Here is a 56570-nt window from a genome sequence, read left to right as displayed (position 1 = left end):
TGCAGATTCCGCGCGCGACGGTAACGAACCTGCTGAAGCGAATGGAACGACGTCTTGGCACGCGGCTACTCGAACGCACGACACGCACCGTGCGGCTCACGCCCGACGGCGACGCGTACTACCGATGCTGCGTCCGCCTGATTGCCGATCTCGAGGAAGCCGATGGCGCATTTCGTCACGCCGCGCCGAAGGGTCTGCTGCGCGTGAATCTGCAGGGCACGCTTGCACGGCATTTCGTGGTGCCGGTGCTACCTGAATTTCTCGATCGCTATCCGGACATCGATCTGCACATCGGCTCCGACGACCGGCTGGTCGATCTCGTGCGCGAAGGAATCGACTGTGCATTGCGTGCAGGGTATTTGCCGGATTCGTCGATCGTCGCGGTGCGGGTCGCGTTGATGGAACAGGTGACGGTCGCGAGCCCTGGGTATCTGCAACGTTTCGGTGTACCGGACAGTCCCGACGCGCTGGCAGGACATCGTGCGGTGAACTACGTATCGAGCACGACGGGCAAGAACATGCCGTTCGAATTCCTCGCCGACCGAAGCGTGACCGAGATCGCGATGCGCGGCGTGGTCGCGGTCACCGGTGCCGATCTCTATACCGCCGGCGCGGTCGCGGGCCTCGGCCTCGTGCAGGTGCCGCGCTACCGGATCGCCAGTGAACTGGATGAAGGCCGGCTCGTCGTCGTGCTTCCCGAGTTTCCACCACCGCCGATGCCGGTGTCCGTGCTGTATCCGCACAGCCGGCAATTGTCGTTACGGGTTCGTGCGTTCGTGCAATGGATGCGCGACGCGTTCGCGGCACCGTCTAATGGCGGGTGGATGGTGCCGGACACATCGCGGGCGGTGCGAAGGTAGTGGGCGAAAAGCGCGTCGCTCAAGACCCATGCAGCAGTACGTGCACTCGACTCATCGAAGCCTAACGCCCCGACTCACCATCAGCAGGCGCCCGATGCAGATAGAGCACATCCTGATCGACGGGAATAAGATTCTGGCCGCCGTCCACGACGAAGTCGACGCCCACCATGCTCGGTAAGGTCAACATCTGGATCGCCTCGGCCACATCGCGTGGCCCCACTGCTCGGCCGATCAGGTTCGAGCGCGTGGACGCGTATTCGAAGTCCCGTTGGGTCTGGTTGTCGCTCGGCAACATGAGTCCAGGAAAGACGGCGTTGACGCGCAAAACCGGCTGAGCGCTGATCGCGAGCATTTTCGTCAGGTTTCCAATCGCCACCTTGCCGACCGTGTAGCTGAAATGGTCCTTGTGAAAATTGTCGCGGATCTTCTGATCGACAACGTTGACCACGGTTCCCGTCGCACCCGCAGCAGCCGCTTTGCGATAGAAGGCCTGAATAAGCAGAATCGGCGCGCGACAGTTCACTGTCCACGCATCGTCCAGAAGCTTCAGCGAGAAATCCGGAAAATGCTCCTGCGCAAACACGGACGCGTTGTTCACCAACAGGTCCAGTCGCTGGAATTCCCGGTACGTGACATCGATCAGATTGTCGATATCGACGGCCTCGCGCAAATCGGCGCGCACCGCAATCGCACGGGCACCTTGCCGCACCGCTTCGTCCACCACCTCGCGCGCTTCATTTTCGGACCCGTGGTAATGCACCACGACGTCATAACCTTTTTCCGCGAAATAGCAGGCGAAGTCCCGCCCCGCTCGTTTCGCTGCGCCGGTCACCAATGCGACAGGACGATTCACTCAATTCTCCTAAAAGCAGTTACGCGCGATAGCGCCGACGCCAGGTCTTCGGCTACGCGTTCAGCACATCGGCAGGCAGTTGCTGCGCGAACTCGTGATACCCGAGCGATTCATCGCTGCGCGCCTCGAACAGATCATTGATCCTGCGCCACCGGCGAAAGAGTACGAGCGTGTCGTCGTGTCCCTGCTTCGACATCGCCGGGACACCGCTCTCCAGACGCTCGATGATGCCGCTGTATTGCTCGCTGATATCGCGGCGAACCGTGACGGTGCTGCCCGATCGCAGGTTGCATTGATACGACGCGCCGCGAATGACGGGGATCGAACCGCCTGCGCGATCGATTGCCTCGCACGTGTGCAGAATGTCCTGCGCGAACGTGGTCTGCCATTGCGGATGCTGATCACGTCGGCCGATCGCGTGCATCGAGCCGAACTGGCGTGCGAACACAGGAATGGTCAGCGTATCGAACGCTTCGCCAATCGCTCTCACGACATGACCCGTGTGATCGACGTAACGGGTCGACGCGGTGACGACAGGATGCGTCTGCAACTCAGCGCGCGCGGCGCCGATAAACGACGGGTCCAGCAGGTCATCGTCGTCGAGCGTCGCGACCCACGTGCCCCGCGCGATCGCGAGACCGCGGTTCCGCGCGCGGCCCGCGCCGGTATGCGACTCGCTCGTGCGAACCACGCGGATGCGTGTATCGCGCGCTTCGAGATGCGTGTAGTCGGCGCCGTCGTCCGGCGAGACGATCATCTCCCAGTCGGGACAGTCCTGCGTCAGCAGCGAGTGGATTGCGCGGTCGAGCAAAGGCCCGGTGTTGAATGTCGCGGTGATGACCGAGATGATGCCAGCGGTGTCCATGTCGTCGCTCGTGAGCCATGAATGCGGATGCGAAGCGGGTGCTCCACGTAGCCCGGTAATATAGCCTGGGTCGTGCGAGGTCAGTCGGCGCGCGGACATGGAGTCTTCTCGAAGCCAGAAAACAAAAAGCCCTCACATCGGAGGGCTTTCGTTCCCGCTACGTTCAAACCTGCTTGCAGATCTGAACGTTAGAGCCAGGCAATCTCAAGCAAAGTTCTTTGCTGCGAAATCCCAGTTCACGATGTTCCAGAATGCTTCGACGAACTTCGGACGGGCATTGCGGTAATCGATGTAGTACGCGTGTTCCCAGACGTCGATCGTCAGCAGTGCTTTCGCGTCGGTGGTCAGCGGCGTGGCAGCGTTGCTCGTCGACACCAGGTCGAGCGAACCGTCGGCCTTCTTCACGAGCCATGCCCAGCCCGAGCCGAACGTGCCGACTGCGGTCTTCGTGAACGCTTCCTTGAACGCATCGTAGGAACCCCACTTCGCGTTGATCGCGTCGCCGAGTGCGCCCGACGGTGCACCGCCACCTTGCGGGGACAGGCTATTCCAGAAGAACGTGTGATTCCAGATTTGTGCCGAGTTGTTGAAGATACCGCCCGACGACTTCTTCACGATCTCTTCAAGCGACAGATTTTCGAACTCCGTGCCCTTGATCAGATTGTTTAGGTTGGTCACATAGGTCTGGTGATGCTTGCCGTAGTGGAACTCGAGCGTCTCTTCCGACATGTTCGGCGCGAGAGCGTTCTTTGCGTACGGCAGCGGCGGGAGCGTATGTTCCATGATGCTTTCCTTCTGTCTGTTTATGGGGAGTTCTGCGGATAACGCCTTGGAGCACTCGATTGTAGGCGACTTGGAATAACCCCGCAAACACGCGGCCATTATGTCGGGCATCGCGTGCAAACGCAGGTGCGACGGGCGTGGAAGCGGCGTAATAAATGCGTCTGCAGCGTGCGCCGAAGGTCAAATGTACTGCGGCCGAAAGCGTTGTCAGAAACCGTCGGTAAGACGTTGCTGCACGTCCGCGAGCGCGACGTCCGCGGTTCCTTCCGCGAGATGCACGGTGAGCCGCCGGCCCGGTTTCAATGCAGCCGGCGCCCGCACCGCGTGGCCGCTCTGCGCATCGAGCAACGCGGCATAACCGCGTTCGAGCGTGCGCTGCGGACTCAGCACTTCGAGCCGCGCGGCAAGCGACGTCACGCGAGCCTCCTGACGTTCATGCTGTCGTAACACTGCCTGCTCGACACGCTGCTTCAGTTGCTGCAACGTCGCGCGATGCGCGGCGAGATTGGGATGCGTGCGCTGCCAGCGCATCCGCAGCAGCGCAAACTGCGCACGCGCATCGCGCACGGGTCGCGCACCCGCCGACACGAGACGCACGCCCAGTTGCTGAAGATGCGTACGTTGTCGCGCGAGCCGTTCGGCCGGTGACACAAGCCTGCGCGACAGCCAGTCGAGTTGCTGTGCGCGCCGCTCCATCATCCGGTCGAAGCCACGCGCAAGCGATGCATGCCGTTGCTCGAGATCGCGCAACAGCAGCGCGCGCTGCGGATTCACGAGTTCTGCGGCGCCGGTCGGCGTCGGTGCGCGCACGTCGGCGGCAAAATCGGCGATCGTGAAATCGGTTTCGTGTCCGACGCCGCTCACCACCGGCAACGCGCTTTCGGCAATCGCACGCGCGAGTATTTCTTCGTTGAACGCCCACAGGTCTTCGATCGACCCGCCGCCCCGGCACACGATCAACACGTCCACTTCGCGACGTGCGTTGGCCGCCTCGACCATCGCGGCGAGCTTCGCGCTCGAACCCACGCCCTGCACGGGTGCCGGATAAACGATCACCGGCACGTGCGGCGCGCGACGCGACAGCGTCGTCAGTACATCGCGCAACGCGGCCGCCTGCAGCGACGTGACGATGCCGATCGCTCGCGGATGCGCGGGCAATGCGCGCTTGCGCTCGGCGGCGAAGAGTCCTTCGCCTTCGAGTTGCGCCTTCAGTCGCAGGAACGCTTCGTACAGCCGGCCCTGGCCGGTCCGGCGCACAGCCTCGACATTCAGTTGCAGTTCGCCGCGCGGCTCGTACATCGTCACCAATGCGCGGACTTCGATGCGATCGCCTTCGCGCGGCGTGAACTCGGCGTGCTGCGCGCGGCCACGGAACATCACACAGCGCATCTGCGCCTGCGCGTCCTTGATCGAGAAGTACCAGTGACCGCTCGCGGCGCGCGTGAAATTCGACACTTCACCCGACACCCACACCAGCGGAAACGAGCGTTCGAGCATCGTGCCGATCGCGCGATTGAGCATCGACACCGGCACGACCGCATCGGCGCCCGTGGGCAACGACGACGACGAAAAAGGACTTTCGGAATTCATGCGAAGAATAAAAGTAGAACCTGAAGAATGCGTGCCGAACGGCCGACAGAAGATAGTCCGGTGCGCCCACGCCGTCCAGTCCCGCGCGTCGAGACGCCGGAGTGTCCACACCGGCCATGCATAGCGCAAATCGCAGACCCGGCACCGCGCTCAGGCCGGTGAGTTCGTATCATGTGCTTGATTCGACTAGGTTTTTTGTCTCGTTAATAGTGTACGACACCGATCCGGGGCTTTCTGCACGGCCTTTTCCGCGCGACGCGAGGCATCTTCTCCACAAAGTTATCCACAGGAGCGGCCTGTGGATAACCGGTGCGCGCACCGCGCGACCCCGCGCGACTTGCCGCCGACGATGCCCGCACGCTAGAGTGCCGGCTTTCCTGGACGTTGCGTGCGGCTCATCGAGTGCGCAGGCTGCCCGCAACGTCCGTCATCGTTTTACAGTCAGGGGTCGTCAACGACCGTCCGGAGAATCGCGCCGATGTCTTTTTCGTGGATCGCGTCATCCCTGTGTCCCATGCGTTTCGTGTGCGCGTCGCGCGTCGCGCGGTTTGCGTCCGTTGTCCAATGAGCGCCCTCAAAGCTCGCATCGAAGCGCGGCTCGCCCGCGAATGGCAAAGGCGCGGATTGCTCGCGTGGGCGCTCACGCCGTTTGCCTGCGTATTCGGCGCGGTAGCCGCCGCACGCCGCGCGATGTTTGCGCGCGGCTGGCGCGAGACGGTGCGCGTCGGTGTGCCGGTCGTCGTGGTCGGCAACGTCACGGTCGGCGGGACCGGCAAGACGCCGACGGTGATCGCGCTCGTCGATGCGCTGCGCGCGGCCGGCTTCGTGCCGGGCGTCGTGTCGCGCGGCTACGGCGCGAAGATCGTGCAACCGACGCTCGTCATGCCCAGCTCGCTCGCGACCGAAGCCGGCGATGAACCGCTGCTGATCGCGCGACGCACCGGCGCACCGGTATGGGTCTGCCCCGATCGCGTCGCGGCTGCGCAGGCGTTGTGTGCCGCGCATCGCGAGGTCGACGTGATCGTCAGCGACGATGGCCTGCAGCACTACCGTCTCGCGCGCGATGCGGAGCTGATCGTGTTCGATCACCGGCTCGGCGGTAACGGCTTCCTGCTGCCGGCCGGTCCGCTACGCGAACCGCTGTCGCGCCGTCGCGACGCAACGCTGATCAACAACCCGTATGAACGCGCGCTGCCGCCGTGGCCGAATACGTTTGCGCTCGCGCTCACGCCAGGCGACGCATGGCAGCTCGACGACCCATCGCGCCGCAAGCCGCTCGCGCAGTTCGCGGGCAACCGTGTACTGGCGGCAGCAGGCATCGGTTCGCCGGAACGCTTCTTCGCGACGCTGCGAGCCGCCGGCCTGTCACCCGATACGCGCGCGTTGCCCGATCACTACGCGTTCGACAGCAATCCTTTCGCCGGCACCGATGCCGATACGATCCTGGTCACCGAAAAGGATGCGGTAAAATTGGCGGCCTGGCGTGATGCGCGGATCTGGGTCGTCCCAGTCGAAGCCGCGCTCGATCATCGCCTCATTGCACTGGTTGTGGAGAAACTCCGTGGACGCTCGCCTGCTTGAAATTCTTGTCTGCCCGATCTGCAAGGGCCCGCTTAGCTACGATCGCGCCGCGCAGGAACTCGTCTGCCACGCCGACAAGCTCGCCTATCCGATCCGCGACGGCATCCCGGTGATGCTCGTCGACGAAGCGCGCCAAACGGTAGAAGGCACGCTCATCGAACCGCAGGATTCGCACAATCCGGGCTCGGGCAACTGAACGCCCTCTCGCCCTTACACCGTTAGATCGTTAGATCGTCACGCCGCAACGGCATCGCGCTCACACAGCCGTCGCGGCTTTCGCCGGGTTCCCGGGCGCTACCACGCCACAGGTCCCCGCCTTCCTCCGGTTCCCTGCTGCGGTCCCTCACGCGATGCCCATCGTCACTGCCTCTGTTCCGCCCTTCATCGCCGTCGTTCCCGCGCGGCTCGCGTCGACGCGTCTGCCGAACAAACCGCTCGCGGACATCGGCGGCAAGCCGATGGTCGTGCGTGTCGCGGAGCGCGCGAGAGAGTCCGGCGCGCAGCAGGTGCTGATCGCGTCTGACGCGCAATCGGTGATCGACGCCGCGCGCACGCACGGCTTCGAAGCGGTGCTCACGCGGCCCGATCATCCGTCGGGCACCGACCGTCTCGCGGAAGTCGCCGCGCACTTCGGCTGGAGCGACGACACGATCGTCGTCAACGTGCAGGGCGATGAACCGCTGATCGATCCGGCGCTCGTGCGCGGCGTCGCCGCGCATCTCGCCGCGAGCGACGGCTGCGCGATTGCGACCGCCGCGCATCCGATCCACGACCCCGCCGAGATCTTCAATCCGAATGTCGTGAAGGTCGTCCCCGATGCGCGCGGCGTCGCGCTGTATTTTTCGCGCGCGCCGATTCCCTGGGCTCGCGATGCTTACCAGCCGCACTGGCCCGACGTCGCCGCGCTGCCCGCTCCGCCTGCACCAGCCGTCGTGTATCGGCACATCGGGCTGTACGCGTATCGCGCGAAATTCCTGCGCACGTATCCGTCGCTGACGTTGTCGCCGATCGAGCAGGTCGAAGCGCTCGAGCAGTTGCGCGCGATGTGGCACGGCGAGCGGATCGCAGTGCTGATCACGCAGGACGTCCCGCTGCCGGGCGTCGACACCCCCGCCGACCTCGCCCGCGTGCAGGCGTTATTCGGGTCGAACGCAGAAAAACCCATGGCATAATCGGTCGTTTACACGACCCGTCGGGAACCGTCGTTCGCAGACTCCGTATCGCTCGCCGCGCGTTGTACAGGCCACCGCTTCCGCTTCGCATGAAGCGAAATTGCACGGCATTCAGCGCGAGCGGCTCGCAGCATCGGCCCGCCTCGAACGACGCATAACTAGACACACAGCGACCGCTCGCGCGTCGCGCAGCACAGAATTCACACAATCTGGAGATATCACATGCGTTTGATCCTGTTGGGCGCCCCCGGGGCGGGGAAGGGAACCCAGGCAAACTTCATCAAGGAAAAATTCGGCATCCCGCAAATTTCCACCGGCGACATGCTGCGCGCCGCAGTGAAAGCAGGTTCGCCGCTCGGCGTCGAAGCGAAGCGCTACATGGATGCCGGCGAACTCGTACCCGACGACCTCATCATCAATCTCGTAAAAGAACGCCTGCGTGAGCCGGACTGCGCGAACGGCTATCTGTTCGACGGTTTTCCGCGCACGCTGCCGCAAGCGGAAGCGATGAAGCAGGCCGGCGTCGCGATCGACTACGTGCTGGAAATCGATGTGCCGTTCGACGAGATCATCGTCCGGATGAGCGGCCGTCGCGTGCATGCGGCGTCGGGACGCACCTATCACGTGAAGTTCAATCCGCCGAAGGTCGAGAACACCGACGACGTCACCGGCGAGCCGCTGATCCAGCGCGACGACGACAAGGAAGAAACCGTGCGCAAGCGGCTCGACGTGTATGTCGCGCAGACGCGTCCGCTGGTCGACTACTACAACGGCTGGGCACAGCGCGGCGACGAGAACGGCCTGAAGGCGCCGGCGTATCGCCGTATCTCCGGGCTCGGCGGCGTCGACGAAATCCGTACGCGTGTGTTCGACGCGCTGAAGTAAATCGGGCGGCCGCACCTCGGGCGGCTGTCGACGCGCGCCGCAGGCTTCAAGCTCGCGGCGCGTTTTCTTTTGGGGCGCCTGGATGCAGTCGCGACGATCCTCGCCGCGACGCACCGGCAGACGGCCACGAGCCGAACCCCTCGCGACCTGCCCACAAGGCACATGAAAAGGAGAGAAAGATGGAGATTCGCGACAACGCATTTCTGATCACCGGCGGCGCTTCGGGCCTCGGTGCGGCCACCGCGCGCCTCTTTGCGGCGCAGGGCGGCAAGGTCGTGCTGGCCGACCTCAACGAAGCGGCCGGCACTGCGCTCGCGCAGGAACTCGGCGGCGTGTTCGTCAAGTGCGACGTGAGCCGCGAAGACGACGCCATCGCTGCTGTCGAAGCAGCGACAAAGCTGGGCACGCTGCGTGGGCTCGTCAATTGCGCGGGCGTGGCGCCTGCGGTGAAGACGGTCGGCAAGGACGGTCCGCATCCGCTCGACGCGTTCGCGCGCACGATCTCGATCAACCTGATCGGCACGTTCAACACGACGCGGCTCGCGGCTGCGGCGATGTCGAAGAACGAACCGAACGCGAACGGCGAGCGTGGCGTGATCGTCAATACGGCGTCGGTTGCGGCGTTCGACGGGCAGATCGGTCAGGCTGCGTATGCGGCGTCGAAGGCTGGCGTCGCGGGCATGACGCTGCCGCTCGCACGCGACCTCGCACGCAACGCGATCCGCGTGATGACGATTGCACCGGGCATCTTCGAGACGCCGATGCTGCTCGGCATGCCGCAGGAAGTGCAGGACGCGCTCGGCGCGATGGTGCCGTTCCCCTCGCGCCTCGGCAAACCCGACGAGTACGCGATGCTCGTCAAACAGATCTTCGACAATCCGATGCTGAACGGCGAAGTGATCCGTCTCGACGGCGCGATCCGGATGCAGCCGAAGTAACGCGCGTCATCGAAAAAAAAGCCCGCGACGCAGTGTGTGCGTCGCGGGCTTTTTTATTGCGGCCCCGTCTCCCTGCCTCGTCGAAACGAAAAATTCAGTCGCGGTCGTTGTGCTGCGTGCGTTGCCGCAATTCATGCAGTTGGGCTTCGACGACAGTCGCGTCTTCGGCATCGGGACGGTCGCCGAGATAACGCTCGAGATCTTCGAGCGCCGGACGCAGATAGTCGAGCCGTGCATACGCGAAGCCGCGATCGCGGACTTCGTCGATGCTGTCGGGCAGCAGGATCACGAGCCGCTGCTGCACCGCGAGCAGCCGTTGCCAGCGTTCGGTCTGCAGATACGTCGCCTTCAGGTTACGCAGCATCCGCGCGACGATCTCCCGACGCGTCGCCGGCTGCAACAGAATGCGCAGCGCCCGGCCAACCGACTCACCCGCCTTCGCCACATACGGCTCCAGCATGTCGACCATCTCGGATTCGCTGAGCGAGTGACCTGACGTCGGATCGAGCATCATCTCGCCGTCGGGCATCGTCACGCGCAGCAGGAAGTGCCCAGGAAACGACACACCGCGCGCCGGCACACCAAGCTGCTCGGCCATCTCCAGATACAGCACCGCCAGCGAAATCGGAATTCCGCGACGGCGCTTGAGCACCATGTTCAGATGACTGTTGTCCGGGTCGTAGTAGTCGTTCAGGTTGCTCGCAAAACCGAGCTCGCGAAAGAAGTACCGGTTGAGAATGCCGACCCGCTGACGGATGTCGGCATCGTCGGGCATACGCCGTTTCAGACGCATCGCCAGCTCGTCGATCTCCGCGAGAATGCCCTGCAGATCGAGATCCGGATAGGCGTCCTGCGCGAGCGAAAGCGCCGTTTCCGTGAGCGGGAGACTATCGTCCTCCGCCACGAGCGTACTGAAATAATCGAGAACCCGCGTCGTCGTGATCACTTCACTCGCCTTCTGAAATACGCGTACTTGAACCCCATGAGCCAGAGCATACCGAAATATAGCGTCGCGAACAGCACGAGGCTTGCGCCGAGCAACGCGATGCGCATCAGCGGCCGTTCATGCAGCCCGATCCAGTCGAAGCTGATCGCGAACCAGTGCATCGCGCCCGCGAGCACGAGGCATGCGCCGAGCAACTGCATGAAGAACATCGACCAGCCGCGTGACGGCATGTAGATGCCGCGTCGCCGCAGCATGAAGAACAGCAGACCCGCGTTCATGCACGACCCGAGGCCGATGCTGAGCGTCAGACCCGCGTGCGCGAAGATCGGCACGAAGATGAGGTTGCTGATCTGCGTCGCGATCAGCACCGCGATCGCGATCTTCACCGGCGTCTTGATGTCCTGCTTCGCATAGAAGCCAGGCGCGAGAATCTTGATCAGGATCAGCCCGATCAGCCCGACGCCATACGCGGACAGCGCCCGGGCGACCATCACGACGGCATTCGCATCGAACTTGCCGTAGTGGAACAGCGTGGCTGTGAGCGGCTCGGCGAAGAAGAACAGCGCGACCGCGCTCGGCGCGGCGAGCAGGAACGTGACGCGCAGCCCCCAGTCGAGCAGCGATGAGTATTCGTGAGGATCGGCATCGACGTGTGCCTTCGACAGACTCGGCAGCAGGATCGTGCCGAGCGCGACGCCGAGCAGCGCGGTCGGGAATTCCATCAGCCGGTCCGCGTAGTTGATCCACGACACGGCGCCCGGTCCGATGTGCGACGCGATATTCGTGTTGATGATCAGGCTGATCTGCGCGACCGATACCGCGAACATCGCCGGCACCATTTTCGCGAGCACGCGCTTCACGCCGCGATGCGCGAGCGCCCGCAGCGGATTCAACCCGATGCGCGGCATCATGTCGATCTTCTTCAGCCCCGGTAACTGCACGAGGAACTGCAGCACGCCGCCCGCGATCACCGCCCACGCAAGTGCGTAGACCGGCTTCTGCAGATGCGGCGCGACGAACACGGCCGCGACGATAAACGCGACGTTCAGCAGCACCGGCGCGAACGCGGGCAGCGAGAAGTTCTTGTACGTGTTCAGCACGCCGGACGCGAGCGACGTCAGCGAAATGAACACGATGTAAGGGAACATGATCCGCGTCATCGACACGGCGAGCGGGTACGCCTGGCCGTCGGCGCGCAGCCCGGAAGCCACCACATAGACGACGAACGACGCGCCGAAGATGCCCAGCACCGACAGGACCGCGAGCACCCAGGCCAGCACCGTCGATGTCGCGTCGACGAGCGCCTTGGTCGCGTCGTGGCCCTGCTGGTTCTTGAACTCCGCGAGGATCGGCACGAACGCCTGCGAGAACGCGCCCTCGGCGGAAATCCGGCGCAGCAGGTTCGGGATGCGGAAGGCGACGTAGAACGCGTCGGTGTATTGACTGGCGCCGAACGCACGGGCGATCAGCGTTTCGCGGGCCAGACCGGTCACGCGAGACAGCAGCGTGAAGCCGCTGACCGTCAGCAGGGCTCGGAATAGATTCATGGGGCGCTTATTATACGGGTGCCATCGGGACGAACGGACGATCGTCCGGTGCACGCATCGGACCGGTTCGGACCGCAGACGTTCTGGCCTCCGCATAATTTCTGGCTCGCGGCAGTTGCGCGGTAGTCATATAGGGTTCGCGCCCTTTTTGGTCGTGCCATCCGCGCCGCCTGCCGCGGCTCGCCCAGCCGAACCGTTTCGTTTGCCACGTGCCTGATTTTGTTGCTATAATCGCCGGTTTCTACGCTTGCTCGGCTGTCGGGCTGCAGGAAAACCGCCGGTGGATCGGGTTACCCAGGCAGCACGGAACCCACGCAATCCAGCCGATGCCCGCAGATCGTCGTCGAAATTCTCTTTGCGCCTCTGGGCAATCGCTTCCAGGGGTTTGGATTAAAAGCAGCGCCCGGCCACCTTCATTCAGGTCAGGCACTGGAAACAGGAACAGGATAAGGAACCGTCATGGCTAATTCCGCACAAGCACGTAAGCGCGCCCGTCAGGCCGCCAAAGCCAACTCGCACAACTCGGCGCTGCGCTCGAAGTTCCGCACGGCCATCAAGGCCGTTCGCAAGGCGATCGACGCCGGCGACAAGGCTAAGGCCACCGAAATTTTCCAGGCATCGTCGAAGACCATCGACATCATCGCCGACAAGAAAATCGTTCACAAGAACAAGGCAGCTCGCCATAAGAGCCGCCTCGCCGCAGCCCTCAAGGGCCTGCAGGCATCCGCAGCAGCACAGTAACTCCGGCTGGTCCGCGACAGCGGACCGCGTCCTGTTTCCGCTGCGTCATTAAAGCCCGCCTCGGCGGGCTTTTTTGTCGTCTGGTGTTCGGCGGTCGACGCGCTTGCCACGAATACGATGGACACAAAAATGCCCGCAATCGCGGGCATTTTTTTGACTGGATGCTGCGCGGATTCGCGCATACGAATCAGGACTACGCGCCTTTTTTCTGCGTTCCGTGATCGGGCGGCAGTTCGCATGCCTCGGTCACGACGAGATCGTTGTCCTTCGCGAAGTTCAGTACGAAATCGAAAGCCATCGGCTCGATGGCGCGCAACCGCGAATCGAGGATCACGCACTTCACATTGCCCAGCATCGTCGGGCGCACATACAGCGAGTACTGCAGACGGGCGTTCGGCCCTTTCGCTCCCGGCCCGAAACACGACATCACGCCGGCGAGCCGCTCCGACCAGTCGCTCGGCCGAAATGTCTTTCCGCTGTGCGTGATGCCTTGAATGAAATACTCGGTTGGGGGTGCTTCGGCCATGTGATTACCTGTTGACTGCCCGGCGACTTGCCGGCAAACGCCGCTGCGTGCGTGAGAGCGCGAAGCCGTGACGGCTTGTCGTAGCCTGCCGAAACGGCTGAGGCGATGGCCTCGACGACGCTTCGCGAAGCAAGCCTGCCTGATGCGGCGCGACCGCGTCCCGACGAGCGGAGAGCCTGCTGGCCGGGCCTCAGAAAACCTCGCGATTATAGCGCAGCGAGCCCTTTTCCGCACTGCACACAAACCTTCCGACGCATCGCAAACGGCGCATTTCAAGGACTGGCGGGGCCTTCCGGCCGACTCGTCAAACGAGCCAAAATCCTTTATGCTGCATTGAGTTACCACAAACGACGGCGGCGCCGTCCGGCGTCGTCGCCGGGTGAGACCGCCGTATTTGTTTTATGACCGCCAAGAAAATTCGCCACTATCTGCAGTTCAAGGATTTCTCGCTGGACGACTACGAGTACGTGCTCGAACGCGCCCGCATCCTGAAGCGCAAGTTCAAGAACTACGAGACGTATCACCCGCTGCACGACCGCACGCTCGCGATGATTTTCGAGAAGAATTCCACGCGCACACGCCTGTCGTTCGAAGCGGGGATCTTCCAGCTCGGCGGTCACGCAGTGTTCATGAGCACGCGCGACACGCAGCTCGGCCGCGGCGAACCGATCGAAGACGCGGCGCAGGTCATCTCGCGGATGGTCGACATCATCATGATCCGCACGTTCGGTCAGGACATCCTGACGCGCTTCGCGGAAAACTCGCGCGTGCCGGTCATCAACGGTCTGACCAACGAATATCACCCGTGCCAGGTGCTGGCCGACATCTTCACGTACTACGAGCATCGCGGTCCGATTCGCGGCAAGACCGTCGCGTGGGTCGGCGACGCGAACAACATGCTCTACACGTGGATCGAAGCTGCGCAGATTCTCGGCTTCAAGCTGAAGCTCTCCACGCCGCCCGGCTACAAGCTCGATCACGGGATGGTCTCGGCCGATAGCGCGCCGTTCTACGAAGAATTCGACAATCCGAACGAAGCCTGCACCGGTGCCGATCTCGTCACCACCGACGTCTGGACCAGCATGGGCTTCGAAGCGGAAAACGAGGCGCGCAAGAAGGCTTTCGCCGACTGGTGCGTCGACACGGAGATGATGGCCCTCGCAGGCCCCGACGCGCTCTTCATGCACTGCCTGCCCGCGCATCGCGGCGAGGAAGTCAGCGCGGACGTGATCGACGGGCCGCAGAGCGTCGTGTGGGACGAAGCGGAAAACCGTCTACATGTGCAGAAGGCGTTGATGGAATTCCTGCTGCTCGGCAAGCTGAATCACTAAGCGCCGCGGCCGCTACCTCAGACACACCGGTTCCGCTTCGAGCGCGACGCCGAACCGGCGCTGCACATCGTCGCGGATCACATCGGCCAGTGCCAGTACATCGGCACCGGTCGCGCCGCCCCGGTTCACCAGCACGAGCGCCTGCCGGTCGTGCACGGCCGCCGCCCCCATCGAACGTCCTTTCCAGCCACAGCGATCGATCATCCAGCCAGCCGCGAGCTTCACGCTGCCGTCCGGCTGCGGATACGACACAAGCTCCGGCTCCCGCGCTTTCAACACCGCGAACTGCGCGGCATCGATCACCGGGTTCTTGAAGAAACTGCCCGCGTTGCCGAGCACCGACGGGTCGGGCAGCTTCGCGGAACGCACGGCGACGACCGCATCGAAGATCGCGCGGGCATCGACAGTCGTAGCCGCATCGGCCCCCGATCGCGTAGCCAGCGCCTGCGCGATATCCGCATACCCTGCCCTCGGCGTCCACACTTTCGGCAAGCGAAAGGTCACCGACGTGATCGCGAACCGGTCGCGCCCTTCCCGCTTGAAAAAACTGTCGCGATAACCGAAGCGGCACGCGGCGGCATCCATCTCGATCACGTCGCCGGTGGCAAACTCCACCGCGCGCAGCGACGCGAAGCGCTCGGCCATCTCCAGGCCGTACGCACCGATGTTCTGGATCGGCGCGGCGCCGACGGTGCCGGGAATCAGCGCGAGGTTTTCGAGTCCGGGCAACCCCTGCTCGAGCGTCCACGCAACGAACCCATGCCAGTTCTCGCCGGCCGCCGCTTCGACGTACCACGCGTCGCTGTCTTCGCGCACCACGCGACGACCTTTCAGATCGACCAGCAGCACAAGCCCGTCGAAATCGCGTGTCAGCACGACATTGCTGCCGCCGCCCAGCACGAGCCGGCGCAGCCCCGCCGCACGCGGATCGCGCACAGCTGCGGCAAACAGTGCTTCGTGCCCGACATGGCACGCAAGCTGCGCACGGACGTCGAAGCCGAACGTGTTATGCGCGCGCAGCGAATAACCGGCGATGAACGAAAGAGGATCGGGCTGCGGCATCGGGATCGACAAAGGAGCGGAAGTAACGAAGAAGGGCAAACGAAAGCAGCGGATAGCCCTACAGGCAACAGCAACAACAGAAGCGGCCTTGGGCAAACGGGGTCGCGTCGGTAAAATGACAGCCGGTCCGTGATTATAGCGAGTGCGTCGTGCGCAGCCGCGCCGCGCGCCGCCGCACTATTGGGAGAAAGCAATGCCATCGTTCGACGTCGTCAGCGAAGCCAACATGATCGAAGTCAAGAATTCGATCGAGCAGTCCAACAAGGAAATTTCCACGCGGTTCGATTTCAAGGGGTCCGACGCGCGCGTCGAGCAGAAGGAGCGCGAGCTGACGCTGTATGCCGACGACGACTTCAAGCTCGGTCAGGTGAAGGACGTGCTGCTGTCGAAGATGGCGAAGCGCAACGTCGACGTGCGCTTTCTGGAGTACGGCAAGATCGAGAAGATCGGCGGCGACAAGGTCAAGCAGGTCGTCACCGTGAAGAAGGGCGTATCCGGCGATCTCGCGAAGAAAATCGTCAGACTCGTGAAAGACAGCAAGATCAAGGTGCAGGCGAGCATTCAGGGCGACGCGGTGCGCGTCACCGGCACGAAGCGCGACGATCTGCAGAGCACCATCGCGATGCTGCGCAAGGACGTGACCGACACGCCGCTCGACTTCAACAATTTCCGCGACTGATCACCGGACAAAGGCGCGTCAGCGTTTGTTCCCGCCCGCCCGCGCCGCGCCGTCCTTCTTCTTGCCGCCGAGCCGGCTCTCCTGCCCGGCCATCAGCTTCGCGATGTTCGCGCGGTGCCGCCAGATCAGCAGCGCGCTCATCACGACGATCGCGAGCGCGATGATGTTCGGCCCGAACAGAAAGCCGTCGAACAGCGGCGCGAACACGGCGGCCACCAGCGCCGCCAGCGACGAATAGCGGAAGAAGAACGCGACGATCAGCCAGGTCAGCATCGTCGCGAGACCGAGTACCGGATTGATCGCCAGCAGCACGCCCGCCGCGGTCGCGACGCCCTTGCCGCCCTTGAAGCGGAAGAATATCGGGTACAGGTGACCGAGGAACACGGCGATCGCCGCGAGCGCGATGGCATCGTCGCCGAGGCCGTAGTGCGGACCGAAATGATCGGCGAGGAACACGGCGAGCCAGCCCTTGAACGCATCGCCGACGAGCGTCAGGATCGCCGCGGTCTTGTTGCCGCTGCGCAGCACGTTGGTCGCGCCGGGATTCTTCGAGCCGTACGAACGCGGGTCGGCCAGCCCCATCACGGCGCTGACGATCACGGCAAACGACACCGAGCCGATCAGATAAGCCACGACGGCGACGATCAGGTTTTCCATGGCGGGACTCTTTTGTCTCTTTGTCTTGGGGAGGCGGCACCGCGCGTCACACGTGAGCACTCACGCGCACGCGGGCACAACGGCCGCCATTCTACCGAACCGGCACGCGGCTCCTACTCGATACTCGCGCACTGCACCGGCTTCGCGTCGAGCAGCGTCGTCAGCACGGACGGTTCGATGCTGACGAGAAAACCGCGTCGACCGCCGTTCAACAGAATCCGCTCGAGTTCCAGCACCGTCGATTCGACGTACACCGGCATCGTCTTGCGCGTGCCGAACGGCGACGTTCCGCCGATCAGATAGCCCGAGTGCCGGCTCGCCACCTCCGGCTTGCACGGCTCGACGCGTTTCGCGCCGATCTGCCGCGCGAGGTTCTTCGTCGATACAGTGCGGTCGCCGTGCATCAGCACGATCAGCGGCTTCGCGTGCTCGTCTTCCATCACCAGCGTCTTGACGACACCATGCTCGTCGACGCCGAGCTGCTTCGCCGATTCGGCGGTGCCGCCGTGCTCGACGTAATCGTACGGATGCTCGCCGAACGGCACGCCGTGACGGCGCAGGAACTGTGTCGCGGGCGTTTCGGAAACGTGTCGGGCTTTGCTCATCGGCGCATTGTAATGGGCACGCCGCGCAAACGCCTATGCACGACGCGCGCGTGTTTCGCTACCGGACCGTCGATTGTGCGCGGCTGCCGGTTGTGGCACGATCGTTCGAAAACCATCGACCGGTATCAAGGAAGGAGACAGCTTTGACTCTCGATCCGCAACGCGGCGTGGCCCCAGCCGAAGCGTCGGCCAGTCGCCCGGCCATCGATCCCGCTGCGGTACTCGCCGGACTGCCCGCGCGCATCGCCGCGATTCCAGCGCGTGTCGCAGCGCAACGGCCGCATCATCCGGCGTTGATCGAAGATGCGCGCAGTCTCACCTACGCACAGCTCGTCGATGCGATCGATGCGACCGCCGATCTGCTGCGCGAACAGGGCGTGCGCGGCGGCGACCGCGTGATGATCGTCGCGGAAAACAGCATCGTGCAGATCGTGCTGCTGTTCGCGGCCGCGACGCTCGATGCGTGGGCGCTCGTCTCGAACGCGCGACTGTCCGCCGCCGAACTCGACGCGATCCGCGCGCACGCGCAGCCGCGTGTCGTCGCGTATGCGGTCGAAGCGTCGTCCGATGCGCGGCAGCATGCGGAGCGCCACCACGCGCAGCTGGCGCCGGCGTTCACGATCGACATCGGCGCATGGGCCTACGCGATCGATGCAAGCGTCGCCGTCGAACCGGTCGAAGCCGCGAGCGAGCGCCAGTGTGCCGCGCTGATCTACACGACGGGCACCACCGGCGCGCCGAAAGGCGTGATGCTGTCGCACCGCAACCTGCTGTTCGTCGCGGCGGTATCGAGTGCGCTGCGGCGGATCGGTCCGGACGATATCGTCTACGCGGTGCTGCCGATCTCGCACGTGTACGGTCTCGCGTCGGTGTGTCTCGGCAGCCTGTATGGCGGCACGACGCTGCGGCTCGCGCCGCGCTTTTCGCCCGACGCGGTGCGGCACGCGCTCGCCGAAGAACGGATCTCGATCTTCCAGGGCGTGCCCGCGATGCACGCGAAGCTGCTCGATCATCTGCACGAGCATGGTCATCCGTGGTCGGCGCCATCTCTGCGCTACGCGTATTCGGGCGGCTCGCCGCTCGATGCCGCGTTGAAGGCACGTGTCGAGCGTGCATACGGCGTGCCGCTGCACAACGGCTATGGGATGACCGAAAGCAGTCCGACGGTCGCGGGTACGACGCTCGACGCGCCGCGCAGCGATTGCTCGGTCGGTCAGCCGATTCCGGGCATTGAAGTGCGTTTCGTGACGCTCGACGGCGTCGAGGCCGCGCCCGGCGAAATCGGCGAGCTGTGGGTGCGTGGCCCGAACGTGATGCTCGGCTACTACCGCAGCCCGGAGCAGACCCACGCGACCGTCACCGACGACGGCTGGCTGAAGACCGGCGACCTCGCGCGCCAGGACGAGGACGGTGCGCTGCATATCGTCGGGCGCAGCAAGGAGCTGATCATCCGTTCGGGCTTCAACGTGTACCCGGCCGAAGTCGAGCATGTGCTGAACGCGCATCCGGACGTCGTGCAGTCAGCCGTGATTGGGCGTGCGGTGGAGGGCAACGAGGAGGTGATCGCGTTCGTCGAGCTGGCAGCCGGCGCGACCGTCGCCACCGATGCGCTCGACGCGTGGTGTGCCGAACGGCTCGCACCGTACAAACGGCCTGCGCAGATTCGTGTGCTTGCGGCGTTACCGGCTGCGTCAACCGGCAAGATCCTCAAGCACAAGCTGCGCGATTTCGTTTAACGGTCGAAGCCCATCACCCGCGCGGATGATGCGTCGCATGCAGCGACTTCAACCGCTCGCGCGCGACGTGAGTATAGATCTGCGTCGTCGAGATATCGGTGTGGCCGAGCAGTAGCTGCACGACGCGCAGATCGGCGCCGTGATTCAGCAGATGCGTCGCGAACGCGTGCCGCAGCGTGTGCGGCGACAGTTTCGCCTGCACGTCGGCGGTCTTCGCGTGCCGCTTGATGATGTTCCAGAACTGCTGGCGCGTCATCCCTTCCGCACGCGACGTGACGAACAGCGCATCGGCCGCGCGCGCACCGAGCAGCGCGGGCCGCGCTTCGCGCAGATAGCGCTCGATCCATGCGTGCGCTTCTTCGCCGAACGGAATCAGCCGCTCCTTCGAACCCTTGCCCATCACGCGCACCACGCCTTCGTTGAGGCCGACCTCGACGGTCTTCAGCGTGACGAGTTCGGTGACGCGCAGCCCGCTCGCGTACATCAGTTCGAGCATCGTTCGATCGCGCAGACCGAGCGCCGTGTCGACATCGGGTGCACCAAGCAGCGCTTCGACCTCGGCTTCGCTCAACGTCGACGGAAAGCGCGCCGGCTGCTTAGCGGAACGGATGCGCAGCGTCGGATCCGCAGTCGCGCGATGCTCGCGCACCGCCCACGCGTAGTAGCGGCGAAACACCGATAGCCGCCTGTTCGCCGATGTCGGCTTGTCCTTCAGCCGCGCAGCGCTATACGCGTGAAGGTCGTCCTCGACTGCGGTATCGAGCGACGTGTCGCGTCCGACGAGCCATTGCGAGAACAGTTTCAGATCGCGCCGGTACGCATCGAGCGTGTTGCGCGACAGCCCGTGTTCGAGCCACAACGCGTCGCAGAATGCGTCGATCGACGCGCTGCTCGCGATGAAAAGCGGCGACGCGGACGCGGCTTCGTCGATGGAAGCGGTGGAAACAGTGTCGCTCATTAGTCGTGCGGATAGCCTGGTTTTGTTCGCTTTGTTCGTATAGGGCTCATGCCTGCGCTTGCCACAGCGGCAACGCTTCCAGGCTTTCGTGCGCGAGCAGCCAGCGCTTCACGTCGCGCAGGAAACCTTCTTCGTTGTGATGCGCGAAACCGCCGATCCAGTTCGATCCCACCACACGGTGACACGGAATCACGATCGGAAAGTAGTTCGAGCCGCACGCCTGCCCGACCGCGCGCGGCACGCTGCCGACTTCGTTCGCCAGCTGTCCGTAGGTCTGCACGGTGCCCGGCGCAATCCGGCTGATGCCGTCCCACACGCGCCGCTGGAACGGCGTGCCGACCGGTGCGAGCGGCAGATCGAAAGTCGCCGATGCGTGCTCGAAATAATGCTCGATCTGTTCGACCGCGCGCTTCGCCATCTGCGTATCGGGTGCGACGTTCTCCACCGATGCGGGCAGAAAGATCACCTCGCGTACCGCGTCCCCTTCGGTGCGGATGCCGACCTTGCCGAACGGTGCGTCGATCACTGCGTTGTACATCGCTTTTCTCCTGCCAGCCGGCGTTGCCGCCGGCACTGAAATCGCGCCACTGTCGTCTACCGCTGTTGCGTACTTTACGCCGCTTCGAGCGCCCATTGAACATGCTCGCGCACGACCGGCGACGGATCGTCCGCGCGCCCGCGCAATGCAGCGACGATCTCCGCGCGCGCCGCAGCGGTCAGCGCCGCCGCATCGCCGCGCAGCGCATTGCCCATCCCGACCGCGAGATTGCGCAGCCAGCGCTCATAACCGATGCGACGGATCGCGCTGCCCTGCATCCGCACGTCGAAATCGTCGGCGCTCCATGCGAACAGCTCAGTCAGCGACGCGCGGTCAAGCCCATGCCGCACATCGAAATCGGCGACCGGCGCGGCCTGCGCGAACTTGTTCCACGGACACACCAGCTGGCAATCGTCGCAGCCGTACACGCGATTGCCGATCAGCGGACGCAGCTCGCGCGGGATACTGCCCTTCAGTTCGATCGTCAGATACGAGATACAGCGCCGCGCATCGACCTTGTACGGCTCGACGATCGCGCCGGTCGGGCACGCGTCGATACAGCGCGTGCAACTGCCGCAATGCGCGCCCTCCGTTTCGGGTGCGGTATCGGGCGTTAGCGATGCGTCAGTCGGCAACGGCACGTCGACGTAAATCTCGCCGAGGAAAAACAGCGAGCCCGCATCGCGCTGCAACAGCAGCGTGTGCTTGCCGCGCCAGCCGATCCCCGCATTCTGCGCGAAAGCGACTTCGAGCACCGGGGCCGAATCGGTGAACACGCGATAGCCGTACGCGCCGATCTCCGCTTCGATTTTTTCCGCGAGCTGCTGCAGCCGCTGGCGCATCACCTTGTGATAATCGCGGCCGCGTGCATAGATCGATACGACGGCCGCGGCGGGATCGGCGAGGCGCGCGGCTTCGTGTGCGCGCCAGTCGCGCGGGCCTGTGCCATTAAGCGTATTTGCAGCAAGCACGTCCCCATCGACAGCCGCAACAACGGCGGCGTTCGCATCCGCCGAGGCCCTGGATTGCACAACACTTTCGCCGCCCTTTCCACCGAGCGTCGCAGCGGGCAGATACGCGATTCGCGCGGTGATCACGCGTCGCGTGCCGGCCACAAGCTCGGCCGGCCGCGCGCGTTTCGTCCCATGTTTGGCCATATAATCCATCTCGCCGTGGTAGCCCGCCTCGAGCCACGCAGCGAGTCCCGACTCGGCGTCGGGCACGTGGATATCGCTGATACCCACTGCACCGAAACCCAGTTCGCGGCCCCATGTCTTGATGCGCCGCGCGAGCGCTTCCAGCGCCGCTTCATCGACACGACGCTCCGCGCGCACTTCGTCATCGGACGCAGGCGCGCTGGCAAGAGGGGACTCCGGGTTCCGGTTCATCACGCCATTTTACGAGAATGCCCGACCACGCCGATCGTCCTGTCGAACCGACTGCCTCCGTCCTGCTGGAGCGCCGCTTCACGCTCGCGGACGAAGCCACCACCGCCGCGTTCGGCGCGCGTTTCGCCGACGCGATCGAAGCCGTGCGCAACCGGGGCAATACGGCGCACACGGGGCACGATCCGCACGACGAACACGCATTCGAAGGGCTGCAGGTGCAGCTCATCGGCGATCTGGGCGCGGGCAAAACGACGCTCGTCCGCGCGACATTACGCGCGCTCGGTCACACCGGCCGGGTGCGCAGTCCGACCTACACACTGGTTGAACCCTATGCGGTCGAACGACCCGATGGGGAACTTGAGGTCTATCACTTCGATCTGTATCGATTCACGGATCCGGCCGAATGGGCCGATGCCGGCTTTCGCGAGTATTTCGATTCCGGGGCGATCTGCCTCGTCGAATGGCCGCAACGGGCAGGCGGTCTGCTCGGCATCCCGGATCTCGTTTTCTCGCTCGATGTCGCAGACGACGGGCGGTTGCTCGTCGCACGCGCCTATAGCGAATCAGGAAAAGCATGTCTCGAAAGATGTTGATCAAACCGTTCCGCTCGATTGAATCGGCCGCCACCGCGACGCATAACTGGCGGCGCCGGCAGATTCTCTGCGCGGGTGCGTCGACGCTGGTACTCGGACTCGTCGCACCGCGTCTCGCGCATGCCAGCTCCGTGCTCGGCGTGCGTGTGTGGCCCGCACGCGACTACACGCGCGTGACGATCGAGTCGGACCAGCCGCTGCAAACCTCGCAGCAACTGCTGCAGGGTCCGGACCGGATGGTCATCGACCTGAATGGCCTCGATCTCGATCAGGCGCTGAAAGACCTTGTCTCGAAAATCACGCCGAACGATCCGCAGATCCAGGCGGTGCGCGTCGGCCAGTATCAGCCGCACGTCGTGCGGATGGTGTTCGATCTGAAGGGTTCGGTGAAACCGCAGGTGTTCACGTTGCAGCCGGTCGGCGCGTATAAATACCGGCTGGTGTTCGATCTGTACCCCGCCGTCGCGCCCGATCCGCTGATGGATCTGCTCGCGCAGACCGAGCGCAAGGAACGCGCGCTAAACGAGAACAACGCGCCGCCCGCGGCGCTGAGCGGACCGACCACGCCGCCCACGACGACCGACAACAGCGACGCGTTTTTCCAGCGCTACGCGCAGAACGGCAGCCCGACCGAAGCGCAGCAGCCGCCGATTCTCGGTACGCCGACACCGGTGCCGCACCCTCACCCGAAGCCGTCCGTCACTCCGCCGCCTACGGCAATCGCGCGCAACGACAACAGCGACGACGACTCAACCGACGACACCTACAAATTCACCACGCCGAAGTCCGGCAAGAGCAACACGGTGCGGCTGCTCACGGTCGCGATCGACCCGGGCCACGGCGGCGAGGATCCGGGCGCGATCGGCAGCGCGGGAACGTACGAGAAACACATCGCACTCGACGTTGCGAAGAAGCTGCGCGCGAAGATCGATGCACAGCCGAACATGCGCTCGATGATGACGCGCGATTCCGACTTCTTCGTGCCGCTCAACGTGCGCGTGCAGAAGGCGCGGCGCGTCGGCGCCGATCTGTTCGTGTCGATCCACGCGGATGCGTTCACGACGCCGCAGGCGAGCGGCTCGTCGGTGTTCGCGCTGTCGGAGCATGGCGCATCGAGCGCCGCCGCGCGCTGGATGGCGAACAAGGAAAACTCGTCGGATCAGGTGGGTGGGATCAACGTGAAGACCGCCGACGCAAGCGTGAACCGCGCGCTGTTCGACATGTCGACGACCGCGCAGATCCGCGATTCGATGCGCTACGGCAACTTCGTGCTGAACGAAATCGGCGACATCAACAAGCTGCACAAGGGCTCGGTCGAGCAGGCGGGCTTCGCGGTGCTGAAGGCGCCGGACATTCCGTCGATTCTCGTCGAGACCGCGTTTATCAGCAACCCGGACGAAGAGCGCCGGCTGAACGACGACGCGTATCGCGACAAGATGGCCAACGCGATCATGAAGGGCATCAAGCGCTACTTCGCGGCGAATCCGCCGTTGTCGAAAAACCGGATGACGTGACGCGGGCGGGTTGCTGCACATGAAAAAACGGCCGCTGCGTGCGGCCGTTTTTTTGTGTGCGCTGTGTGCTCCGTGTACCCAGGCCATCGCTGCTTAACGCATCGACTTGAACCGACACACGACCTACCTGCCGAACACGTTCAGCCCATACGCGCCGTGCGTGCCGCGTACCCGACCGCCGCCGCTATCGGTGCCAGCACGGCTATCTCCACTCAACGCATCGACTCGAACCGTTGCTTCATATACCCGCCGAACACATTCACCGCGAGCCCTAACATCACGAGCGACGCACCGACCAGTTGCGCAAGCGACAGCGTCTCCCCCAACAGCACCGAAGCCGACGCAAGCCCAACGATCGGCACCAGCAGCGAGAACGGCGCCACCTGGCTCGCCGGATAGCGCGACAACAGCCGGCTCCACAGGCTGTAGCCGAGCAGCGTGGCGACGAACGCGAGATAGACCACCGCGAAGATCGACACCGCGCCGATCCCGGCAAGCGCCTCGGTGATTCGTTGCGGCCCCTCGAGCACATACGACAGCGCGAGGAACGGCAGCGGCGGAATCAGGCTCCCCCACACGACGAGCCCGACCAGATCCACATTGCCGACCTTCTTCGTGACGATGTTGCCGAGCGCCCACGACACCGCCGCGCACAGCGTCAGCACGAAGCCGGCCGTGGTCATCGCGTGGCCGCCTTGCCATGCGATGACCCCGAGTCCGGCGGCAGCGATCAGCAGCCCCAGCGCGTTCACGATGCGAAAGCGTTCGCCCAGGAAGAACATCGCGAAGATCAGCGTAAAGAACGCCTGCGCCTGCAGGACCAGCGACGCGAGTCCGGCCGGCATGCCGACGTACATCGCGTAAAAGAGCAGCGCGAACTGACCGAACGAGATCGTCGCGCCGTACGCGAACAGCCAGCGCCACGGCAACTTCGGCCGCTTGACGAAGAACACCGCCGGGAACGCGGCCAGCAGGAAGCGTAGCGCGCCGAGCAGCATCGGCGGTACGCCGTGCAGGCCCAACTTGATCACGACGAAATTGATACCCCACGCTACTACGACGACCAGCGCGAGCAGTAGATCCTTTAGTGACATCCCCTGTCTCCAATGTCGACCAGAGTTAGCGCTTCAGCTGTCGGCCAGAGTTCGCGCTTCAGCGCGTTACTCTGGTCCCACGCAGAGCGCTTACTCTGGTCCCACGCCTGAGTTGGCGCTTTAGCACTTACTCAGGCCACGTTATGATTTTTATTTGAATGCCAGAGTGTAGCGGACTGCACACCCCGAAAGGCCGTCTGCCGGCCCCGACGATTCGTCGCGCACGCGGGCAGTAGAATAAGCATGTCCCCTTCCCCTCTTCTCACGAGACCACGATGTCTTCCTCGATCAAAGCGGTGCTCAAGCCTCACCTGCGCGATGTCGGCAATCTCACCGTGCGTCGCGTGCTGCCCGCGATGGCCGCGCGTCTGATCGGCCCGTTCATCTTCTTCGATCACATGGGGCCGGCCACGCTCGCGCCAGGCGTCGGGCTCGACGTGCGGCCGCATCCGCACATCGGGCTCGCCACCGTCACCTATCTGTTCGCAGGCGCGATCATGCATCGCGACAGCCTCGGCTCCGAACAGAAGATCGTCCCCGGCGACGTGAACTGGATGACCGCCGGCCGCGGCATCGTCCACTCGGAACGCACGCCGCCCGAGGAACGCGCGGCCGGCGTCGCGATGCACGGCATCCAGACCTGGGTCGCGCTGCCGCTCGCCGACGAGGAAACCGAACCGTCGTTCGAACACTACGCGGGCAACACGCTGCCGGAGATCGAGCGCAACGGCGTCACGCTGCGCGTGATCGCAGGCGACGCATTCGATCTCGAGTCGCCGGTCCGCACGTTTTCGCGCACGCTGTACGTCGCGGCGCACTTCACCGCGGGCGGCGCGTTCGCGCTCGGTCCGGAACATGACGAGCGCGGCGTGTATCTCGTCGAAGGCGATCTGGAGATCGACGGCACGCCGCTCGAAGCCGGTCAGATGGCGGTGCTCACGCCCGGCGAAACCGTGACGCTTGCAAGCCGGCAAGGCGCGACCGCGATGGTGCTCGGCGGCGAGAAACTCGAAGGCGAGCGGTTCATCGAATGGAATTTCGTCGCGAGTTCGCGCGAGAAAATCGAACGCGCGAAGGCGGCGTGGACGAACCAGCAGATGGGCAAGGTGCCCGGCGAAACGGAATGGATTCCGTTGCCCGAACCGAAGCCGAAACAGTAGCCGCAGCCGCATTGAACGCATTGAAATTACCGGCGCCGTCCCCATCTGCGCGCTGACTGTTTTCTTCCGACGAGGACGTAATGGATACCACCCTGGCCACTTTCGAAAAGGACGTGATCGCCGCGTCGACACTCGCGCCCGTGCTGGTCGATTTCTGGGCGCCGTGGTGCGGTCCGTGCAAGACGCTCGGACCGATGCTGGAAAAGCTCGAAACCGAATACGACGGCAAATGGCGGCTCGTGAAGGTCAACGTCGACGAGAACCAGGAGCTGGCCGCGCACTTCGGCGTGCGCAGCATCCCGCACGTGGTCGCGTTCGCGGACGGGCAGGCGGTCGACCAGTTTGTCGGCGTGCTGCCCGAAGGGCAACTCCGCGAGTTCCTCGACCGGCTCGTGCCGGACGGCGCGGAAGCCGCGCGTCAGCAGGCGCACGCGGCGCTGGCCGAAGGCAACCGCGAAGCAGCCTACGATGCATTGAAGGCGACGCTCGCGTTCGATCCCGGCTACGAAGACGCACGGCTCGACCTGATCGAACTGCTGCTCGAAGACAACCGGATCGACGAAGCGCGCAACGAAGTCGATCTGCTGTCGCCGAAAACGACGCAAGGTATCGACGCGCGCTACAACGCGATCAAGACGCGTCTCGACGCAGTGGACGCCGCAGCCGACCTGCCGCCCACCGATGCGCTCGAAGCCCGCGTCGCCGCCGAACCCACCGATCTCGAAGCACGCTTCGATCTGGCGAGCGCGTTGATCGCGCGACGCAAGTACGCGGAGGCGCTTGAACATCTGCTGGCGATCGTGCAGCGCGACCGCGCGTTCCGCGAAGACATCGGACGCAAGACGATGTTGTCGGTGTTCGATCTGGCCGCGCATCAGCCGGAACTCGTGTCGCAGTGGCGCCGCAAGCTGAGCGCGGCGCTATTCTGAGTTCATGTGAAGCGAAGGGCTGCATGTGCAGCCCTTCATGCAACAGTTAATTCATCACACCGCGCGCGGCGTCAACGCGCGCAGCACATGTGCAACCGCCGCGAAACCAAAGCTCGCAGTCACGCACACGCTCGATCCGAACCCCGCACAATTCAGCCCCACCGGTCCACTCTGCTGCGACGACGCAGCGACATCGACATCGCCAGCCTCGTCCTCGACATCGCTCGCAACTGCGTCCGGATAAATCAACGGCTCGTCGGAATACACCGCACTCACCTTGAATTTCGCTTTCGGTCCGCGCGGAAAACCATGCTGCTTGCGCAACTGCGCGCGCACCTTCGACAGCAGCGGATCCTGAATCGTCAGCGCGAGATCGTCGATGCGGATGCGCGTCGGATCGAGTTGACCACCCGCGCCGCCCACCGTGATCAGCGGTTGCCCCTGCTGCACGCACCAAGCAATCAACGCGGTCTTCGTCCGCACGCTGTCGATCGCATCGATCACGTAGTCGAAGCCGCCGCCTAACAGCGCGGCGAAATTGTCCGGCTCGACGAAGTCTTCGATCACCTTCACGTCGCAAGCCGGATCGATCAATGCAATGCGCTCGGCCATCGCGTCGACCTTCGGCTTGCCGTAGTTGCCGTCGAGCGCGTGGATCTGCCGGTTCGTGTTGCTCTCGCCGACGTTGTCGAGATCGATCAGCGTCAAGCGACCGATCGCGCTGCGTGCAAGCGCTTCCGCTGCCCACGACCCCACTCCACCGATACCGATCACCGCGACATGCGCACGCTCGAACGCATCGAGCGCGGCCGTGCCGTAGAGCCGCGCGACGCCGCCGAAGCGGCGCGCGCGGTCTACGGTTTCAGCAGTTCCAACAGGCGTGGAGCTGGTAGTAAGATCGGCAGGAGTACCGGGAATAGCGTTCGCGTGAGGCGTGGACATGATCGAAGACTCGTTGCTGATGCGGACTTGTGCGGACCGGAATACCCGGTCGCCAAAGGGGGTATTGTGCCCGATCCAGCGCCCGCAAGTGTCCGCACGGCGGGCGCCCCGGCGCTGCGGAGCCGCACGCAGAAAATTCGTTCCTTCGCTATACTGGCCCCACTGTAGTGTTCGCATAAGAAGATGACCTCACTCGCCGAACTTCGAAAAAACTACTCGCGCGGTTCGCTCGACGAAGCCGACGTGGATCGCGATCCGATCCGGCAATTCAATGCGTGGTTTGCCCAAGCTCTGGACGCCGAACTTCCCGAACCCAACGCGATGACGCTCGCCACCGCCGATGCCGATGGCCGTCCTTCGGCACGCATCGTGCTGATCAAGGGCGTCGATGAACGCGGCTTCGTGTTCTTCACCAACTACGACAGTCGCAAGGGCCAGGAACTCGCGCATAACGCATACGCGAGCCTGCTGTTCCACTGGGTCGAGCTCGAGCGCCAGGTGCGCATCGAAGGCCGCGTCGTCAAGACAAGCGATGCAGAAAGCGATGCGTATTACACGTCGCGTCCGTCCGGTTCGCGAATCGGCGCATGGGTGTCCGCACAGAGTCAGGAAATTGAAAGTCGCGACGAACTCGAAGCGATCGAACGCGACGTGCGCGCGCGCTACGGCGACGACCCGCCGCGACCACCGCACTGGGGCGGCTACCGCGTCGTCCCCGATGCGCTCGAATTCTGGCAGGGCCGGCCGTCGCGTTTGCACGACCGGCTCCGCTATACGCGGGAAGCCGCGGGCAACGAATGGCGCATCGCGCGTCTGGCGCCTTGACGCTGCATTAGTGCGAAGTTAATGCCGGATCGATTTCAATAACGCCGGCGATGGCCGCGAAGCCGCGCATGGCGAGTCAGCAAGCTCTGGTTTGTATTTCATCGGACACGGAGAGATAAAATGTTCTGGGAGAAGAAGCTCGCGCAGTGGGTGGAAGAAGTCAGAAGCAAATCCGATCTGCCCGCCCGTCTCGTGCTGTGGGACGGTCAGCAACACGACTTCGGCACGTTCGCCGCGCCGCGGGTCACACTGAAGGTCAACAGCGCGTCAGCGCTGCCGCTCCTGCTCGAACCGAGCCTCGACAATCTTGGCGAGGCGTACGTGAAGGGCAAGATCGACATCGAAGGCAAGCTGTCGGACATCATCAACATCAGCTACTCGCTCGCCCGTAGCACCGTCACGCACGCGGGCAAGCTCGCACGCGTGCGACGCTACTTCAATCACTCGAAGACGTCGGACAAGAAGGCGATCCAGTATCACTACGACGTATCGAACGAGTTCTACCAGCTGTGGCTCGACGAGAACATGGTGTACTCGTGTGCGTACTTCGAGAACGGTGACGAAGATCTCGCGACCGCGCAGCTCAAGAAGATCGATCACATCCTGACGAAGATCCAGGTGCAACCCGGTCAGCGTCTGCTCGACATCGGCTGCGGCTGGGGCGCGCTGGTGCTGCGCGCGGCGCAGAAGTTCGGCGCGAAGTGCGTCGGCGTCACGCTGTCGCAGAACCAGTTCGATCTCGCCACCGCGCGCGTGAAAGCCGCGGGCCTCGAGAACCAGATCGAGATCCGTCTGCAAGATTACCGCGACATCGACGGCCAGTTCGATCGGATCACGAGCGTCGGCATGTTCGAGCACGTCGGTCGCAAGAACCTGCACGGCTATTTTCAGAAGCTTCACGACCTGCTCGCCGAAGACGGCATCGCGATGAATCACGGCATCACGTCGTCCGATTCGGAGAGCGGCGAGACAGCGCTGGGCGGCGGCGAGTTTATCGATCGCTACGTGTTCCCGGACGGCGAACTGCCGCACATCAGCCTCGCGCTCGAATCGATGCAGCGCGGCGGACTCGAAGCGGTTGACGTCGAAAGTCTGCGCCGTCACTATGCGCACACGCTCGACATCTGGGCAGAGAATTTCGAAACGCACGCCGACGAAGCGAGGAAGCTCGTCGACGACGAAAAATTCCGTATCTGGCGCGTGTATCTTGCCGGCTGCGCGTATGCGTTCGAAAACGACGACGTGTCGATCTATCAGGTGGTGTGCCGCAGGGCCGGCCGCAGCGCGAAAACGCTGCCGTGGTCGCGGCGCTATATGTACGAAAAACCGCTGTGATGTCGTGGCGCCGAAGCCGTGCGCGACGGCTCCGGCGCTCTCACTGCTTCAGTTGAACCGATGGACGAACGCGTTCTCGCGCACACCATGAAAGCATCGTCCGACGCGAACGCCGCGCCGGACGACAGCACCAGCGAGCTGGATCAGCTCGATATGTTCGGCATGCCGGTTGGGCCGGGTTCTGCTGCCTCCTCTTCCCCTTCTCCTGCCTCTTCCGCACAGGGCACGTCGGCGTCGCGCGGCGATGCTGCACCGTCTGGTCGCGCTGTCGCAGCGAGGACAACTCCCGCTACCGCGTCGTTGTGGGCCGATGACGGCGACGACGATCGCAACGACAGCAACCAAGAAGCCGACGCCGAAGAAGCCGGCGAACAACCCGCGTCGTCACGCAGCGAACCTCCCGTACGCAAGCGCCGCGCACGCGACGTGCTCGCCGCCGAACCGTCATCAGACGTCACCGCCATCGCCGCCACGTTGCCGCCGAACGTCCACCTCGGCACGTCGACGTGGTCGTTTCCCGGCTGGAACGGCATCGTCTACGGCGACGAATACAGCAACAGCAAGCTGTCGCGCGACGGCCTCACCGCGTACGGTGCGCATCCGATCCTGCGCACGGTCAGCATCGACCGGTCGTTCTATGCGCCGCTGCCGGTCACCGACTATCTGCGTTACGCGCAGCAGGTGCCGGACCATTTCCGCTTCATCGTCAAGGCGCCCGCGCTCGTCACCGATGCGACCGTGCGCGCCGAACGCGGCGAACCGGTATCGGCGAATCCATGTTTTCTGAATGCGCAACTGGCCGCCGACGAATTCGTGCGCCCGTGCCTCGACGGTCTCGGTGCGAAAGCCGGCGCATTGGTGTTCCAGTTCTCGCCGCTGCCTGACGAAATGCTCGCGGATCCGGCCGGTTTCATCGAACGGCTTGCCGCATTTCTCGGCGCGTTGCCACCGCTGCCGAAGAGACCGGGCGCCCCGTGCTATGCGGTCGAAATCCGCGACGGCTGTCTGTTGACGCCGCGCTTCATCCGCACGCTGAAGGCAGCGGGTGTGCGCTACTGCGTCGGCGTGCATGCGAAGATGCCCGACCCGCTGCGGCAGGCCGCGGCGCTCGCGTTACTCGATGCGGACGGCGATGGCCCCGCCGGTCCGTTGATCGTGCGCTGGAGTCTGCATGGCGGTTTCCGCTACGAGCAGGCGAAGGCGAAGTACGAGCCGTTCGACAAGCTCGTCGACGAAGATCCGGCGACCCGCCAGGCGCTCGCCGAACTGGCCGCGCGCTACGCGATCGCGGGCCAGCCGGTACTGATCGCGGTGAACAATAAGGCGGAAGGGTCGGCGCCGCTAACGTGCATCGAACTGGCACGGCTGATTGCCGAAGCGATCGAGCGGATGAAAAGCGACGGCGCGTGACGTCACGCGCCGCCGTCTTGGCATAAAGCGAAAACGGTTAAGCGCCGGCCCTGATCCGATGCGCGAACTTCTGACGGAACTTCGCGACCTTCGGCGCCACGACGAACGAGCAATAGCCCTGGTTCGGATGCTGCGCGAAATAGTTCTGATGATAGGGCTCGGCCGGCCAGTAATTGCCGTCGAGCGGCAGCACCTGCGTGACGATCTGGCCGTCGTAGATGCCTTCGGTGGTTATTTCGCGGATGGTCTGCAGCGCTACGTCGCGTTGCTCATCCGAATGCGTGAAGATCACCGACCGGTACTGCGTGCCGACGTCGTTGCCCTGCCGGTTCAGCTGCGTCGGATCGTGGATCGCGAAGAAGATCTCGAGAACCTCGCGATAGCTGATCTTCGCCGGATCGAACCCGACCTTCACGACTTCCGCATGCCCGGTCACGCCGTCGCAGACCTGCTCGTAGGTCGGCCGCTGCGCTTGGCCGCCGGCATAACCCGACTCCACCGCGGTCACCCCGTCGACACCCAGATACACCGCTTCGAGACACCAGAAACACCCGCCGCCCAGGGTGGCGGTTTCGACTGACTGGCTCATGTTGCGACCTCCTCGTTGAATGCGGCGCCCCGGCCGAAAAACGCGCGCGGGCTTGTGGGAGCCTCGTCGCACGGCCGGTCTGTCCGCGATTCCGTTAAAATTGGGACAAATCGCCGATTTTCACCATGACTTTTGAATCGAACCTTGCTGCTGCGCGAGAATGCGCCGCCGCGTCGCCGGCAGTGCGAACGAAGCGGACTTCCCGCCAATGAAACACGCCACACCACCCGATTTCGATGCCGCCGCGTTCAAGCAGGCGCTCTCGCAGTTCGCGACCGGCGTCACCGTCATCACGACACGCGCGCCGTCCGGCCAGCTGATCGGCATCACCGCGAGCTCGTTCAACTCCGTGTCGCTCGACCCGCCGCTCGTGCTGTGGAGTCTCGCCACACGTTCGGCGTCGATGCCGGTCTTCAGGTCGAACAGCCATTATGTCGTGAATGTGCTCGCCGCGTCGCAGCTCGATCTATGTACGCGTTTTGCGACGGTGAAGGGCGACCGCTTCGAGGGCGTATCGCATGCGCGGGGGGATAGCGGGATGCCAGTGCTGGACGGCGCGCTTGCGTGGTTCGAGTGCCATAACCGCAGCCGGTACGACGAAGGCGATCACGTGATTTTCGTCGGCGAGGTGGAGCGCTGCGGGGTGCACGAAAGTCTTGGCGAGATCTCGCCGCTGGTGTTTCAGAATGGCGGGTTTCATGGGTTGACGGAGTTGTAGCGCGGCGGTGTCCCGTCTAGTCAGCGGCTGCTCCATCGATCCATCACCAGACCATCGTTCGCCACTCACAAGCGGAGACCGCAAACGTCCGCTCAGTCCGTTGCCTTTTGCACTTGCTGCGCGATATCCGACAGGCGCGTTTGTGCAAGACGTTCGAGCAACGCCTCCTCTGCCGAGCGAAGCGCATCGTCGAGCACCCCATTGACAGCGGCCTCGACCGGACAAGCCGGATTGTCGTCGGCCGCACCGATCGCGAACGCACTCCTGTGCGCGATCGCGACGTAAATATCCCGCACCGTGAGATCGCCGAGTTCACGGCGAAGCGCCCAGCCGCCCTTCGGTCCCGCAGTCGACTCGACGTAACCTGCTTCGCGCAATGCCGCCATCGTCCGTCGAACGAGCGACGGCTGCGTGTGCAGCATTTGCGCGATCGTTTCAGACGTAGTTGTTCCGCCGCGCAGATCCATATGAATGAGCACGTGAAGAAGCCGCGCTAGCCGTGTATCCCGTTGCATGCTTTTAAAGAAAGTAATTCGCGACATTTGATGTTACGATTTAGTGAGACTTTAAGCAACCGTCGGAGCGCAATCGTGTCACTCACCCAATCCTTCATCGAAACCAATGGCGTCCGCCTGAGCGTCGCTTCGCAGGGCACCGGGCCGCTGGTGCTGCTGCTTCATGGATTCCCTGAGACATCGTATGCATGGCGGCATCAACTGGCCGGCCTGGCGAATGCCGGGTTCCGCGCGGTGGCGCCAGACCTGCGCGGCTACGGAGCCAGCGATTGCCCGACGAATCCCCAGCAGTACACGACGCTCGACATCGTCGGTGATCTCGTGGGCATGCTCGACGCGCTCGGGGAACGCGACGCCGTGGTGGTGGGAAACGACTGGGGCGCGACGATCGCATGGCAAGCCGCGCAACTGCGCCCTGACCGCTTTCGCGCCGTCGTCGCGCTCGGGGTTCCGATGATGGGCCGGGCCCCGATGGCACCCAGCCGGCTTTTTCCGCTGACCGAGCACGCGTGGTTCTACACGCATTACTTTTCGCAGGTGGGCCAGGCCGAAGGCGAATTCGAGCGCGACGTCGCAGCGACGCTACGCAAGATTTATTTCTGGGCATCGGGCGACGCTGGCCCGCGCGATGAAAAGACGCCCAACCCCTTCACGATGATTTCACGCGAGCATGGACTGCTCGACTCACTGCCCGAACCCGCGACGTCCACGAGCTGGCTCGACGACGCCGACTTCGATGCGTTCGTGCATGCGTTCAAGGCATCGGGGTTTCGCGGCGGCCTGAGCTACTACCGCAATCTGGACCGCAACTGGGATCTGCAGGCCGCGCTCAGTGGCCGCCTCGTCGAGACTCCGGCGCTGTACCTTGCCGGCGAGCGCGACCCCGGGCTGGCGATGCCGGGCATGCGCGACATCATCGATGCGATGCCGAGCCTTGTGCCCCAGCTTCGCGATTCGGTGATCGTTCCGCGTGCGGGCCACTGGTTGCAGCAAGAGGCCCCGGATCGCGTCAACGACGCGTTGATCGGATTTCTGCGCAGTCTGTAGGGTTGTCGAGTGGTGTGGCACCCTCCGCGACTCTCGACGCCCGTTGGACTGAAATTCCAGGAGAGGCCTGGAGTGCCTGCCCCTCACCAGCCGTTCAACTGAGCGGCAGGCAACCCAAGGTCGACAGCGAATGATTCGCGCAGACTTCTACCCGCCACTCGCCGCACTACTCCGCCCCGCCGTCTCCACCAGCCCGACCGGCACGCCCGTATCTTCCTTGAGCGTCTGCAGCACGATGTTCGAGCGGATGTCGAGCACGCCGGGCGCCTTGTACAGCCGCTCCAGCACGAAGTCCGAATAGTGTTTGAGGTTGTGCGCGAGCACGCGCAGCAGGTAATGCGTCTCGCCGGTGACGACGAACGCGCCGACGACCTCGGGCCAGTCGCGCACCGCTTCGGCGAACCGCTCGTGCCAGTTCGGCTGCTCGTTGCGCATCGATACCTGCACGAACGCCTCCAGCTCGAACCCCAGCACCTGCCGGTTCAGGCTCGCGCGATAGCGCTCGATCACGCCCTGCTCCTCCAGCAACCGCAGCCGTCGCAGACATGCCGACGGGGACAGCGAAATGCGTTCCGCCAGATCGAGGTTACTGATCCGTCCTTCCTGCTGCAGCACGGCCAGAATGCGGCAATCGGTGGCGTCGAGCGAGATCGCGTTCATTTTCGGTCTCCCTTTCCGGTTTGGATCAAATTATGTTCCAAGAGACCCGAAAAAACGAGATTTTTTCGCAAGCACATTTCGTAGCGTGTTGCCTATGATTCGAAGATTCACACCGACGACACATCGGAGACATGGACACACTCTGGGACATCACCCCCGCCGTCGACACCGCGACGCCCGTCTGGCCGGGCGATACGCCGGTTGGCATCGAACGGATGTGGCGCATCGAAGCCGGCTCGCCGGTCAACGTCGCGCGGCTCACGCTGTCGCCGCACACCGGCGCGCACACCGATGCGCCGCTGCACTACGACGCCGCCGGTCTTGCGATCGGCGAAGTTCCGCTCGACGCGTACCTCGGTCGCTGCCGCGTGATCCACTGCATCGGCGCCGCGCCTCGCGTCGAGCCGCATCACGTGGCCGCCGCGCTCGACGACCTGCCGCCGCGCGTGCTGCTGCGCACCTACGAACACGCACCGACGGCCGCATGGGACAGCGCGTTCTGCGCGGTCGCGCCGGAGACGATCGATCTGCTGGCCGCTCGCGGCGTGAAGCTGATCGGCATCGACACGCCGTCGCTCGATCCGCAGGATTCGAAGACGATGGATGCACATCACCGCGTGCGCGAACACCGGATGGCGATCCTCGAAGGCATCGTGCTCGACGCGGTCGCGCCCGGCGACTACGAACTGATCGCACTACCGCTGAAGCTGACCACGCTCGATGCCAGCCCCGTGCGCGCCGTGTTGCGTGCGCTGCGCGACCTCTTTTTCACCTTACCGGAACACCATGAACAACCGTAACGAAGCAGTAGCGCTCGACCGCGCCGACCCGCTCGGCACACTGCGCGACCAGTTCGCGCTCGCGCCGGACACGATCTACCTCGACGGCAATTCGCTCGGCGTCCCGCCGGCCGCAGCCGCACAACGTGCGCAGACGGTAATCGCAGCGGAATGGCAACAAGGCTTGATCCGAAGCTGGAACACCGCAGGCTGGTTCGCGCTGCCGCGCCGCCTCGGCAACAAGCTCGCGCCGCTGATCGGCGCCGCCGACGACGAAGTCGTCGTCACCGATACGATCTCGATCAACCTGTTCAAGGCGTTGTCCGCCGCGCTGCGCGTGCAGAACGAACGCGACCCGAAGCGTCGCGTGATCGTCTCCGAGCGCTCGAACTTTCCGACCGACCTCTACATCGCGCAAGGGCTGATCGAACAGCTGGATCGCGGCTACGAGCTGCGCCTCGTCGACGATCCGGCCGAACTGCCGGACGCAATCGGCGACGACACCGCGATCGCGATGATCACGCACGTCAACTACCGCACCGGCTACATGCACGACATGGCCGCGCTGACGAAGCTGATCCACGACAAAGGCGCGCTCGCGCTGTGGGACCTCGCGCATTCGGCGGGCGCGGTGCCGGTCGATCTGAACGGCGTCGATGCCGACTACGCGGTGGGCTGCACGTACAAGTATCTGAACGGCGGCCCCGGTTCGCCGGCCTTCGTGTGGGTGCCGAAGCGGCATCAGAATGCATTCACGCAACCGCTGTCCGGCTGGTGGGGCCATCGCGCGCCGTTCGAGATGAATCCGCAGTACCGGCCCGACGACGGCGTCGGTCGCTTTCTGTGCGGGACGCAGCCGATGGTGTCGATGGCACTCGTCGAATGCGGGCTCGACGTGTTCCTGCAAACCGACATGCAAGCGATCCGCCGCAAGTCGCTCGCGCTGACGGACCTGTTTATCGAACTCGTCGAGTCGCGTTGCAGTGAGTTTCCGCTGAAGCTCGTCACGCCGCGCGCGCACACGCAACGCGGTTCGCATGCGAGCTTCGAGCATCCGAACGGTTATGAAGTGATGCAGGCATTGATCGCGCGCAACGTGATCGGCGATTATCGCGAGCCGTCGGTGCTGCGCTTCGGCTTCACGCCGCTCTATACGCGCTACGTCGACGTGTGGGATGCAGTCGAAATCCTGCGCGACGTGCTCACGACCGAAAGCTGGCGCGCACCCGAATTCGCGACGCGCGGCGCGGTGACCTGAGGAGCGCACGATGACCGATCCGAAACAACCGGCTCAAACGCAGGGATGTCCGTTCGGGCACGGCGATGCCTCTTCGCCGCAAGCCGCGACTCAAGCCGCGAATACCACCGACGACACCACCGGCTGGCACGACGCACAACTCGATTTCTCGAAGTCGATGAGCTACGGTGATTACCTGTCGCTCGATTCGATTCTCACCGCGCAGCATCCGAAGTCGCCGGATCACAACGAGATGCTGTTCATCATCCAGCATCAGACCAGCGAGCTCTGGATGAAGCTCGCGCTGTACGAACTGCGTGCCGCACGCGGCGCGGTGCATCGCGACGAACTGCCGCCCGCGTTCAAGATGCTCGCGCGCATCTCGCGGATTCTCGAACAGCTGGTGCAGGCGTGGAGCGTGATCGCGACGATGACGCCGTCCGAGTACACCGCGATGCGGCCGTACCTCGGACAGTCGTCGGGCTTTCAGTCGTACCAGTACCGGCAGATCGAATTCCTGCTCGGCAACAAGAACGTGCAGATGCTGAAGCCGCATGCGCATCTGCCTGAAGTATTGGCCGAGGTGCGCGCGACGCTCGAAGCGCCGTCGTTCTACGACGAAGTGGTGTTCCTGCTTGCGCGCAAAGGCTTCGCGATTTCACCCGAACGGCTTGCCCGCGACTGGACGCTAGCCACGGAACACGATCCGTCCGTCGAGGCCGCGTGGCTAGAGGTGTACCGCAATCCGTCGCAGCACTGGGAGCTGTACGAGATGGCCGAAGAACTCGTCGATCTCGAAGACGCGTTCCGTCAATGGCGCTTCCGTCACGTGACGACCGTCGAGCGGATCATCGGCTTCAAGCAGGGCACCGGCGGCACGAGCGGCGCGCCGTATCTGCGCAGAATGCTCGACGTCGTGCTGTTTCCGGAGTTGTGGCACGTGCGGACCGTGCTGTAAGCGCCGGTTTCACCGCGCGGTGTACCCCCCATCGATCGGCAACGCCACCCCACTGATCATCGACGCCGCGTCGCTCAGCAAAAACAGGATCGGCTGCGCGACCTCGTCGGGTTCGGCGAAGCGGTGCAACGGAATGCCCTGCAACGCAGGCTCGCGCTTCACCGGATCGCTCCACGCAAGCACGGCCATCGGCGTGAGCGTGACGGTGGGATTCACGCTGTTCACGCGAATACCGTGCGGCCCGAGTTCGACGCACAGCACGCGCGTGATCGCATCCATCGCGGCCTTCGACGCGCAATACGCGAGGTGATCGTCGAGTGCGACGAGCGACGCCTGGCTCGACACGTTGACGATGCTGCCCTTCACACCCGCGTCGATCATCCCGCGCGCGACGTAGCGCGCGACCAGCGCCGCGCCCCGCGCGTTGACGGCCATCACGCTGTCGAAACTCTCCGCAGTTGTATCGAGCGCACGTTCGAGCAACGCGATGCCTGCGCAATTCACGAGACCGTCGAAGATCCCACGCTCACCGAGCGATGCAAACGCGCAATCGATCGAACCTGCATCACCGACGTCAAGCACCAGCGGCTCGCAACCCGTCTGCTCGGCGAGCCGCGCGAGTTCCGCCGCATTACGCGCGGCGGCCACCACACGTGCACCGCTCGCGCACAGCCGTTCGACCGTTGTGCGCCCGATACCGCTCGACGCGCCCGTCACGAGAATCGAGCGGCCAGAAAAATCGAAGTGTGCGTTCATGAAGGCTGCAACCGGTGCATGATCGGCTTCAACGCCGGGTACAGATCGGCATAGACGCCGAAGCGTTGTGTGTAGAGTTTCTGCCGCTCCGCATCGGGCCGCGCACGTTCGACGAGCGTGATCCAGCCGCGCTCGGCTTCGTCGCGATCGATCAGTTGCGCGCCGACCGCAGCGAGCAACGCAGCGCCCATCGCAGCCTCGACGTCCTGCTCGATCGTCAGCACCGGGTAGCCGGTGACGTCCGCGATGATCTGCATCCACAGGTCCGAATGCGCGGCACCACCGACGACGATCAACCGTTCATCAAGCGATTGCGCGCCGCGCCGCCCCGCTTCGATGTTGTGCTTCAAAGCAAACGTGACACCTTCGAGCACCGCGCGGTACAGATGCGCGCGCGTATGAAAGAGACTCAGTCCGACGAACGCACCGCTCGCCTTCGCATCCCACACGGGACTGCGCTCACCCATCAGGTACGGCAGAAACATCACGCCGTCGGCACCGGCCGGCACCTGCGCGGCCGCTTCTTCGAGCACGCGATGCGGATCGCCGTGTTCGGTCCCGCGCGCCGCTTCGATTTCCGCGTGACAGAACTGATCGCGATACCACGTGACCGACGCGCCCGCCGTGATCGCGCCGCCGAACACGTAGAGGTCGCGCTGTCCGTTGAACACGTGCGGCATGCTGACGAGCCCGTGCCGCGCATCGACGGTCTGGTTCAGATAACCCCAGCACATGCTCGTGCCGAGCATCGCGACGTGCTGGCCCGGTCGCGTGACGCCCGCCGCGAATGTCGCGACCGCTGCATCGACACCGCCTGCGACGACCTTCGTGCCCGCGTCGAGCCCCAACTGATCGCTCCACTGCGACAGCAATCCGCCGACCACCTCCGACGATTCGACGAGTCGCTCCGGCATCATCGTCGCGGGAATGCCGAGCATGTCGAGTGCTTCGTCGGACCAGTCGCGCCGCGCGACGTCGTACACGCCGCCGATATTGCCGGCCGAGCTGTGATCGACCGCGACCTCGCCGGTCAGCAGATAGATCAGATATGCGTTCGGCGGCAGGAAGTAGCGCGTCTTCGCCCACACGTTCGGTTCGTGCTCGCGCAGCCACAGCATTTTCGTGTAGCCGTAATAGCTGTCGACGCCGTTACCGGTGATCGTCTGCAAACGGTCAACGTCGACGTTCGCGCGCACCCATTCGACCTGATCGGTCGCGCGCCGGTCCATCCAGATCAGACACGGGTACAGCGGCCGCATTTCGTTGTCGACCGGAATGCCCGAGCCGCCGTACAGGCTGCTCACGCAGATCGACTTGATCGAAGAGCGGTCGATTCCAGCGGCGGCGGCTTTCTCCACGCAGCGCTTGATGCACTCGGCAACAGCCTTCAGCCATACCGACGGCCATTGCTCCGCCCATAACGGCTTCGGTGTGTCGAGCTGGTAGCTGCGCGAATGCTGCGCGACGATCGTGCCGTGCCGGTCGGCGAGCAGCGCTTTCGTACTCTGCGTGCCGATGTCGACGCCGATGACGTAATCCATAGTGTCTCCGTATGTGCCTTATATGCCGTGCTAGCTACGCGGTTTCATCAGCACCTTGATCGAGTCGAGCGAGTTCGCGACGCGGATCGCTTCGTCCCATTCTTCGAGCGAGAAGCCATGCGTGACAATGCCCTTCGATGTGACGAGACCGCGCGCGAGCAGATCGATCGCGATCGGGTAGCAGTAGGGTCCCAGGTGCGCGCCGCGCACGTCGAGTTCCTTGCGGTCGCCGATCACCGACCAGTCCATTGTAGTCTCGGCGCCGAACACCGAAAACTCGACGAAGCGTCCGAGCTTGCGGATCAGATCCATCCCCTGCGTGACGCCTGCGGGCACGCCGGTCGTTTCGATATACACGTCACAGCCATAGCCGCCGGTCAAAGACTGGATGATCGCGAGCGCGTCGTCCTCCTTCGGATTGATCGTCACGTCGGCGCCGTATTCGCGCGCAAGCGCAAGCCGCTCTTCGACGAGATCGATCACGACGAGCTTCTTCGGCGTCTTCAGATGCGCGACCTGCGTCATCATCAAACCGAGCGGTCCCGCGCCGGCAATCACGACGACGTCGTCGAGCTGCAGATCGCCGCGGTTCACCGTGTGAATCGCGCACGCGAGCGGTTCGATGATCGCGGCGTCTTCAAGCGAAATGCCGAGCGGAATCTTGTGAACGATCGCGGTCGGCGGAATGCGCATGTACTCGGCCATGCCGCCGTCCGCGACTTCGCGCTGGAAGCCGAAGATGTTGTGCACTTCGCACATCCAGTACTGGCCCGAGCGGCAATAGCGGCACTTGCCGCACGGCACGATCTGCTCGGCGATCACGCGGTCGCCGGCCTGCACGCCGAAGTGTTCCGCCGCGCCTTCGCCCAGTTCTTCGACGTAGCCGAAGAACTCGTGACCCGGGATCACCGGCGCTTTCACCCAGGGACTTGGGCCGCCCCAGAACATCTTCGCGCCGGAGTGGCATTTGCAGTCGCTGGCGCAGATGCCGCATGCGGCGATGCGGATCACGAGTTCGTGTGCGCGGGCGTGCGGGCGCGTCACCTGTTCGACGCGATAGTCTTCCGGCGCGTGGCAGACGATAGCCGTCATTTCTTTTTCAACGGGGTCTTGGGTGCTCATTGCATGACCTTGCTTCGAGAGTGGAAAGAAAGAGGAAAAGCGCCGCTTACTTCTTGCGCTCGCGGCTGATGTAAATGGCGAGCAGGATGATCCCGCCTTTGATCACGTTCTGGACGTACGGATTCACGCCGACCATGTTCAGTCCGTTGTTCAGCACGCCGAGCAGCAGCGCGCCGATCAACGTGCCGATGATCGAGCCGCGTCCGCCGGAGATCGACGTGCCGCCCATCACGACGGCCGCGATCGCGTCGAGTTCGAAGCCGACGCCCGCGTTCGGCTGACCGCTCATCAAACGCGCGGTCAGCACGATCGACGCGAATGCCGACGTGAGCCCCGCGATCGAATAGACCAGCAGCTTCACGCGCGCGACGCGCACACCGGACAGACGCGTCGCCTGTTCGTTGCCGCCGATCGCATAGACGTAGCGGCCGAACGGCATCCGTTCGAGCAGCAACCACGCGACCGCGTAGATCACAAGCATGATCAGCACCGGCGCCTGGATGCCAAGCACCTTGCCGCTGCCGAAGAAGCTGACCCAGTCGGGCAACCCGTCGATCGGATAGCCGCCGGTGTAGATCAGCGCGAGACCGCGCGCGATGCCCATCGTCGCGAGCGTGACGATGATCGGCGGCATGCCGGCGAACGCGACGAAGAAGCCGTTCGCGACGCCGAAGCCGAGTCCGACCGCGATGCCGATCGCGAGTGCGGCGACCGCGTTCACGCCGGCCACCATCAGCCCCGCGGCGAGCGTGCCCGACAACGCCATCACCGAACCGACCGACAGATCGATGCCGCCGGTCAGAATCACGCAGGTCATGCCGACCGCGATGATCGCGTTGATCGATACCTGACGCAGTACGTTCTCGAGATTCGCGGCCGACAGAAAGCTGTCGCTCGCGAACATCATCGCAATGCAGACGACGACGAGACCGATGAACGGATAGAACAACGTCGAGCGTCGGAGCGACGCCCAGTTAAAACGCAGCGGCACGCCCGGCGTATCGGACGACGCGCGCGCAGTCTTGGGAGAAGAGGAATCAGGCGTGTTCATGGTGGGCTCCCTGGTTGCCCGCGGTCGCGCAGGTCATTACGGCGTTCGCGTCGATCGCGTCACCTTCGAGCGTTGCTTCGATGCGTCCCTGGCGGAACACCGCGACGCGATCGCACATGCCGACGATCTCCGGCAACTCCGACGAAATCATGATGATCGAGTAGCCGCGCGCGGTGAGTTCGCGCATCAGCAGATAGATTTCGGCTTTCGCGCCGACATCGATGCCTCGTGTCGGCTCGTCGAAGATCAGGATATTCGCGTGGTGATTCAGCCAGCGCGCGATCACGACCTTCTGCTGATTGCCGCCCGACAGCGTGCCGACCTGCGTGTTCATCGTCGGCGCCTTCACGCCGACACGCTTCATGATGTCGGCGGTCGCGCGCGCTTCACTGCGCCGGTCGATAAAGAAGCGGGCCGCGCGATACTTGCCGAAGTTATTGATCGAGATGTTCTGCTTGATCGAGAAGTCGGTGATCAGACCTTCGGTCTTGCGGCTTTCCGGAAGAATGCCGACGCCTGCGCTCAGCGCATCGGCCGGGTCCGACAGTTTCGCCGCCGCACCGCGAATGCGGATCTCCTTCACGTGTGCCGGATCGGCGCCGATCACCGCGAGCGCGGTCTCGGTGCGGCCCGAACCGACCAGCCCCGCGAAGCCGAGAATCTCGCCTTCGCGCAGCACGAAGCGATTCACCGGACCGTCCTTGTTCAACTGCAACGCGTCCACTTCAAGCACGAGCTTTGCATCGGCACGCAACGGCGGCTTCGGCGGAAAGCTGCTTTCGATCCTGCGCCCGACCATCATCTCGACGAGCCGCCCAACGTCCGTGCTCGCGACCTCCGTCATGCCGACGTACTGACCGTCGCGCAGCACGGTGATGCGGTCGCACACTTCGAAGATTTCTTCGAGGTGATGCGAGATGAAAATCATCGCGACGCCCTGCTGCTTCAGTTCGCGCATGATCGTGAACAGATGCTCGGCTTCGGCGGGCGTGAGCGTCGCGGTCGGTTCGTCGAGGATCAGGATGCGCGCGTCGAGCGACAGCGCCTTGCCGATTTCGACGAACTGCTGCTGCGCGACCGACAGCTCGCGAATCGGCACCGAGAGATCGATCGCGACGCCGAGCCGCTTAAAAATGTCAGCCGCCATGCGACGCATCGCCGCGCGATCGAGCGTGCCGAAACGCGTGCGTCGCTCACGACCGAGGAACATGTTCTCGACCGCGTTCAGATACGGAATCAGGCTGAACTCCTGAAACACGATGCCGACGCCGGCCGCGACCGCGTCGTGATAGTTCGTGAAGCGGCGTGCTTCGCCGTCGATCGTGATGGTCCCTTCGTCCGGCTCGTAGATGCCGCACAGAATTTTCATCAGCGTCGATTTGCCCGCACCGTTCTCGCCGAGCAGCGCGTGAATCTCGCCACGCGCGATCTCGAGGTGGATGTCCTGCAGCGCCTTCACGCCGGGAAATCCCTTCGAGATGTGTTCGAGCTTCAGTATCGCGTCCATCGATGTTCTCCACTTCGCCGCCGCGCGCGGGTCACACTGCGCGCGGCGCGTGCATTACCGACTGCTCAACTGCATTACCAGCTGAAACCCTTCGCGTTGTCCTTGTCGATCAGCTTCACGTCGACCGGAATCGCCTTCGGCACATTGGCGCCCCACTTTTTCGCGAGCGCAATGCCGAGCGCGATGCGCACCTGGTCGCGCGGGAACTGCGCGGACGTCTCGATGAACTTCGAGTTCGGCTTCTGCAGCGCGGTGATCGCTTCGGGCGCACCGTCGACGCTCGTCAGCTTGATGTCCTTACCCGACGACTCGATCGCCGACAACGCGCCCATCGCGCCGCCGTCGTTGACGCTGAACACGCCCTTCAGGTTCGGATGCGCCTGGATCATGTTCTCGGTGACGGACAGCGCGGTCGCGCGTTCCTGCTTGCCGTTCTGCGTATCGACGATCTTCACGTTCGGAAACTTCGCGAGTGCCGCCTTGCAGCCGCGCACGCGTTCGAGAATCGGCACGACCGGAATGCCGTCGAGAATCGCGACTTCGCCGCTGCCGCCGATCGCCTTCGCGAGGTACTCGCACGACATCTGGCCCGCGTCGAAATTCTTCGAGCCGACGAACGAATCGACCGGACCGTTCGCGTTCGCATCGACTGCAACGACCACCACGCCCGCCTTCTTCGCCGCATTCACCGCCGACACGATGCCGGTCGAGTCAGTCGGATTCACGAGCAGGATGTCGATCTTCTTTTGCAGCATGTCTTCGACGTCGCTCACCTGCTTGCTGACGTCGTGGTGCGCATCGGTGACGACCACCTGCGCGCCGATCGATGCGGCGGCTTCATCGAGTGCCTTCTGCATCGTCACGAAGTACGGGTTGTTCAGCTCCTGAAACGTCATGCCGATCTTCAGCGGCGCGGCCTGCGCAGCGGGCGCGGCCACGAGCGATGCGCCGGCGAGTGCGAACGCGGTTGCAGCTAGCGTCATGCGCCGCTTCGATCGCAGGGCAGTGATCGAAGCAGCGGTCGAAGCGAGGATCGAAGCGATGTGCGTCATGGTTGTCTCCGTTATTGAGTGTGAGCATGTCCCTCGCGCCGGTCGGCACGATGAGCGTTGGAACAGGGTACGAAGCGGGCGATCTCGACGGGTTAGCGGGTGATCATCCCGGTGGTGCGGGCCGCGTCAGGTTGGCGGCCACGCGGACGGTGCGGCGCGTGCGCGTGCGGACGGCACGGGCGCCGCGGGAACGATCGGCGGTGCGCCCGCGATGCCTTCGCCGCGAGCGGCCGCTTCTTCGGACGCGACGCGGCTCGCGTCGTTCAGTTGCTGATAGCGACGAAACTGCGAAGGCGCCATGCCCTTCGCCGCGAGGAACTGCCGATTGAAGTTCGACAGGTTGTTGAAGCCGGCCTTGAAGCAGATGTCGGTGATGCTCAGCTCGTAGTCCATCAACAGCTGGCACGCGAGATTGATACGCATCCGGTTCACGTACTGCACGAACGGCAGCCCCGTATGGCGACGGAAGTAACGCGAGAAAGCGCTGACGCTCTGCCCTGCGAGCTGCGCGAGATCGCCCTCGCGCAGTTCGCCCGACAGGTTCTTGCCGATGTAGGCAAGCGCGTGATTGATCCGCGTCGATGCGAAGCTCGACGGATCGACGCTATACGCGGGGCTCGCGAGAAACTCGCGATCGGTTGCATCGAGCAGATGTTCGAGCATCGACATGAACAGCACGATGCGTCGCAGTCCACGCGCGCCGAGCAGTTCCTTGAACAGCGGCTGGATCGCGGCGCTCGTCTTCGCACCGAACGACACGCCGCGCTGCGCATCGGCGAGCAGCGTCTCGACCGAACGCCACTCCGGAAAACTCTCGGTGCAACGCGTGACGAACTCCTGACCGAACTGCACGACCAGATTGCGTTGCGCGATCGACTCGCCTTCGGGCACGTCGCTGACCCAGTTGTGCGGCAGGTTCGGGCCCATCAACACGAGATTGCCCGGCGCAAAACTGCTGATGTGATCGCCGACGAACATCTTGCCGGTCGTCGCGACGATCAGATGGATTTCGAACTCAGGATGGAAGTGCCACCGCACAGTGCGGTACGGATACCCATGCGACCACACCTTGAACGATTCGTCGTGCTGCACGGCGACCAGTTCGAGATCGGGTTGCGCGCTGCTTCCCTCCGGACGATGCGCGCGCTTCATGCGACGCACCGTGTGCGGTGCGCCGGCGGCATCGCGGTAAGCGGATGCGTGGGAATCGGCTGGGTCATCGTGTCTTCCTCCGTGAAGCGGTGCGGGAACAATCTTGCTCGACCCGCGCCACCCGTATTCGGCCTGTCCGGCCTGTATAGCGAAAGTTAGTCTTCGGTCGCGTTCGATACCACTAAAAATGAAACGCGAGACCAATACTTTTTTGCATTCGGGTTAGCCCGAACGCAAACAGTGTCAAATTTGGTGCAACGCAACAGCTTGCCGCCGGACGTGCGATGGCTGCCGTGCATGCCCCATCCGCCCCGCCCGCTCAAGGCTAAGACGACCGGCAATCGCCTGCTGTCGCCCTTCGCCGCACTGCGCCAACGAAAGCGCCGCGCCGACCTTGACTTTCAATTCAGCGAATACGATCATTCGTTCACATATAGAGCAAATGCTCGTTCCTGCATCGCATTGCGCGGTTATCCAACCTCGACCCGATTAAAGACGCACGCCCCGACCGTGCGCGCCAAGACTCTCAGGAGACGCAACATGAACAGCGGGCAAGACAGCGGCGCGGCCGCCAACGTGATCCTGCACATCGGCGTGGGATCGTTTCACCGCGCGCATCAGGCCTGGTATCTGCATCGGCTGAACGAAGCGCGTCAGGACGGCGAGCCGCGCTGGTCGCTCACCGTCGGCAACATCCGCGACGACATGCGCGCAGCGCTCGATGCACTCGCCGCACAGCACGGCGTCTACACGCTCGAAACCGTCACGCCGCACGGCGAGCGCGCGTACGAAACGATCCGTTCGATCGAGCGCGTGCTGCCGTGGTCCGCGAATCTCGATGCGCTCGTCGAAGCGGGCGCCGATCCGGCGTGCCGCATCGTGTCGTTCACTGTCACCGAAGGCGGCTATTACCTCGACGAACACGACCGGCTCGACACCGCGAACCCCGATCTCGCCGCCGACCTCGCCGGCGCGCGCACGACCATCTACGGCGCGCTCGCCGCGATCCTCGAAGCAAGGATGCAGCGCAACGCCGGCCCGGTCACGCTACAAAGCTGCGACAACCTGCGCAGCAACGGCGAACGCTTTCATGCGGGGATGAACGAATTCCTCGAGCGACGCGGCGCGACTGCGCTGCGTCAATGGTTCGACGCGCACACGACGAGCCCGAACTCGATGGTCGACCGCATCACGCCGCGCCCGACCGACGACGTCCGCGAACGCGTGCGCGCCGCGACCGGCTTCGACGACGCGAGCCCGGTGATGGGCGAATCGTTTATCCAGTGGGTAATCGAAGACCGCTTCTGCGCGGGCCGTCCCGCGTGGGAGCGCGTCGGCGCGGAGCTGGTCGAGTCGGTGCTGCCGTACGAGGAAGCGAAGATCCGTATTCTCAACGCGAGCCATAGCTGCATCGCGTGGGCGGGCACGCTGGTCGGGCTGCGCTACATCCACGAAGGCACGCTCGACGCCGACATCCGTCAGTTCGCGTACGACTACGTGACACAGGACGTGATCCCCTGCCTCACGCCGAGCCCGCTCGATCTCGCGCGCTATCGCGACGTCGTGCTCGACCGCTTCGGCAATCCCCATATCCAGGACACCAATCAGCGGGTCGCCGCCGACGGCTTCTCGAAGATGCCCGGCTTCATCGCGCCGACCCTCGCCGAATGCTTTGCGCGCGGTGCCGAACCCGCCGCGACGGCGATGCTGCCCGCGCTGTTCTTCCGCTTTCTCGATCGCTGGCAGCGCGGCGTGTTGCCGTATGCGTACCAGGACGGCGTGATGGACGAAGCAACCGCGCGCGGCTTCTTCGCGAGCAACGATCCGCTGCATGCGTTTTGCACCGACCGTCTGCTGTGGGGCGGCCTCGCACAGAACCCCGCGCTCGAAGCGACGGTACGCAGCGCGCTCGCGCGCGTCGATGCGTGGATCGCCGCACGCGGCGCGACCGCCTGAGCGTCGCACCACTCCCAGCCTCGCGCGCCCTTCCACGCCGCGCGAGGTAAAACGCCCATAGCAACCCGCGCCGTGGGCGGCTAAAGTAGCGCATCCCCAACGACGACCCCACGCGCCCATGTATCTCGGCATCGACCTCGGCACGTCCGAAGTAAAAGTCCTGCTGCTCGCATCAGACGGTCGCGTGATCGGCACCGCGGGCTCACCGTTCACCGTATCGCGGCCGCATCAACGCTGGTCCGAACAGAATCCCGCCGACTGGTGGGACGGCACCCGCGCCGCGCTGTTCTCGCTGCGCGCAAAGCACCCCGACGAATTCGCACAGGTGCGCGGCATCGGCCTGTCGGGCCAGATGCACGGCGCGGTACTGCTCGATGCGGAAGACCGCGTGCTGCGTCCGGCGATCCTGTGGAACGACATGCGCAGCGTCGACGAATGCGCGGAGCTGACCGCGCGCGCGCCTGACCTGCATCGCATCGCGGGCAATCTCGCGATGCCGGGCTTCACCGCGCCGAAGCTGTTGTGGGTTGCGCGGCACGAGCCGGAGATTTTCCGGCGCACCGCATGCGTACTGCTGCCGAAGGATTATCTGCGGCTGATGCTGACGGGCGGCAAGGTGTCCGATCCCTCCGACGCGGCGGGCACGCTGTGGCTCGACGTCGCGAAACGCGACTGGTCCGATGCGCTGCTCGAAGCGTGCGACATGCGCCGTTCGCAGATGCCCGCGCTCGCCGAAGGCAGCGCGCCGTCCGGTACGTTGCGCGCGGAACTCGCACGCGAATTCGGTTTGCGCGACGACGTGATCGTCGCGGCCGGCGGCGGCGACAACGCAACGAGCGCGATCGGCATCGGCGCGACGCAGCCGGGCGACGGTTTCGTATCGCTCGGCACATCGGGCGTGCTGTGCGTGGTCGGCGATCGCTTCCGGCCGAATCCGGCGTCGGCGGTGCATGCGTTCTGCCACGCGATTCCGGATCGCTGGCATCAGATGAGCGTCGTGCTGTCGGCAGCGAGCTGTCTGCGCTGGGTCTGCAAACTCACGTCCACCGACGAGCCTACGCTGCTCGGCGAAATCGGCGCGCTCGCACCCGATACGCTCGCCACCGCGCCGCTGTTCCTGCCGTATCTATCGGGCGAACGCACGCCGCACAACGACCCGTACGCACAGGGCGTATTCTTCGGCATGACTCACGCGACCGATCGCGCGCTGCTCGGCTACGCGGTGATCGAAGGCGTGACGCTCGCACTGACCGACGGCCTCGACGCGCTGCGCGCGGCAGGCACCGAAGCGAACGCGCTGTCGCTGCTGGGCGGCGGTGCACGCAGCGACTACTGGGCACAACTGCTCGCCGACGCACTCGGCACGAACACGCGCAAGCACGGTGGCGGCGAAACCGGCGCGGCGCTCGGCGCGGCCCGGCTCGGCTGGCTCGCGGCCGGCGGCAATCCGGCCGAGGTGCTGACGAAGCCGCCCGTCGAACGCGAATTCACACCGGACGTGCAACGGCATACGATGCTGCGGGGACGCCTCGACGGTTTCCGTGCGTTGTATCGTCATGTGCGGCCGTTGTTCGATCCGTCGCGCGAACGGCTGGTGTAAACAGGCAAGCCCCCCGCAAGTCCACTGAATATCGCGCAGCCCGTGACGCCACAAGCGCCGCGCAACGCGCAACCCAGGCGGAATCCATCGTGCCCAAGTCCACCGAAAAACTCGATCTCGCGACCCGCGCTGCGTGGCTCTACTACGTCGCCGGCAACACGCAGAACGAAATCGCCGAAAAGCTCCAGGTGTCGCGGCCCGTCGCGCAGCGGCTCGTCGCGTTCGCGGTCGAGAAGAACCTGATCCGCGTGCGCGTCGATCACCAGCTGGCCGACTGCCTGACGCTCGCCGACCGTCTGTCGAAACGCTACGGCCTGTCGATGTGCGAGGTCGTGCCGGTCGACGACGACACGCCCGAAGAAGTCGATCGCAAGCTCGCAGTAGCTGGCGCGCAGGTGATGGAGCGCTATCTCGGCGAAGAAAAGCCGATGGTCATCGCGGTCGGCAGCGGCCGGACGCTGAAGGCTGCCGTCGATCAGATCGCGCAGATCGAGCGGCCGCATCACCGGCTCGTGTCGATCGTCGGCGCGATTGCGCAGGACGGGTCGTCGAACCGCTACGACGTCGCGCTGCACATCTCCGAGAAGACCGGCGGCAAGCACTTCCTGTTGCCCGCGCCGCTGATCGCGGACAACGAGGCCGAGCGCGCGCAGTGGTGCAATCACCGGCTGTACCGGATCGTCGAATCGCTGTCGGCAGAAGCGGACGTCACGTTCGTCGGGATCGGCAATCTCGGGCCACATTGTCCGTTGCACGAGGACGGTTTCATCACGTCGGATGAAGTGGATGAGCTCACGCAGCTGGGTGCGATCGCTGAGATGCTCGGGCTGCCGATCGATGTTGCAGGCGGGCGGGTCGAATCGCCGACCGGCCGTCGCGTGACCAGCATTCATCTGTCGTCGCCGCCGAAGCGGCCGACGATCGGCTTTGCCGGCGGCGAGCGTAAGCGCGATGCGTTGATCGCGGTGCTTAAGGGCGGCTGGTTGTCGGGGCTTGTTACTGACGAAGCGTGCGCGCGTGCGGCGCTTGATGCGTGATTGGATGTTGGCGTGGTGGCTTCGGCGTTCGTGCAAATCGAAGTGCTGATTCGAAGCGTTGACTCCAGGCGCTAACTCGAAACACAAAAAAGAGGCGCATGCGGATCCCTCCGCATGCGCCTCTTTCACTTCCTGCCGTCAGCTCAGGCCGCGAGCACTTCAACAATCTTCCGCTGAAACGCCAGCCCATCGCTATCGAACAGATGGCAGTGCTCCGGCGTCGCACCCAGCTTCTGCGTCTCACCCTTCGTATGACGATCGAGCGGCGGAATGCGTGCGATCAGCCCGTCCGGCGCGATGCTCGATTCGGCGTACAGATACGCGGCATCACCGAGCGATTCGACCGCCATCGTGCGCGCCGACACGCCGTATTCCGTCGAGCCCACATGCAGATGCTCCGGCCGGATGCCGACGGTTACCTTGTCGCCTTCCTTCGCATTGCCCGGCTCGACCGCGACGCGCTGCGTCTCGCCGCTTTCGTAGCGCACCGTGACACCGTCATGCGACACCGACTGCACGACGCCTTCCATGAAGTTCATCTTCGGCGAGCCGATGAAGCCCGCGACGAAACGGTTGGCCGGCGCGTGATAGAGCTGCGTCGGGCTGCCGACCTGCTCGACGTTCCCCGCCGACAGCACGACGATCTTGTCGGCGAGCGTCATTGCCTCGACCTGATCGTGCGTGACGTAGATCATCGTGGTCTTCAGTTCGTCGTGCAGACGCGCAAATTCCAGCCGCATCTTCACGCGCAGCGCGGCGTCGAGATTCGACAGCGGTTCGTCGAACAGGAACACCTTCGGTTTGCGCGTGATCGCGCGGCCGATCGCGACGCGCTGCCGCTGACCGCCCGACAGCTGCTTCGGCTTGCGGTCGAGCAGATGATCGATGTGCAGGATCTTCGCCGCGTTGCGCACGGCCACGTCGATCTCGGGCTTCTTCGTGCCCGCGAGCTTCAGGCCGAACGCCATGTTGTCGTACAGCGTCATGTGCGGATAGAGCGCGTACGACTGGAACACCATCGCGATGCCGCGCTTCGCGGGTGCCACCTCGTTCACGCGCACGCCGTCGATGTTCAGGTCGCCGCCGCTGATGTCTTCCAGGCCGGCGATCATCCGCATCAACGTGGATTTGCCGCAGCCGCTCGGCCCCACGAATACGACGAACTCGCCGTCCGCGATGTCGAGGTTGATGTCGCGCATCACTTCATTGTCGTCGTAGCGCTTGCTGATACCGCGTAGGGTCAGGCTTGCCATGATGTGTCTCCCATCCAGATTCGTCGCGGAGTTGCCCGCTGTATTGCCGCTACTGCGTTTAACCAATCGCCTCAATGCGACCCGACAGCCGCGCTCGCAATCCACTGCGCCGCGAGCCCCGGCAATTGCCGCATATCGTCGAACACGTGCTGCGCCCCTGCTGCGCGCAGCGCTTCGATCTGTTGCGCGCTCGCGTGCCCGCCGCCGATGAAACCGAGCACCGTCATGCCCGCCTCGCTCGCCGCTGTTGCACCCGTCACGCTGTCCTCGACGACGAGGCAATGCTCCGGCGTCGTACTGAGACCGCGCGCGGCCGCGAGATAAACGTCGGGCGCGGGCTTCGGCTTCGCCACCGCATCGGCGCAGAACAGCCGGTCGCCGAAGAAGCGCTTGAGGCCGGTACGCGCCAGCACGCTCTCGACGTACGGCCGGTAGCTGTTGCTCGCGCAGGCCTTGATCAACGCGATCTGCGACAGCGCATCGCCGATGCCGGCCACTGCCGGCGCCTGCATCGCGGCCTGTTCTACTGCGCCGCGAATCGCTGCGACATCGGCCGGGGCAAGCGTGCGCCCGAGTTGCGTCGCGGTGCCGTCGAGTACCCGTTCGATGCGCAGACCCAGCAGCGGCATCACGACTGGCGCGACGTCCGCGTCGGGCCAGCGCGCTTCGAGTTCGCGCACCAGCATCGCCGCCGCAACCGCTTCGCTGTCGATGAGCACGCCGTCGCAATCGCAGATCAATGCGCGCGCGCTCACTGTCATGCCATCGCTCATTATTTGACCGCCCCGAACGTGAGACCGCGCACCAGCTGCTTCTGCGACAGCCAGCCGACGATCAGGATCGGCGCGACCGCCAGCAGAGATGCCGCCGACAGCTTCGCCCAGAACAACCCTTCGGGACTCGAATACGACGCGATGAATACCGTCAGCGGCGCCGCGTTCGAACTCGACAGGTTGATGCTCCAGAACGCCTCGTTCCACGACAGGATCACCAGCAGCAGCGCAGTCGATGCCAGACCCGGCAGCGCCATCGGCATCAGCAGGTAGACGATTTCCTGCCACGTCGCCGCGCCGTCGATGCGACCCGCCTCGAGGATGTCCTTCGGAATTTCATTGAAGTAGGTGAACGCCATCCACACGGCAATCGGTAGATTGATCAGCGTGTAGACGATCACCAGACCCCACACCGTGTCGAGCAACCCGGTGTTTTTCCACAGCAGGTAGATCGGCACGAGCACGCCGACGGACGGCATCATCTTCGTCGACAGCATCCACAGCAGCACGCCCTGCGTGCGGCGGTTCGGGAAGAACGCCATCGCGTACGCGGCCGGCACCGCGAGCAGCAGACACACCACCGTGACGCCGACCGAGATCAGCACCGAGTTCCACGCGAACGCGAAGTAGTTGCTGCGTGCGAACACCTCGCGGAAGCTGTCGAGCGTCGGCATGAAAATCAGCGACGACGAGTACGCCTGCTGCTCGGTCTTGAACGCGGTGATCGTCATCCAGAAGATCGGGAAGAACAGCAGCAGCGCGATCAGCCACGCAAGGATGCCGGGGATGCTGCGTCTGACGATCGCGAACGGCGACTTTGCAGGTGACTTAGCCGGCGACGTTGTTGCGGCAAGCTGGCTCATTTTTCGTACTCCCCTTTCAGGTTCTTCGCGAGCATGCGCACGAGGAAGAACGACACGATGTTCGCGAGCACCACCGCGAGAATCCCGCCGGCCGATGCGAGGCCGACGTCGAACTGCTGCAGGCCGAGCGCGTAGATCAGGTACGACAGGTTGGTGGTCGCGGTGCCTGGGCCGCCGCCGGTCGTCGTGTAGATCTCGGCGAAGATCGACAGCAGGAAGATGGTTTCCATCATCACCACGACGGCGATCGCGCGCTTCAAATGCGGCAGCGTGATGAAGAAGAACATCGAGAACGGGCCGGCGCCGTCGATCTTCGCGGCTTCCTTCTGCTCCTGGTCGAGCGACTGGATCGCGGTGAACAGGATCAGGAACGCGAACGGCAGCCACTGCCACGCGACGATGATGATCACCGAGGTCAGCGGGAACTGCGCGAACCAGTCGATCGGCGTGAGACCCAACGCGCGCATACCGCTCGCGACGAGGCCATACACCGGATGCAGGATCATGTTCTTCCAGATCAGCGCGCTGACCGTCGGCATCACGAAGAACGGCGCAATCGCGAGCAGCCGCGCGATGCCCTGACCGTAGAACTTGCGATCGAACAGCACCGACATCAGGATGCCGCCGACCACCGTGATCACCAGCACTGCGACGATCAGCTGGATCGTGTGAACGATCGACGGGATGAACGACGGATCGGTCGCCAGATAGCGGTAGTTGTCGAGGCCCGCGAAACCTTTCTCGTCGGGGTTCAGCAGGTTGTAGCGCGTGAACGAAAACCAGATCGTCATCGCGAGCGGGATCGCCATCCACAGCAGCAGCACGGCGACGGACGGCGACACGAGCCAGCGCGCGGACGACGCCTTGCGCGCTTCGTGATCCTGTTCGGTTTTGGGGCGGGCTTGCATGAGAGGAAGGTGTAAATGACGCATGATCGTGACCACCTTTTGGTAATGCGCGGGCCATCGTGAAACGACGGCCCGCTGTGCTGCCGGGCCCGGCCGACTGGCGTCGGCCGGGGGCCCTTCTCGTTACCGCGAAGGTGCCCGGACGCGGTTACTTCTGATAGCCCGCCTGACGCACCGCGCGATCGGCGGTCGCATTACCGGCAGCGAGCGCCTGATCGACCGTCATCTGGCCAGCGAGTGCGCCGGAGATGCTTTGACCGACCACCGTCCCGAACGACTGGAACTCCGGAATGCCGACGAACTGCACGCCGGTGTACGGCACCGGTTTCGCGGTCGGGTGATTCGGATCGGCGGTTTCGATCGCCTTCAGCACGAAGCTGCCGAACGGCGCGGCCTGCTGGTACTCGGGACGCGCGTAGGTGGACTGACGCGTACCCGGCGGCACAGATGCCCAGCCTTCATCCTTCGCAACCATCTCGATGTACTGCTTCGACGTCGACCACGCGATGAACTTCTTCGCGGCGTCCTGTGCCTTCGACGACTTCGGAATCGCGAGCGCCCACGTCCACAGCCAGTGCGAACCGTTCGGCGTGACGGCCGTCGGCGCTGCCGCGAAACCGATCTTGTCCGCGACCTGCGACTGCTGTTTGTTATAGAGCATGCCGGCCGCGACCGTCGCGTCGATCCACATCGCGCACTTGCCCGACGACATCAGCGTGAGGTTTTCGTTGAAGCCGTTCGAGCTCGCGCCCGGAGGGCCATCGTTCTTCAGCAGATCGACGTAGAAGTTGACTGCCTTCTTCCATTCCGGCGACGTGAGCTGCGCATGCCACTTTTCGTCGAACCAGCGGCCACCGAACGTGTTCACGAGCGTCGTCACATAGGCCATGTTTTCGCCCCAACCGGCCTTGCCGCGCAGGCACATGCCGTAGACGCCATTGGCCTTGTCGGTGAGCTTGTCGGCGAATTGCTTGATCTGGTCATACGTGGGCTGATCGGGCATCTTCAGGCCCTTCGCGGCGAACAGATCCTTGCGGTAGTAAGTCATCGAGCTTTCGACGTAGAACGGCAGGCCGTACAGCTGACCGTTCACCGACAGGCCGTCACGCGCGGTCTTCACGACGTCGTTCAGATCGTAATCGGCGGGCAGGTTCGTCAGCGGCGACAGCCAGCCGCGCTTGCCCCACTGCGGCGTTTCGTATGCACCGATCATCACGACGTCGAACTGGCCGCTGTTGGTGGTGATGTCGGTCGTCGCGCGCTGACGCAGCACGTTTTCCTCGAGAATCACCCAGTTCAGCTTGATGTCCGGATTCGCCTTTTCGAATGCGGGCGACAGCTTCTTCAGCTCGATCATGTCCGGGTTGTTCAACATCGCGATCGTCACGGTCGCGGCGGACGCGCCGAGCGTCGCGCAGGCCAGCGCGCCGGCACTGATCGCCTTGAGCGCAAA

At 64.1% G+C, this 56570-nt stretch carries 55 protein-coding genes (2 of these 55 only partly in view); 25 read left to right on the top strand and 30 right to left on the bottom strand.

The genetic code is table 11. The annotated features are described in order from the left end of the window. Nucleotides 1–860: the 3' portion of a LysR family transcriptional regulator gene (locus E1748_RS12895; RefSeq protein ID WP_133647630.1), read on the top strand. It extends 76 nt beyond the left edge of the window; 860 of the gene's 936 nt are visible here — the last part of the coding sequence; the start codon falls outside the window, past its left edge; the stop codon is at nt 858–860. A gap of 61 nt (nt 861–921) precedes the next feature. On the opposite strand, the gene E1748_RS12890 is transcribed toward E1748_RS12895, so the two are convergent. The 4 genes from E1748_RS12890 to xseA form a co-directional block, all read right to left on the bottom strand. Further along, the gene (locus E1748_RS12890; protein WP_133647629.1) at nt 922–1713 is read right to left on the bottom strand and encodes an SDR family oxidoreductase; all 792 of its coding nucleotides are present in this window, start codon (nt 1711–1713) and stop codon (nt 922–924) included. A 52-nt stretch (nt 1714–1765) separates the two neighbouring features. After that, nucleotides 1766–2578, bottom strand: coding sequence for a glycosyltransferase family 2 protein (locus E1748_RS12885; protein ID WP_166653556.1), 813 nt, complete (start codon nt 2576–2578; stop codon nt 1766–1768). Nucleotides 2579–2782: 204 nt separating this feature from the next. Next, on the bottom strand, nt 2783–3361 hold the full coding sequence (gene sodB / locus E1748_RS12880) for a superoxide dismutase [Fe] (RefSeq protein WP_133647627.1): 579 nt from the start codon (nt 3359–3361) through the stop codon (nt 2783–2785). Between the two features lie 207 nt (nt 3362–3568). Continuing rightward, on the bottom strand, nt 3569–4951 hold the full coding sequence (xseA, locus tag E1748_RS12875; protein WP_133647626.1) for an exodeoxyribonuclease VII large subunit: 1383 nt from the start codon (nt 4949–4951) through the stop codon (nt 3569–3571). 564 nt (nt 4952–5515) lie between these two features. On the opposite strand from xseA, the gene lpxK reads away from it, so the two are divergent. From lpxK to E1748_RS12850, 5 genes are all read left to right on the top strand, one after another. Beyond that, nucleotides 5516–6532: a tetraacyldisaccharide 4'-kinase gene (gene lpxK, locus E1748_RS12870; protein WP_133647625.1), complete on the top strand. Its 1017-nt coding sequence runs from the start codon at nt 5516–5518 to the stop codon at nt 6530–6532. Continuing rightward, entirely contained in the window at nt 6513–6728 is a 216-nt protein-coding gene (locus tag E1748_RS12865; RefSeq protein WP_133647624.1) for a Trm112 family protein, read from the top strand. Before lpxK ends, E1748_RS12865 begins: the two co-directional genes overlap by 20 nt. Before the next feature lie 154 nt (nt 6729–6882). Then, nucleotides 6883–7704 carry a 3-deoxy-manno-octulosonate cytidylyltransferase gene (gene kdsB, locus E1748_RS12860; RefSeq protein ID WP_133647623.1) on the top strand — a complete coding sequence of 274 codons (822 nt, stop codon included), beginning with the start codon at nt 6883–6885 and terminating at the stop codon, nt 7702–7704. Between the two features lie 222 nt (nt 7705–7926). After that, nucleotides 7927–8589 (top strand): adenylate kinase, encoded by a 663-nt coding sequence (gene adk / locus E1748_RS12855; RefSeq protein ID WP_133647622.1) that lies wholly within the window; start codon nt 7927–7929, stop codon nt 8587–8589. Nucleotides 8590–8768: 179 nt separating this feature from the next. After that, nucleotides 8769–9527, top strand: coding sequence for a 3-hydroxyacyl-CoA dehydrogenase (locus E1748_RS12850; protein ID WP_133647621.1), 759 nt, complete (start codon nt 8769–8771; stop codon nt 9525–9527). A 94-nt stretch (nt 9528–9621) separates the two neighbouring features. On the opposite strand, the gene E1748_RS12845 is transcribed toward E1748_RS12850, so the two are convergent. After that, nucleotides 9622–10473, bottom strand: a complete 852-nt coding sequence (locus E1748_RS12845; protein WP_133647620.1) for a SirB1 family protein — start codon at nt 10471–10473, stop codon at nt 9622–9624. Beyond that, nucleotides 10470–12020, bottom strand: a complete 1551-nt coding sequence (murJ, locus tag E1748_RS12840; RefSeq protein WP_133647619.1) for a murein biosynthesis integral membrane protein MurJ — start codon at nt 12018–12020, stop codon at nt 10470–10472. Before murJ ends, E1748_RS12845 begins: the two co-directional genes overlap by 4 nt. A 459-nt stretch (nt 12021–12479) precedes the next feature. Between murJ and rpsT the strand changes: the two genes are divergently transcribed. Further along, on the top strand, nt 12480–12761 hold the full coding sequence (gene rpsT / locus E1748_RS12835; RefSeq protein ID WP_133647618.1) for a 30S ribosomal protein S20: 282 nt from the start codon (nt 12480–12482) through the stop codon (nt 12759–12761). Nucleotides 12762–12954: 193 nt separating this feature from the next. On the opposite strand, the gene E1748_RS12830 is transcribed toward rpsT, so the two are convergent. Then, a complete protein-coding gene (locus E1748_RS12830; protein WP_133647617.1) occupies nt 12955–13287 on the bottom strand; it encodes a DUF3579 domain-containing protein in 333 nt (110 codons plus the stop codon). Between the two features lie 401 nt (nt 13288–13688). Here E1748_RS12830 and argF point away from each other — a divergent pair, with 401 nt between their 5' ends. Then, nucleotides 13689–14618, top strand: a complete 930-nt coding sequence (gene argF / locus E1748_RS12825; RefSeq protein WP_133647616.1) for an ornithine carbamoyltransferase — start codon at nt 13689–13691, stop codon at nt 14616–14618. 12 nt (nt 14619–14630) lie between these two features. Here argF and murB read toward each other — a convergent pair whose 3' ends face one another. After that, the gene (gene murB, locus E1748_RS12820) at nt 14631–15680 is read right to left on the bottom strand and encodes a UDP-N-acetylmuramate dehydrogenase (RefSeq protein ID WP_133647615.1); all 1050 of its coding nucleotides are present in this window, start codon (nt 15678–15680) and stop codon (nt 14631–14633) included. A 193-nt stretch (nt 15681–15873) separates the two neighbouring features. On the opposite strand from murB, the gene E1748_RS12815 reads away from it, so the two are divergent. Beyond that, on the top strand, nt 15874–16359 hold the full coding sequence (locus E1748_RS12815) for a YajQ family cyclic di-GMP-binding protein (RefSeq protein ID WP_133647614.1): 486 nt from the start codon (nt 15874–15876) through the stop codon (nt 16357–16359). Nucleotides 16360–16377: 18 nt separating this feature from the next. Here E1748_RS12815 and plsY read toward each other — a convergent pair whose 3' ends face one another. Together plsY and ybaK are read right to left on the bottom strand one after the other, a co-directional pair. Further along, complete coding sequence (plsY, locus tag E1748_RS12810; RefSeq protein WP_133647613.1) at nt 16378–17016, bottom strand: glycerol-3-phosphate 1-O-acyltransferase PlsY; 639 nt, start codon at nt 17014–17016, stop codon at nt 16378–16380. A 113-nt stretch (nt 17017–17129) separates the two neighbouring features. Continuing rightward, on the bottom strand, nt 17130–17621 hold the full coding sequence (gene ybaK / locus E1748_RS12805; protein ID WP_133647612.1) for a Cys-tRNA(Pro) deacylase: 492 nt from the start codon (nt 17619–17621) through the stop codon (nt 17130–17132). A gap of 35 nt (nt 17622–17656) precedes the next feature. Here ybaK and E1748_RS12800 point away from each other — a divergent pair, with 35 nt between their 5' ends. Then, a complete protein-coding gene (locus E1748_RS12800) occupies nt 17657–19357 on the top strand; it encodes a class I adenylate-forming enzyme family protein (protein WP_133647611.1) in 1701 nt (566 codons plus the stop codon). 13 nt (nt 19358–19370) lie between these two features. On the opposite strand, the gene xerD is transcribed toward E1748_RS12800, so the two are convergent. The 3 genes from xerD to queG form a co-directional block, all read right to left on the bottom strand. Then, nucleotides 19371–20315 carry a site-specific tyrosine recombinase XerD gene (gene xerD / locus E1748_RS12795; RefSeq protein WP_133647610.1) on the bottom strand — a complete coding sequence of 315 codons (945 nt, stop codon included), beginning with the start codon at nt 20313–20315 and terminating at the stop codon, nt 19371–19373. Between the two features lie 46 nt (nt 20316–20361). Further along, nucleotides 20362–20853 carry a methylated-DNA--[protein]-cysteine S-methyltransferase gene (locus E1748_RS12790; RefSeq protein WP_133647609.1) on the bottom strand — a complete coding sequence of 164 codons (492 nt, stop codon included), beginning with the start codon at nt 20851–20853 and terminating at the stop codon, nt 20362–20364. Nucleotides 20854–20927: 74 nt separating this feature from the next. Next, nucleotides 20928–22241: a tRNA epoxyqueuosine(34) reductase QueG gene (queG, locus tag E1748_RS12785; RefSeq protein ID WP_133647608.1), complete on the bottom strand. Its 1314-nt coding sequence runs from the start codon at nt 22239–22241 to the stop codon at nt 20928–20930. Between the two features lie 17 nt (nt 22242–22258). On the opposite strand from queG, the gene tsaE reads away from it, so the two are divergent. Both tsaE and E1748_RS12775 read left to right on the top strand, forming a co-directional pair. Then, nucleotides 22259–22834 (top strand): tRNA (adenosine(37)-N6)-threonylcarbamoyltransferase complex ATPase subunit type 1 TsaE, encoded by a 576-nt coding sequence (tsaE, locus tag E1748_RS12780; protein ID WP_133647607.1) that lies wholly within the window; start codon nt 22259–22261, stop codon nt 22832–22834. Next, nucleotides 22816–24348: an N-acetylmuramoyl-L-alanine amidase gene (locus tag E1748_RS12775; protein ID WP_133647606.1), complete on the top strand. Its 1533-nt coding sequence runs from the start codon at nt 22816–22818 to the stop codon at nt 24346–24348. Before tsaE ends, E1748_RS12775 begins: the two co-directional genes overlap by 19 nt. A 212-nt stretch (nt 24349–24560) precedes the next feature. On the opposite strand, the gene E1748_RS12770 is transcribed toward E1748_RS12775, so the two are convergent. After that, nucleotides 24561–25442 (bottom strand): EamA family transporter, encoded by an 882-nt coding sequence (locus E1748_RS12770; RefSeq protein ID WP_133647605.1) that lies wholly within the window; start codon nt 25440–25442, stop codon nt 24561–24563. 275 nt (nt 25443–25717) lie between these two features. Between E1748_RS12770 and E1748_RS12765 the strand changes: the two genes are divergently transcribed. After that, nucleotides 25718–26602 carry a pirin family protein gene (locus E1748_RS12765; protein ID WP_133647604.1) on the top strand — a complete coding sequence of 295 codons (885 nt, stop codon included), beginning with the start codon at nt 25718–25720 and terminating at the stop codon, nt 26600–26602. An 80-nt stretch (nt 26603–26682) separates the two neighbouring features. After that, nucleotides 26683–27531: a thioredoxin gene (gene trxA, locus E1748_RS12760; RefSeq protein WP_133647603.1), complete on the top strand. Its 849-nt coding sequence runs from the start codon at nt 26683–26685 to the stop codon at nt 27529–27531. 54 nt (nt 27532–27585) lie between these two features. On the opposite strand, the gene tcdA is transcribed toward trxA, so the two are convergent. Beyond that, on the bottom strand, nt 27586–28473 hold the full coding sequence (gene tcdA, locus E1748_RS12755; protein WP_133647602.1) for a tRNA cyclic N6-threonylcarbamoyladenosine(37) synthase TcdA: 888 nt from the start codon (nt 28471–28473) through the stop codon (nt 27586–27588). Between the two features lie 183 nt (nt 28474–28656). On the opposite strand from tcdA, the gene pdxH reads away from it, so the two are divergent. From pdxH to E1748_RS12740, 3 genes are all read left to right on the top strand, one after another. Further along, nucleotides 28657–29298, top strand: a complete 642-nt coding sequence (gene pdxH / locus E1748_RS12750) for a pyridoxamine 5'-phosphate oxidase (RefSeq protein ID WP_133647601.1) — start codon at nt 28657–28659, stop codon at nt 29296–29298. A gap of 120 nt (nt 29299–29418) precedes the next feature. Then, nucleotides 29419–30633 (top strand): SAM-dependent methyltransferase, encoded by a 1215-nt coding sequence (locus E1748_RS12745; protein WP_133647600.1) that lies wholly within the window; start codon nt 29419–29421, stop codon nt 30631–30633. Between the two features lie 60 nt (nt 30634–30693). Beyond that, nucleotides 30694–32043, top strand: a complete 1350-nt coding sequence (locus E1748_RS12740; RefSeq protein ID WP_420819322.1) for a DUF72 domain-containing protein — start codon at nt 30694–30696, stop codon at nt 32041–32043. A 37-nt stretch (nt 32044–32080) separates the two neighbouring features. Here E1748_RS12740 and msrA read toward each other — a convergent pair whose 3' ends face one another. Continuing rightward, nucleotides 32081–32632, bottom strand: coding sequence for a peptide-methionine (S)-S-oxide reductase MsrA (msrA, locus tag E1748_RS12735; RefSeq protein ID WP_133647599.1), 552 nt, complete (start codon nt 32630–32632; stop codon nt 32081–32083). Between the two features lie 208 nt (nt 32633–32840). On the opposite strand from msrA, the gene E1748_RS12730 reads away from it, so the two are divergent. Then, on the top strand, nt 32841–33350 hold the full coding sequence (locus E1748_RS12730; protein ID WP_133647598.1) for a flavin reductase family protein: 510 nt from the start codon (nt 32841–32843) through the stop codon (nt 33348–33350). A 92-nt stretch (nt 33351–33442) separates the two neighbouring features. On the opposite strand, the gene E1748_RS12725 is transcribed toward E1748_RS12730, so the two are convergent. Beyond that, a complete protein-coding gene (locus E1748_RS12725) occupies nt 33443–33865 on the bottom strand; it encodes an RrF2 family transcriptional regulator (RefSeq protein ID WP_133647597.1) in 423 nt (140 codons plus the stop codon). 72 nt (nt 33866–33937) lie between these two features. Between E1748_RS12725 and E1748_RS12720 the strand changes: the two genes are divergently transcribed. Beyond that, entirely contained in the window at nt 33938–34912 is a 975-nt protein-coding gene (locus E1748_RS12720; RefSeq protein ID WP_240766729.1) for an alpha/beta fold hydrolase, read from the top strand. A gap of 147 nt (nt 34913–35059) precedes the next feature. On the opposite strand, the gene E1748_RS12715 is transcribed toward E1748_RS12720, so the two are convergent. Beyond that, nucleotides 35060–35572 (bottom strand): Lrp/AsnC family transcriptional regulator, encoded by a 513-nt coding sequence (locus E1748_RS12715; RefSeq protein WP_133647596.1) that lies wholly within the window; start codon nt 35570–35572, stop codon nt 35060–35062. A 131-nt stretch (nt 35573–35703) separates the two neighbouring features. Between E1748_RS12715 and kynB the strand changes: the two genes are divergently transcribed. From kynB to kynA, 3 genes are read left to right on the top strand one after another with little or no spacing between them, the layout of a single operon-like run. Beyond that, on the top strand, nt 35704–36372 hold the full coding sequence (gene kynB, locus E1748_RS12710; RefSeq protein WP_133647595.1) for an arylformamidase: 669 nt from the start codon (nt 35704–35706) through the stop codon (nt 36370–36372). Beyond that, the gene (gene kynU, locus E1748_RS12705; RefSeq protein WP_133647594.1) at nt 36359–37609 is read left to right on the top strand and encodes a kynureninase; all 1251 of its coding nucleotides are present in this window, start codon (nt 36359–36361) and stop codon (nt 37607–37609) included. Before kynB ends, kynU begins: the two co-directional genes overlap by 14 nt. Nucleotides 37610–37619: 10 nt before the next feature. Next, complete coding sequence (gene kynA / locus E1748_RS12700) at nt 37620–38546, top strand: tryptophan 2,3-dioxygenase (RefSeq protein ID WP_133647593.1); 927 nt, start codon at nt 37620–37622, stop codon at nt 38544–38546. Nucleotides 38547–38555: 9 nt separating this feature from the next. On the opposite strand, the gene E1748_RS12695 is transcribed toward kynA, so the two are convergent. From E1748_RS12695 to E1748_RS12665, 7 genes are all read right to left on the bottom strand, one after another. After that, entirely contained in the window at nt 38556–39302 is a 747-nt protein-coding gene (locus tag E1748_RS12695; protein WP_133647592.1) for an SDR family oxidoreductase, read from the bottom strand. Then, nucleotides 39299–40843: an FGGY-family carbohydrate kinase gene (locus E1748_RS12690; protein WP_133647591.1), complete on the bottom strand. Its 1545-nt coding sequence runs from the start codon at nt 40841–40843 to the stop codon at nt 39299–39301. Before E1748_RS12690 ends, E1748_RS12695 begins: the two co-directional genes overlap by 4 nt. Nucleotides 40844–40873: 30 nt before the next feature. Further along, on the bottom strand, nt 40874–41965 hold the full coding sequence (locus E1748_RS12685) for an alcohol dehydrogenase catalytic domain-containing protein (RefSeq protein ID WP_133647590.1): 1092 nt from the start codon (nt 41963–41965) through the stop codon (nt 40874–40876). 46 nt (nt 41966–42011) lie between these two features. After that, entirely contained in the window at nt 42012–43016 is a 1005-nt protein-coding gene (locus tag E1748_RS12680) for an ABC transporter permease (RefSeq protein WP_133647589.1), read from the bottom strand. Further along, a complete protein-coding gene (locus E1748_RS12675) occupies nt 43003–44523 on the bottom strand; it encodes a sugar ABC transporter ATP-binding protein (protein WP_133647588.1) in 1521 nt (506 codons plus the stop codon). The genes E1748_RS12680 and E1748_RS12675 overlap by 14 nt, the downstream gene beginning before the upstream one ends. Before the next feature lie 74 nt (nt 44524–44597). Continuing rightward, a complete protein-coding gene (locus E1748_RS12670; protein ID WP_420819321.1) occupies nt 44598–45575 on the bottom strand; it encodes an ABC transporter substrate-binding protein in 978 nt (325 codons plus the stop codon). Between the two features lie 126 nt (nt 45576–45701). Next, complete coding sequence (locus E1748_RS12665) at nt 45702–46727, bottom strand: AraC family transcriptional regulator (protein ID WP_133647587.1); 1026 nt, start codon at nt 46725–46727, stop codon at nt 45702–45704. Nucleotides 46728–47267: 540 nt separating this feature from the next. Here E1748_RS12665 and dalD point away from each other — a divergent pair. The 3 genes from dalD to E1748_RS12650 all read left to right on the top strand — a co-directional run bounded on the left by dalD (nt 47268) and on the right by E1748_RS12650 (nt 51320). Then, on the top strand, nt 47268–48683 hold the full coding sequence (gene dalD, locus E1748_RS12660) for a D-arabinitol 4-dehydrogenase (protein ID WP_133647586.1): 1416 nt from the start codon (nt 47268–47270) through the stop codon (nt 48681–48683). Nucleotides 48684–48801: 118 nt separating this feature from the next. After that, on the top strand, nt 48802–50283 hold the full coding sequence (gene xylB, locus E1748_RS12655) for a xylulokinase (protein WP_133647585.1): 1482 nt from the start codon (nt 48802–48804) through the stop codon (nt 50281–50283). 89 nt (nt 50284–50372) lie between these two features. Beyond that, on the top strand, nt 50373–51320 hold the full coding sequence (locus tag E1748_RS12650) for a sugar-binding transcriptional regulator (protein ID WP_133647584.1): 948 nt from the start codon (nt 50373–50375) through the stop codon (nt 51318–51320). Between the two features lie 143 nt (nt 51321–51463). Here the strand turns inward: E1748_RS12650 and E1748_RS12645 are convergent, their stop codons facing one another. The 5 genes from E1748_RS12645 to E1748_RS12625 all read right to left on the bottom strand — a co-directional run. Then, nucleotides 51464–52573, bottom strand: coding sequence for an ABC transporter ATP-binding protein (locus E1748_RS12645; protein ID WP_133647583.1), 1110 nt, complete (start codon nt 52571–52573; stop codon nt 51464–51466). A 71-nt stretch (nt 52574–52644) separates the two neighbouring features. Further along, the gene (locus tag E1748_RS12640) at nt 52645–53334 is read right to left on the bottom strand and encodes an HAD family hydrolase (RefSeq protein ID WP_420819320.1); all 690 of its coding nucleotides are present in this window, start codon (nt 53332–53334) and stop codon (nt 52645–52647) included. Nucleotides 53335–53345: 11 nt separating this feature from the next. Then, nucleotides 53346–54209 carry a carbohydrate ABC transporter permease gene (locus E1748_RS12635; protein ID WP_133647581.1) on the bottom strand — a complete coding sequence of 288 codons (864 nt, stop codon included), beginning with the start codon at nt 54207–54209 and terminating at the stop codon, nt 53346–53348. Next, the gene (locus E1748_RS12630) at nt 54206–55141 is read right to left on the bottom strand and encodes a carbohydrate ABC transporter permease (RefSeq protein ID WP_133647580.1); all 936 of its coding nucleotides are present in this window, start codon (nt 55139–55141) and stop codon (nt 54206–54208) included. The genes E1748_RS12635 and E1748_RS12630 overlap by 4 nt, the downstream gene beginning before the upstream one ends. Before the next feature lie 124 nt (nt 55142–55265). Next, nucleotides 55266–56570: the 3' portion of an ABC transporter substrate-binding protein gene (locus E1748_RS12625; protein WP_133647579.1), read on the bottom strand. It continues 18 nt past the right edge of the window; the window shows 1305 of its 1323 coding nt (coding positions 19–1323); its start codon lies off the right edge, out of view — the gene reads right to left on this strand; it ends in the stop codon at nt 55266–55268.

Source organism: Paraburkholderia flava (assembly GCF_004359985.1).
Classification (GTDB): Bacteria; Pseudomonadota; Gammaproteobacteria; order Burkholderiales; family Burkholderiaceae; genus Paraburkholderia; species Paraburkholderia flava.
This window is presented reverse-complemented; position numbering and strand designations above follow the sequence as displayed.

Bases quoted from the DNA above. Each gene is read 5' to 3' on its own strand.
- E1748_RS12885 (WP_166653556.1), bottom strand. From the start codon at position 2,578: ATGGACACCGCTGGCATCATCTCGGTCATCACCGCGACATTCAACACC.
- sodB (WP_133647627.1), bottom strand. From the start codon at position 3,361: ATGGAACATACGCTCCCGCCGCTGCCGTACGCAAAGAACGCTCTCGCG.
- xseA (WP_133647626.1), bottom strand. From the start codon at position 4,951: ATGAATTCCGAAAGTCCTTTTTCGTCGTCGTCGTTGCCCACGGGCGCC.
- lpxK (WP_133647625.1), top strand. From the start codon at position 5,516: ATGAGCGCCCTCAAAGCTCGCATCGAAGCGCGGCTCGCCCGCGAATGG.
- kdsB (WP_133647623.1), top strand. From the start codon at position 6,883: ATGCCCATCGTCACTGCCTCTGTTCCGCCCTTCATCGCCGTCGTTCCC.
- adk (WP_133647622.1), top strand. From the start codon at position 7,927: ATGCGTTTGATCCTGTTGGGCGCCCCCGGGGCGGGGAAGGGAACCCAG.
- E1748_RS12850 (WP_133647621.1), top strand. From the start codon at position 8,769: ATGGAGATTCGCGACAACGCATTTCTGATCACCGGCGGCGCTTCGGGC.
- murJ (WP_133647619.1), bottom strand. From the start codon at position 12,020: ATGAATCTATTCCGAGCCCTGCTGACGGTCAGCGGCTTCACGCTGCTG.
- rpsT (WP_133647618.1), top strand. From the start codon at position 12,480: ATGGCTAATTCCGCACAAGCACGTAAGCGCGCCCGTCAGGCCGCCAAA.
- E1748_RS12830 (WP_133647617.1), bottom strand. From the start codon at position 13,287: ATGGCCGAAGCACCCCCAACCGAGTATTTCATTCAAGGCATCACGCAC.
- argF (WP_133647616.1), top strand. From the start codon at position 13,689: ATGACCGCCAAGAAAATTCGCCACTATCTGCAGTTCAAGGATTTCTCG.
- murB (WP_133647615.1), bottom strand. From the start codon at position 15,680: ATGCCGCAGCCCGATCCTCTTTCGTTCATCGCCGGTTATTCGCTGCGC.
- E1748_RS12815 (WP_133647614.1), top strand. From the start codon at position 15,874: ATGCCATCGTTCGACGTCGTCAGCGAAGCCAACATGATCGAAGTCAAG.
- plsY (WP_133647613.1), bottom strand. From the start codon at position 17,016: ATGGAAAACCTGATCGTCGCCGTCGTGGCTTATCTGATCGGCTCGGTG.
- ybaK (WP_133647612.1), bottom strand. From the start codon at position 17,621: ATGAGCAAAGCCCGACACGTTTCCGAAACGCCCGCGACACAGTTCCTG.
- E1748_RS12800 (WP_133647611.1), top strand. From the start codon at position 17,657: ATGCACGACGCGCGCGTGTTTCGCTACCGGACCGTCGATTGTGCGCGG.
- xerD (WP_133647610.1), bottom strand. From the start codon at position 20,315: ATGAGCGACACTGTTTCCACCGCTTCCATCGACGAAGCCGCGTCCGCG.
- E1748_RS12790 (WP_133647609.1), bottom strand. From the start codon at position 20,853: ATGTACAACGCAGTGATCGACGCACCGTTCGGCAAGGTCGGCATCCGC.
- queG (WP_133647608.1), bottom strand. From the start codon at position 22,241: ATGAACCGGAACCCGGAGTCCCCTCTTGCCAGCGCGCCTGCGTCCGAT.
- tsaE (WP_133647607.1), top strand. From the start codon at position 22,259: ATGCCCGACCACGCCGATCGTCCTGTCGAACCGACTGCCTCCGTCCTG.
- E1748_RS12775 (WP_133647606.1), top strand. From the start codon at position 22,816: ATGTCTCGAAAGATGTTGATCAAACCGTTCCGCTCGATTGAATCGGCC.
- E1748_RS12770 (WP_133647605.1), bottom strand. From the start codon at position 25,442: ATGTCACTAAAGGATCTACTGCTCGCGCTGGTCGTCGTAGTAGCGTGG.
- E1748_RS12765 (WP_133647604.1), top strand. From the start codon at position 25,718: ATGTCTTCCTCGATCAAAGCGGTGCTCAAGCCTCACCTGCGCGATGTC.
- trxA (WP_133647603.1), top strand. From the start codon at position 26,683: ATGGATACCACCCTGGCCACTTTCGAAAAGGACGTGATCGCCGCGTCG.
- tcdA (WP_133647602.1), bottom strand. From the start codon at position 28,473: ATGTCCACGCCTCACGCGAACGCTATTCCCGGTACTCCTGCCGATCTT.
- pdxH (WP_133647601.1), top strand. From the start codon at position 28,657: ATGACCTCACTCGCCGAACTTCGAAAAAACTACTCGCGCGGTTCGCTC.
- E1748_RS12745 (WP_133647600.1), top strand. From the start codon at position 29,419: ATGTTCTGGGAGAAGAAGCTCGCGCAGTGGGTGGAAGAAGTCAGAAGC.
- E1748_RS12740 (WP_420819322.1), top strand. From the start codon at position 30,694: ATGGACGAACGCGTTCTCGCGCACACCATGAAAGCATCGTCCGACGCG.
- msrA (WP_133647599.1), bottom strand. From the start codon at position 32,632: ATGAGCCAGTCAGTCGAAACCGCCACCCTGGGCGGCGGGTGTTTCTGG.
- E1748_RS12730 (WP_133647598.1), top strand. From the start codon at position 32,841: ATGAAACACGCCACACCACCCGATTTCGATGCCGCCGCGTTCAAGCAG.
- E1748_RS12725 (WP_133647597.1), bottom strand. From the start codon at position 33,865: ATGCAACGGGATACACGGCTAGCGCGGCTTCTTCACGTGCTCATTCAT.
- E1748_RS12715 (WP_133647596.1), bottom strand. From the start codon at position 35,572: ATGAACGCGATCTCGCTCGACGCCACCGATTGCCGCATTCTGGCCGTG.
- kynB (WP_133647595.1), top strand. From the start codon at position 35,704: ATGGACACACTCTGGGACATCACCCCCGCCGTCGACACCGCGACGCCC.
- kynU (WP_133647594.1), top strand. From the start codon at position 36,359: ATGAACAACCGTAACGAAGCAGTAGCGCTCGACCGCGCCGACCCGCTC.
- kynA (WP_133647593.1), top strand. From the start codon at position 37,620: ATGACCGATCCGAAACAACCGGCTCAAACGCAGGGATGTCCGTTCGGG.
- E1748_RS12695 (WP_133647592.1), bottom strand. From the start codon at position 39,302: ATGAACGCACACTTCGATTTTTCTGGCCGCTCGATTCTCGTGACGGGC.
- E1748_RS12690 (WP_133647591.1), bottom strand. From the start codon at position 40,843: ATGGATTACGTCATCGGCGTCGACATCGGCACGCAGAGTACGAAAGCG.
- E1748_RS12685 (WP_133647590.1), bottom strand. From the start codon at position 41,965: ATGAGCACCCAAGACCCCGTTGAAAAAGAAATGACGGCTATCGTCTGC.
- E1748_RS12680 (WP_133647589.1), bottom strand. From the start codon at position 43,016: ATGAACACGCCTGATTCCTCTTCTCCCAAGACTGCGCGCGCGTCGTCC.
- E1748_RS12675 (WP_133647588.1), bottom strand. From the start codon at position 44,523: ATGGACGCGATACTGAAGCTCGAACACATCTCGAAGGGATTTCCCGGC.
- E1748_RS12670 (WP_420819321.1), bottom strand. From the start codon at position 45,575: ATGACGCACATCGCTTCGATCCTCGCTTCGACCGCTGCTTCGATCACT.
- E1748_RS12665 (WP_133647587.1), bottom strand. From the start codon at position 46,727: ATGAAGCGCGCGCATCGTCCGGAGGGAAGCAGCGCGCAACCCGATCTC.
- dalD (WP_133647586.1), top strand. From the start codon at position 47,268: ATGAACAGCGGGCAAGACAGCGGCGCGGCCGCCAACGTGATCCTGCAC.
- xylB (WP_133647585.1), top strand. From the start codon at position 48,802: ATGTATCTCGGCATCGACCTCGGCACGTCCGAAGTAAAAGTCCTGCTG.
- E1748_RS12645 (WP_133647583.1), bottom strand. From the start codon at position 52,573: ATGGCAAGCCTGACCCTACGCGGTATCAGCAAGCGCTACGACGACAAT.
- E1748_RS12640 (WP_420819320.1), bottom strand. From the start codon at position 53,334: ATGACAGTGAGCGCGCGCGCATTGATCTGCGATTGCGACGGCGTGCTC.
- E1748_RS12635 (WP_133647581.1), bottom strand. From the start codon at position 54,209: ATGAGCCAGCTTGCCGCAACAACGTCGCCGGCTAAGTCACCTGCAAAG.
- E1748_RS12630 (WP_133647580.1), bottom strand. From the start codon at position 55,141: ATGCGTCATTTACACCTTCCTCTCATGCAAGCCCGCCCCAAAACCGAA.